Here is a 57,671-nt window from a genome sequence, read left to right as displayed (position 1 = left end):
CCAAATCCCACCAATGGAATTACCCCGTTATGGTGCGGAACGTCTCAGTGGTATTCGTTGTATCGCTACCCATCTCAAGGCAGAACCGCCCAATGAAGCGGCTCTCACGGCAATGGCTATGCAGCGTTTAGATGCCTTAGTGGTAATCAATATTACCGGGACAGGCTTCACTCGGCGCGGTGGTGGGGCGACAGGCTACGTTAAAGAAGCTTATGTAGCCCACCTTGTCCCCCAAGATGCCCGTACTTTAATTCCTAGTGGCGCGTTTTCTGGCTCTAAAGTCCAATCTGGCAGTTGGAGTATATCACCACCTTTAGATTTAGATGACCTAGCACAGCAGGATTTCATCGACTTGGTGGAAGGGCTAGAAGAAGAGTTCCGTCGGGAATTCGTCGCCCAAGAAGTAGATGCGGATCATGACCGGGTGTTAATTGTGGGTGTGATGACTGATGATATGTCAGCCCAGCAATTCCAGGACACCTTGGCGGAATTAGCGCGGTTAGTGGATACGGCCGGTGGTGATGTATTACAAACAATACAACAAAAGCGATCGCGCATTCACCCGCAAACCGTCATCGGTGAAGGTAAAGTCCAAGAAGTCGCCCTCACAGCCCAAACCTTGGGGTGTAATCTCGTCGTCTTTGACCGCGACCTCTCACCCGCCCAAGTCCGCAACTTAGAAGCGCAAATTGGCATCCGGGTAGTTGACCGCACCGAAGTTATATTAGATATCTTTGCTCAACGCGCTCAATCTGGTGCTGGTAAATTGCAGGTAGAATTGGCACAGCTAGAATATATGCTGCCCAGACTCACTGGCAGAGGTCAAGCAATGTCTCGACTAGGGGGTGGTATCGGGACTCGCGGCCCTGGTGAAACTAAATTAGAAACCGAACGCCGCGCCATTCAGCGACGCATTTCTCGCTTGCAACAAGAAGTCAACCAATTACAAGCCCACCGTTCACGGTTACGCCAACGGCGACAACATCGGGAAGTTCCCTCAGTGGCTTTAGTTGGTTATACCAACGCGGGCAAATCTACTTTATTAAATGCGCTCACCAACGCGGAAGTTTACACAGCCGACCAGTTATTTGCTACCCTTGACCCGACTACACGCCGTTTAGTCATACCTGGGGCTGAGAATGGAGAAACCCAAGAAATTCTGATTACAGATACGGTAGGGTTTATCCATGAACTACCAGCATCACTAATGGATGCTTTCCGCGCTACTTTAGAAGAAGTCACAGAAGCGGATGCTTTACTACACTTAGTAGATTTATCTCATCCTGCTTGGTTGAGTCATATTCGCTCAGTGCGAGAGATTCTCGCGCAAATGCCAGTAACTCCCGGCCCCGCACTCGTGGCTTTTAACAAAATTGATCAAGTAGATAGCCAAACTCTAGCTTTAGCTCAAGAAGAGTTTCCTTTAGCGGTGTTTATTTCAGCCAGTCAGCGTTTAGGACTGGAAACCCTGCGTTTGCGTCTGAGTCAACTGATTCAATATGCTGTTGACTCTCATTGACACTCCCTGAAATTCTATTTCAGGGATTCTTGCTACCCTGCGGGACGCTAACGCGTTGGCGTAGCCTACACTGTATTGCTTGCAATCAGTGTAGGAGTATATCACTAACACCTGTCTGCAAACTGCATAGACAGATTTAGACAGGTGTTATCGCTGTTTTTTGGCCTCAATTTATTTTGTTATGGCAGTGAAACCATTTAAAGTCTGCTCCACCCATTGAATCACTTGATTAGCCAGGCGAGTACCATCTAGTTTGTCGATTTCCCTGATTCCTGTAGGGCTTGTGACGTTAACTTCTGTGAGGTAGCCACCAATCACATCAATACCCACAAAAATTAAGCCGTCTTGACGTAGTTTTTCAGCTAATTCGGTGCAGATTTCATGTTCTCTTGGGGTAATCACAGTTTGCGCGACTGTACCACCAGCAGCCATATTATTGCGAAAATCGCTCCCACTCGAAAGCCGATTGAGCGCGCCAATTGGTTCACCATCCAGGAGGATAATTCGCTTGTCTCCCTCTTTAGCCTCTGGTAAATAAGTTTGTACCATGACTGGTAATCGACCTTGATGGGTACTGAGTTCAACGATAGAGTTGAAGTTGCGATCGCCTGAAGGTAAAAATAAAACCCCTTCCCCAGCCTTATTACCCAAAGGTTTGAGAACTGCCGCGCCCTTAGCTTCCACAAATTCACGAATGAACTGCTTATCAGCACTCACAATAGTTTCTGGAATAGCCTTGGTAAACTGGAGGGCATACATTTTTTCATTTGCTCCTCGGATACCACGAGGATTGTTGATGAGCAGCGTTTTGTTTTGGTCAATGTAATCCAGAATGTACGTAGCATATAGGTAAGCATCGTTAACAGGTGGATCTGTCCGCATAAATACAGCATCCATCGTTTCTAAGGACATAAAAGAACGCTGGCTTAATTTATACCAGGGGTTAGCTGCTATCCAGCGTCCTTCTACCAACTGTATTGGGACTAATTCCACCTGCTGCAAAATAGCCCAAGCTTTGCTGTTTACCACACTCAGCCAAGTTGCCTGAGTTACCCAAACTTCATGTCCTAAAATTTGCGCTGCTTCCATCAAAGCAACACTGGTATCATGGCATGGGTCAAGCTGATGGATGGGATCAATAATAAAAGCCAGTTTCACACTTTTTGCCTCAATCGCCAGAACATTCTCAGGATAGTCAATTTAGATTATCCCTTGATGATCTGACTGATTCACCATCTTTGCTACTGGAAAACAGCCCATGCTAATGATTGGGTAATCTCAGGAATTATCCAGCTAGTAACTCATCTAGCTTGCCTTGAGCTTCTAAAGCGTGAATATCATCACAACCACCGACATGGCGATCGTTGATGAAAATTTGTGGTACGGAACGTCTGCCATTTGCTCTTTCAGACATTTTAGCCCGTGCTTGCTCATCTCCATCAATGCTATATTCAACAAATTCCACGCCCTTCTGATTGAGCAAATTTTTAGCTCGAATGCAAAAAGGGCAAGTTCTCCAAGTGTAAATTTCTACTTTAGCAGCCATAAAGTCCTCAACTTGATCTGATAATTCATTTTAGAACTTTGCTACTGATAGTAGATGCTTAACTTAGTTGTGAACTACGGCATTGCTGGATGCCATGAGACTTGCGACGACGATTAATCAACATACCACCCATAACTAGACCAAGACCTATAGTAGCAGTTGGTTCTGGTACTTTGGCTTTCGCTGGTTCGGGAAGGTTGACATAAGTAGCCCTAAAGATTGAGGCATGGGACAGATCCTTACCCTGTTTACCACTCCCATCTAGGGCAACACCGATTGTATTGAAGGAACCTGTTAAACCTGTTTTAGCAAAATCAACGTCTTTGAACAGATAGGTACTATATGCACTACTTGTTTTCAGGCTAATCACAAATGTAGATAAACCCTCGCCAAGTGCTTGATTTAGACTCCAGCTACCAGAATTTTTGCCTGTTGCTTCAAAGCCAAAATTATCTGGACTATCAGTTTTTCCCACTAACTCCCAAGTGGCATCAACACCAAGATTAAACAGTCCGCTATTCAAATCATCAAGCAACGTACTGCTCGATCCCGTGTCATTACCACTAAAAGGCCCTTGACAAGCTGAAGCACTGACATTTCCCAGGAATACATCTGTAAGACTACAAGTTGCACTGGAAGCGGTGGTAGTGGTAGTGGTGTTGGTAGTTGAAGTCTGGTTGGAATTGCCATTGCCTTTACCATTGCCGTTACCATTCTTTGCTAAAGCCGAGGGGGCTAAAGCTAAACAGTAGATTCCGATAAACGATGTAATTGATATCCTCAGAAATAACTTAGAAAAATTTTTCGTCATTTTGATTTTCTTCCCCTGTCTTATTCTTGAATCACTGTACTGTTGTCATCTTTGTTCTACTATCTCAAGATTGTTCAATTATCTTATAAAAAAAAAGATTTTGTGTATAAAAATTACACAGGTTGTTTATATCTTTATCTATATCGGCTAACACTAAGGATTTTACAAATGGTGACAAATTTTTAATTTTTAAGTTGGTCTCAAACACTCAAGTATCGTATTTTTACTTAAATTAGAAAGTACATTATTACTTCTTTATCCTCTTATACTATCAATATGTTTTAGCATATTTACTGTATAAAATACTGAAAAGGTAGTTTCTGGGATACTATAAGTTCTTAGTGGGAAATTTAATTAAAGTTAATATGAATTTTTTGAAAAAAAACACTAGAAAAACTACGGTGTTGTATTTACTTAACCAGAAATAAACTATATTTTAAGATTCAATTTCAATATGTATAAATATCTAGTTAATCTGGCATAAACAAATTTTAAATGAGTTTTATAGCAGTCGCAGCATAGGTTAGGACATAATAGAAAGAAATAACCCTAAAAAAATGCCAGCATCTTATGATACTACTTGATGTCCCGCATATTAAAATATGCGTTGGTACTACATCTCCTGGCTGTTCGCGGAGCGTTCCCGAAGGGTAGGACGTATGTGGGTTCCTGAGTCACCCACATACGGCTGTGTTTTGTGCCTATCGACTTGCTTGATAACTTGATGTTGTTTTTGAATGGTCTAGATATATTGGTGACAGCAACGTACAGTAACCGAGATAGTTGCAGCATTGCTGACCCTACCTCCGGTGCAACTGGAGAACTAGCAGATTTTATATAGCACTCAGCCTGACCTAAGATTAAACTTTTGAATAATCTCAAATCTTCAACCGCTTAATTCCGTGGCCGCCGATTTCTCAGAAAATCAGGGATATCCAGTCCAGCTTTTTCTTTTGGTTCTGGAATAGGAGCAGGTGCGGGTGGGTTAGCTGATGGTTGTTGTGGGGGCGTGCGTCTGGAAGGAGAAGGTACTACACGAGCGTTGGCTACATTCTGTTGAGGTGCGGCTTGTATTTCGCCTGTAAAACCAGTAGCAATCACGGTAATTCTGACTTCACCTTGTAGCCTGTCATCAATGACTGCACCAAAAATAATATTAGCGTTGGGATCAACTACTTCGTATATTGTTTCGGCGGCAGCATTGACTTCATGTAGAGTCAGGTCGCTACCACCTGTAATATTAAATACTACACCTCTAGCACCTTCAATAGAACATTCTAGCAATGGAGAGGAAATAGCGGCGATCGCGGCTTCTCTAGCTCTCGATTTGCCTGAACTCACACCAATTCCCATCAATGCCGAACCTGCATCTGCCATCACAGCCCGCACATCGGCAAAGTCTACGTTTACCAAGCCAGGAATCGTAATAATATCGGAAATGCCTTGCACCCCTTGACGCAACACATCATCCGCATAACGAAAAGCTTCTTGCACTGGTGTTTGCTCAGGGATAACTTCCAGCAATTTATTGTTTGGGATGATAATCAGGGTATCAACTCTACTTTTGAGTCCCTCAATGCCTTGCTCGGCTTGACTCGTGCGACGACGACCTTCAAACACAAAAGGACGTGTTACTACACCTACAGTCAAAGCACCCATCTCTTTGGCAACCTCTGCGACGATTGGGGCTGCACCTGTACCAGTACCGCCTCCCATGCCAGCAGTAATAAACACCAAATCAGCACCCTCCAGAGCTGTGGCAATTTCATCTCTGGATTCTTCTGCCGCCTTTTGACCAATAGCCGGATTGCCACCTGCCCCTAAACCTCGTGTTAGCTTCTGTCCAATTTGTAAGCGACTGGGGGCACCTGCCAACGTTAAAGCTTGAGCATCAGTGTTGATCGACCAAAACTCCACCCCTGAAACATCAGACTCAATCATTCGGTTAACGGCATTGCCTCCACCACCGCCGACACCGATTACTTTGATATTGGCTACCCGTCCTGGTACAATCTCCCCAATACGGCTAGTTTCCGTAGTAATCTTTTTACTGTCATGGTTTTGTGCAAAATTCAGCCCAGAGTGATTAAAGGGGTTAGTTGAGTTAACTGCTAGTGAAAAACCCGACTGCCCGAAAGATTGGGTATTTTTATAGGTAAGCTCTTGGTTATTATCAAGTGTCATTGGATTCAGAAAGGTAGATAAACGACTTTATTTAGATGCTACATGCCTAAGAGTCAACTATAGTTTGTCAATGCCAAAAACGATGGCACTGCTCTTGATTGTTTCACTACTTCCAACCTGAAGTGGATTGCAAGTGTGAAGTCTTGCTGTGGTATCAGCCAGCAATGCAGACCATCGCATAGCTAATTCTAGAGAAGTATACCTATATTTCACTAAAATTGAGCTGTATAACTGCAATAAGACATGAATATTGTCACTATATAGCCAATTTTCCCTAGTATATCTCTGACATAACCGATACATTCTTTCTAGTTTCGCTAATGATTGTAATTGGTCATTGATATTACTACTCACAACCTTGGTTTTCACCTCACTGCCTGATATTAATCATATTTTTTGTGTTTTTAGATACATTTTCAGGAATGCGATACTGAAAAATCTTGTTCTCTATTCCTGGATGATTAGTTTTAGCGGCTAAATCTCAGCAATTAAACATCAACTTAATAAAAATACAAGTTATAAAACAATCACAATTTTGAGGTGACGGCAAAACCTGTCAGCCTGAGCAAAAGCAGGTCTTGTCTGCATTAATAATATAGTTGATAGGTTTGTCAATTGGGGATAATTGCTACTTTAAACAAAAATTTAGTTTCACGGGTTGTTGATGCCGAAATTTACAGCTATAAACACTATGCCAATTAGTTATATAACACTTTACTTGCTGTGTTGGCCGTTGTAGCTAGAGAAAAGCTTGACAGTAATCGGATTTCAGCCTGTGTTGATTAAATTCCCATGAGTAAGAGCAAAATTAGTCTTTAAACCCTACTTTCATTGGCTGGTTGTCGAGTAGTGACTCAAGTGAAGTTTTAGCTACATTAAATTTCATCGGGATGAAATACATCACTACTGCGAGAAATCACAAGGAGATACTAGGTTAGGCGGATCATGATCAAGTTGTGCATTTCTTTATGGGAGAATGGGCAAACGGAGAATTACTATGGTGGTCATTGGAAAGCAACATTGTCAGGTCTGAAACTGACTACTCTAATATTTTTCTATAAAAATAAATTTTCTTAATTGATTAACAGTCTGGGAGATTTAAAACATAAAACCTACTAAATTTTTGAGGGAGTCTGAGAATTAACCATTTCTTTCTTTTGGTTTATATGTACTAATGGAGAATTAGGGTTTTTCAAATCAATGTAATCTATTTCTTGAGGATTAATTTTTTTAGGCAAGTGGCGTAGTTTGTCAAGTACATTAATTTGTTCAGGTAACTGGGGACTGAGAGAGCCAAGATAGACAGTTCCGATTTCAGTTTTCAGCTTTAAGTTAGCTGGGTCTTGGCAATCTATTTCTGTAATTTTTACTGCGCTTTGGCTAACAGAAGAATAAAGTTGACTCCAGTTTTTTCCGTATTCTTCCGTAAACCCGATCACTTTCAGGCTAGGTAATTTAATTTCGGGGTTAATCATTTTGTATTTTTCTAAAGGAATCCAAACCCCTTGAGCATCCAAGAAGCCTGTAGATATTTGTTTTTTGCTAGTGTCATTAGCTTGGGATTGAGACTTTTGAGCTATTGCTACAGGTACTCTTTCTTGAACTTCAATGATTAAACCTGGAGGAAAAAGGCGACGATTGACAGTAGCTTGGGCAATAGCTGGTTGTTTTTTCAATGATTCGGCGATCGCATCTGGTTGAATTCGCCATAAAGATTGCGGATATGACAGCACTAATAGCGACTGCACTGCCTCCTGTGACAAGGATTGATTATTGGATGTGATCGATACTTGTTGAGGCGTTTTGAGTATCCAAATTGGCTGGATTGCCAGCCACAGCAACCCACCTGCCAATCCAGTAATAGCCCCTGTGCGCCAAATAGCTTGCAAAATTTGCATTTGTCGCTGTCGGCGTAGCTGCTGACGGCGTTGAGATAAATCTTTACGGGAAACGGATACTATGCCAGGCATTGATACCTCTTGTCGTTTGCAGTCTAATTCATTGTTAGCCTTGAATCATCTGTTAATTTCAGTACAATCACTAGGGCTGACTAGCTTTCCTGCGCTCAGAAAACTGATTTCTAGTTATACCTTACAGCAACCTGAATAGAATTTAGGCATGAGTTATTTTTCCTGTTCTATGAGGATAAATTGTTTAGTTTCATTACAAACTGCTACATTGACAACCTAATTATCTTATGTGATTAAGTTTACCATCAACAGACAGTTTTTCCCCCACAGCCGTCTAACTGCTGACTAGCTCAAGAGCGATCGCTACTTAACATATCTTCACTAATTTCCTGTGGGCTATCTTCATCAATTGCTTCTGGGAAAAAATTGGTTAAAAATCGCTGTAGTCTCATACGCTCAATATAAGGCCAACCACCCTCAGACTCTATATCTTTCAGTAGTGCGTAGAGTTGCTGACGGTTATTCGGCAAACTCTCATGAAAAGCACCATCTCGAATCTCCCGGTGTAACTGCTCCAACTGGCGCAGCAATTGTAAAAGAGCCATGACATCGCCTTTATAGGCCAATGCCACATCATGCACTACAGCCACAATTTTGTGCATCTCATCCGGCAACAGCCCTGATTCAGAATCATTGTGTTTGTTCATCTCAACCGCTCCGTTAAAATCCTGTCTCCTCAAATTTACCGAAGATTGTGGGCATTCATATAGGTGAGCTGGAACGCTTCCCACAGGCTCAAAGGTAGCTAGATGGGATCAAAGCTACTCAATTGAGATTTAGAGTGCTTTGATTTTGAGTTAAAAAAAATCGTATGATCTGGCTGATTTCCCTATAAAGCTATGGGCTGTGTGTAGTAATGTTACATACATAATACAGAAAGACTGTAGCGACGCTGCCAATGTCTACCCATTGGCGAAACACGAACATCAACAGTTTCGTGTTACTGAAAGTACGCACTTCTCTGTCAAAATGTGCTTATTCACCTGCCCAAACCTTTGAGATATTAATTTTTGACATTGAGGTTGATCATGAGGTATCGCGCTTTAATTGTGGCATTCTTGGCTTTGTGCCTGGGACTAATCACTGCTTGTAGTGAAGCTCCTACTGCTAGCAGTAGAGATGTACTCACCTATGAACAAATTCGCGGCACTGGCTTGGCGAACAAATGCCCCCAACTGGGAGAAACCAGCCGTGGTTCCATTCCTTTGGATTCTAGCCAATCCTATGCGATTAAAGAACTCTGCTTGGAACCAACCAATTTCTTCGTTAAGGAAGAACCTGCGAATAAACGTCAAGTAGCAGAATTCGTACCTGGCAAATTGTTAACCAGATACACTTCTACCATTGACCAAGTTTCCGGTAATCTGAAAATTAACCCAGATAACAGCTTGACTTTTGTAGAAGATGATGGTTTGGACTTCCAAGCCATTACCGTGCAGCTACCTGGTGGTGAGCGCGTACCTTTCCTATTCACCATTAAAAACTTAGTAGCTCAAACACAACCTGGTTTAAACAGTCTGAATACTTCCACTGACTTTGAAGGCAGTTTCAAAGTACCTTCCTACCGTGGTGCTGCTTTCTTAGATCCTAAAGGTCGTGGTATCGTTAGCGGCTATGATAATGCCGTAGCTCTCCCAGCACAAGCTGATGACGAAGAATTAACCCGTGCTAACGTTAAGCGCGCTGAAATTCTCAACGGCAAAATCTCTCTGCAAGTAGCTAAAGTAGACAGCTCTACTGGTGAAATTGCTGGAACCTTCGAGAGTGAACAACCATCTGATACTGATTTAGGTTCGGCTGAACCCAAAGAAGTCAAAATTCGTGGTCTATTTTACGCTAGGGTTGAACCCAATCGTGCTTAATTCTTCTGATAACCTCTATCAGTTAGGATTCACGAACAAATTCTGTACCTGGCAAATTACCTTCTCGAACTAAATCACAGTAGGTTGACCAACAAAAAGGGCTAGTTAGCCCTTTTTTTTATGGGTTGAAATCATGATTGATTAATATGGCAGTCGAACCATAGATGAGGGCATTTTGAAAGCGTGAATGCTAGTCATTGCCAGAGTTTAGTTTTTGTCTCCGGTTAAGCTGCTTTTTGCCATATTTAAGCGAATAAAAACAAGTAAAGTTTTGTTACTTCTCCGTAATCAGGATGGAGCTATTAGTGGCTCAGACTACTCTTTTAGTTTAAGAAACAACCTAGATAACTATGTTAATTTACGGCTATTTGACTAAGCAGATTTAAGGATTAGATGAATTGTTAGTAACTTTACTGAGAATTTCTTGGGGACATCTTCCCAAAATATAGTGAAGGGTCAACCTTATTATTATAAATCAAATTAGGTACTATTTCGGTTTCAAATATAACCAAAAATTATATATTGTGGCTCTAGTTAGCTCAGTTAAAGCTACATTAAATACCCACAAGAAATCAAAAGACAAAGCCATTTTAGCTTATTTAAATTTAGCTCGATATCAGCCTCTACGCATTTAAATAATTACAAGTTTAAATGACTAGAAATTTGCAGGGGGCATATAGCATCATATTTGCTTTGATATCGCGCGATCGCAGCCTGGGTTTCCACCGAGTATTAGATTGTTTATTTCCTCAATAAACGCGATGCTATGCCTACTACAACTACCAACGAACTAAAGCAAGAAATTTGGCAGTTATTGCGAGAATATCAACAATCTCGCTCAGAAACTGTTCGCAATCAACTGGTACAACTTAATTTTGGACTGGTGAGAAAAGAAGCTCACTATTGGATGAATCAATGTCGTGAAAGCTATGACGACTTAGTTCAGGTTGGTTGTCTGGGTTTAATTCGAGCGATTGAACGATTTGAACTTGTCAAAGGACACGCCTTCAGTTCCTTTGCTATTCCTTATATTCGGGGTGAAATTCAACACTATCTTCGAGATAAAGGTGTGACAGTCCGAATTCCCAGACGCTACTTAGCCATACAACAACGGGCAATCGGAGTTTCACGTTGCTTACGAGAACAATACAATCGTCAACCCACTGATGCGGAATTAGCAGCTGCACTACAGATTTCCCCAGACGAGTGGCAGGATATCAAATTGGCATGGGTGAATCGTTCACCTCTGAGTCTGGATGTACCAGTACAAGATAGCGATGAAGGAGCTACGAGTCTGGGAGAATTAGTTCCTGACCACCAGTATCGTAGTTTTCAATTGGCGCAAGAAGACCAAATTCGTCTGCAACAAGCTTTGTTCCAGCTAGAACAACGCACCCGTGAGGTTTTAGAGTGTGTATTTTTGCAGGATTTAACTCAGAAGCAAGTAGCAGAACAGTTGGGGATTAGTGTGGTGACAGTTTCCCGGCGAGTTAAAAAAGGGTTGGACTTGTTGAAAAATCTGATGTGTGCGGCAGAGGATTAAGTTCTCACTATGCCATCAGCATTTATCCTGAAATTTTAGTGTTAAAAACAACCGTTTAAATGTCAAAATTTAGGTTATAAAGGTAACAATGCTATGTTTGAAACACAGGCATAGCGGATTTTAACCGATCAATTTTCCTATAGCTTTTGAGAACGGCTAATGGGCAGAAAAACCAAAATTTTAGTTGCAGCTATTGTTACCGTAGCGATCGCTGGCTGTGCTTCGGAAGAAACACCACAAGCTGTCAATCCTGTTCCTCAAGCAGCACCGCCTGCTAAAACCCCACCCCCAGCAGCTCAGTCTTTTAATAATCCTGTAGTTTCTGGTAACCAGGAAACAAAGCGCGCCACCGCCAGCCCTAGCTTGATTCAACTTACCAATGCCACAGAAAGGGTAGTTGTAGTTTCCAAGGGGCGAAATGATCCATTTGCCCAAATTGTCGGGCAACCAGTCGCCGAAATTGGACAAAATACAACTACTAGAACAGTTCCATCCTTGCCGCCTCTACCAATGGCTACCAAACCACAGGCGGTAAATCCTAACAATGGCAATACAAAGAAAACTACAACCCCAAACAAGGTAGCACGAGTAGCAAAACCCCCTAGCTTAACTCCCGTCTTACCTAAAGTTTTACCGCAAGTTGTCCCCAATCCCACTTTAGTTTCTGTCCTACCACCGCCAACCGAGCCTGATTTAGCCAAAGCAGTTGTCGTCACTGGTGTAGTGGTTGTAGGGAAAGAACCCCAAGCAATTATTAAAATACCAAATGAAACCAACAGCCGTTATGTAGAAGCAGGACAGCGACTCGCAAATGGTCTGTTGATTAAACGCATTGAAATGAATGAAGGTTCCAATCCGATTGTAATTCTGGAACAATACGGTATTGAGGTCGCCAGAATGGTAGGTGAAGCAGCAGTTGGTTCTACACCTTCAACTACAAATCCACCTAGCACTCCGGTTTCGGTGACAACACCCACCTCAAATAGCGTTGCGCTGGGAACTCTATAAGGATGGAGACGACAGAAAAAATTGAATTTCCTGGTTTACCGTTAGCAGTATATCGAGAGATAGCTGCTCATCTGCGTCAAGTTGAGGGGGTGGCAGTGGAGTTAATGCCCCAATCCTCTCCACATTTTGATTACTATCAAAGTCAAATAGGAGGCTTGTCTATTTCTTGGGCTGCTAACTCTAATTCTGAGAGTCGGCAACGTGTTCAGGAAATTTTAGCTTACTATCAACAACGCTATGGTTGCTGAGGAATTGAGTGCAATCAAACTGAAGCTGAGTTAACTTAAATGCCATATTATTTTTACCCCAGCAGTGCTTTTTAAAATAGCTGTTGGGGGAATTTAATATGCTCAGACAATTTGTTAAATTTACATTTCTTTAAACCCATGTCTAAAATGCTCAGTTATAATAAATACTTGATTTTAACGTAGATTCTCAGGTAAAATCCCTATGTAATAAAATTTTCTTAACTTAATAAGTTAAAAAATACTGATTTTTATAAAAAATCATTAAATAAGTTGAAATAAAACTAATTTAATTTAAGAATTATATTTTAAAATTTACTTAATCGGGTATCTATGCGTATCTAATCCTGTTAATTGATAGGCTGCCTTACTTGTGACAATCACACGAATTGTTCCTGGACAACCGCTTACATCTACACAAAAACTCGGTTTAGAATTAATTTCCGCTTTGGCTGGCGGAAGAGATGTTGTCTTGGCGATAGATATGACCGAAAGTGTGGGATTGAATGATGAAGGTCGTATCCGCTTACGTCAGATAGTAGAAGATAGCCTCAAACCGGGAGATTTAGTTTACGTTGTTCCTTTTGCTAGGGATGTCAATTTAAACGAGGTGACATCAGATAGCAATCAATTGGGAACACCCATATATTTTAATAGTAAAAATCAAGAAAATATTGACAAAATCTTAGCAAAAATACCTTTTGTTTCTGACCCCAATCGCTATGGCACAGATATTCAGCAAGCCGAGTTAAAGATTTATCAAGGTATTGCTCAAATTAATCAAAATCGTCTGCAAAAGCAGCAACCAATTAAGGCGCAGTCAGTAGTGTGGATTACTGACGCACCTTTATTTACCCAACCAGGAATTACTTCTCAAGTTTGGATTGAAACCCCGGCTGAGAGTCCTTTTCGCATTGCCGACTCTCCAGGAAGTAAACAGCGACAAGCTTGGTTAAAGGCTTTACCAATTAAGGAGCGATCGCAGTTAATTACAACTAAGCAAAATAAACAATATAAACTCACGGTTGTAGATATTGCTCCTACTGTACAAGAATTTTGTACCCCAGCACCAGGTGGTGAAAAAACTTGTTTAGTTAATCCTTATCTAACTAAACAATTATGGCTACCAGGATTAATTGCATTAGTAACATTAATTAGTGCATTTTTAGCTGCTGTAAAAATTTATCGATTACAGAAAACATGGGAGTTAAGCGTAGATTTTGAAGCCACAGCAAAACCAGAAGACCAAAAATGCCGATTACCTCCTAAAAAACGCATTGCTATTGGTGAATATGACTCTACTTGTGTAGATTCTATTGATTGTCCTGGTGTAGAAGTCAGAGCATATTTAGAACGTAAAGGAGAAAAGCTTTATTTAGTACCAACTAATTCCGCCCCTATATATTATCAAGGTAGAGAAATTACCTCACGTACTCTGATATCTAGTTCTCGGTTTCGGTTAAATTGTCCAGATAATCGTAAGCGTGACTACGAGATAAATATTCAAGTCAAAAAATAGCAAACAAGGTGCATCAAATGAGCCAAGCAACTGTCAATGACCTACAATATCGAGGTATTAACCGCACAATTTGTATTGGTTTGGGTGGTACTGGAAGGGATGTTTTAATGCGAATTAGGCGGCTAATTGTTGACCGCTATGGAGATTTAAATAATCTGCCAATTGTGAGTTTTGTGCATATCGACACTGATAAAGCCGCAACACAAGTAGCTGGTATTCGTACAGGTAGTACCTATCACGGTGTTGACCTAAGTTTCCGCGAAGCAGAAAAAGTTAGTGCCACTATGTCCTCCAAAGAAGTCACAATGTTTGTGGAAGGACTAGAACGGCGTTCTGAATATACTCGTTATGGCCCCTATGAGCATATTGCTAGATGGTTTCCTCCCCAACTATTGCGAAATATTAAAGCAGTTGAAGAAGGTGCAAAAGGAATTAGACCTGTAGGTAGACTAGCTTTTTTTCATAACTATCAAAAGATAAAAACAGCGATTGAAACCGCAGAAAGACTTACCAGAGGACATGATTCTTTATTACTCAGAAAAGGTATCAGAGTCGCATCTGGTTTAAATATTTTCGTCATTGGTTCTTTATGTGGCGGTACAGGAAGCGGGATGTTTTTGGATATTGCTTATAGCCTGAGACATCTTTATCAAGAACAAGAAACTCAGATTGTCAGCTATTTAGTAATTAGTCCTGAATTATATGGCAATACTCCTAATATGAGTGCCAATACTTATGCGGCTCTCAAAGAATTAGATTATTACAGTAATCCCAGTACACAATTTGCAGCTTTTTATGATATTCAAAATTTAGTATTTATTCAAGAAAAGCGTCCGCCATTTGACTATACTTATTTAGTTTCGCATCAAACAGGTGGCGAATATCAAATACTTGAACAAGGTAAATTATGTAATGTTATTGCTCATAAGATTGCTTTAGATTTTTCTGGCGAGTTATCACCTGTAATTAAAGGAAATAGAGATAATTTTCTGCAACACATAATTCAGTGGGATAAACACCCACGTCCTAATGTACAACGATATTTAACATTTGGGTTAGCGGCTATTTATTTCCCTCGTGACACTATTGTACAAATAGCCTTAATGCAGGTGAGTTTATCTCTGGTAAAATTTTGGTTATATGGTAAGGGTCAAAGTCCAGACCCTCTCAAATTATTAGAGCAATTTTTAATCCAATATAATTGGCAAAATGACCTAATTAATAAAGATTGCTTCAGAACCAAAATATCAGAGTCAGTAGAAGAAGCCAATAAAAATTTTAGTAATACTATCAACACCTGGAGAAGTAAATTAGAACGTTCAATTTCTGATTGTCAAAATAAAGATGCTCGTTATGGCATTCGCCAACAGTTACCAAGAGAATTTCGGGAGCAATTCCGTAAATTTCAACCAGGGGAAACAGAAAGTACCAGAGGAATTTGGCTCACAAAAGTTTTACAGACTTCTCCAAACACCGCTAAAGAACTAAAACATAATATTGATGATTATATAATTCAGTTGCTTACACCCAGCGATTTGAACTTTTCGATCAAAAGTTGTCGGGATTGGCTAGACGCTTTGCAACATGAGTTGAATAATTATCAAGGTAATTTGCAAGAAGCTATTACTGATTTTAATGGGATGAAACGCTGGGAAGATATTGAAAGAAAATGGCGGGATGCTGAACAAACAATAGAAGATATTGAGAATAAAGCCAGTCTTCCTTTCTTTAACAATAAGAATACACCAGTACAAGCGGAAGCTAAAAGAGTAGTGCAGGAAGTATGCAAAACTATTCAGCACAACTTTGATTTTACAGTCTGTCAGGAAGCATTGAAAATTGTCAATGAATTACAAAAGCATATTCAAGAGAGAAGTAATCAAGTGACTGCTTTTAGCAGATTAGTGGAAGATTTACAAACTAGCTATGAGAAGCAAGACGGCGACTTAAGACAATTAAATTTTGATGAAATGAGTGGCGAAGCTATCTTTGATAGTGAAGATATTGAACGTTGTTATCAAACAATGTTACCAGAAGATGGTTTTCGCGGACAGTTAGTTTTAGTAAGTGGTGAAATTACAGAACCAACTGGTAGAGGTCAATCTTTAGCAATTTTTATAGATAAAGAACGCACCACACAAGAACAGTTGCAAAAAGAAATTAATCGTAATGTTGACAAGTTATTTGCTGCGCGTGTCATCAATATAGTTAATTCTGTGATTAAGCGGTTTATGCAGAAGTATCCTTTAGCAGCGCGTTCGACTCGGTTAGCACAAGTGATGCAAGAAGCTAAACCTTTGCTCAGACTGACTTTAGCTGATCCTTATTTCCGGGAAGATCCCGCTAAAAGTAGTAAGTTAATTGGGTTTAAAAATACAGATGAGTTAGAAGTACAACAGTTTAAAAATTTATTAGAACAAGAGTTGGGAGTTGATGCAACTGTTTTAAAACCGACACAAGCAGAAGACGAAATTTTAATTGTTAATGAATATGCTGGGTTTCCTTTGAGACTAATTGGTGGTTTAGATAGAATGAGAAACCCTTACTTGAGAGAACAGAATTCTGCTACAGCTTTTTTACATAACGATTATCGGGTTACATTCCCTGATATTATTCCACCGGATGCGATCGCACTGGAAAAACTAGAAGATATCTTCTATCCTTGTTTAGCGTTTGGGTTACTGACAGAAAACCCACAAAATCAGCAATTGGAATTTCAATATTATGATTCCTTGCGAGATACTTACAACACTGCCGCATTGAGTCCTGAGTGGAATCAAGCTTTAGAAGAACTCGCTAACCGCAGTGACATGACAGCAGCATTGCAACAGCTTTTAGACCAAGAAATTAACACAATAGCTGCACAACCTCAACTCTGGGAAAATAAATATTTACCAAAACTACGTCAATTTGTACAAGCAGTAGATAATTTACCCCCAGATAGTCCTAACTATGCTTATAAACTCGCCGTAGTGGGGACTTCCGACACTACAGATCCTACCGCTAAAGAAGGAATTATTAATCGGTTTCGGAGAAAAATGAATGAGAAATTTAGAACCTTCCAAACTCCTACTTTTGCACCAACTAGCGATACATTAAATCAAAAAGTGCTGAGTGGAGAAATAGTTATTGATGCACCTGTCAATGTAAATGGTAATGATAATAGAACCAAACGACGTTTAGAATTGGAGCAGTTAAAACAAGATTTAGCAGAAGGTTTCCTGAATGAAGAGGAATACGAACGGGAAAAACAAAGAATTTTTGCTAAATATCCTCTTTAGAATTAGCATCCCCCAATATCTCTTAAATATATCCTCACACACCAATTACTTTCATGCCATCAATCCCACCTTATTTAATTTTCTTCACTTTTGTACTCGTCGTCATCCCATCTATCGGTACTATTATTCTCCGCCTAGCACTCTATCAACATCTGTTATCTTTAGAGGAGAGTGTCAGACGCTTAATTGATAGAAAATCACCCGGAGAACAGAAAAAAATATTAGAGGAAATAAAATACAGGTTTAAGCTGGCTAGTAAAGAGTTAGAACAGGTGAACACAGCAGCATTAGTAGACCAAATTTACAGTCGAGAAAAGGTTTGGTTATTCACCTGTGAACAGATTGATTATTTCTGTCGAATTCTGCCGAATTTGCTGTTATCTTTTGGCTTACTGGGTACGTTTTTAGGGATTACAATAAATCTATCAGCACTGAGTCAAACAATCAATCAAACCAATGCCAGCAATATTAATGAGTTAGTAGCGCAGCTACAAAAACCATTGGAAGGTATGAGTATTGCTTTTACAACCAGTTTGATTGGACTTGTATTCAGTGCAATACTGACATTATTTAACTGGTTGAAAAATACTACCTTTGTTAAATACAGACTGTTAAGTTCTTTAGAAGATTACCTAGATAACGTTTATCAACCTGAAGTACAGGGTGATACTCGTCTAGATAAAATCGTTAATAGAATGGTAAAACAGCAGGATGAATTTTTAACTAGATTTGGTACTACAGTCAGGGATGCAGTAGAACAATCTATTGGAAAAGTAGCTGAACAAATTTCTCAAGGAAACCAAGAAACTGTTAAGTTAGCCAAGCAAGTCTATGAGAGTTTTTATCATGCTGCTGGTACTATATCCAAAGCAGCAGATGAATTTAAACAGACAATTGCTGAACTCAATGAAAAATCTCAGATATTTAAACAGTCTGCTGAAATTTTTGAAAAAAGTAAATTTCCCCAAAAGTTGTCAGCAGCTACAGCAGATTTGAGTAGAACACAATCAAAATTTTCAGCATCGGCTGCAAGTTTAGCTGATACAGTTACATCGTTTGCCACAGTATTGCAAGAGGTACAGGTTTGTAATCAAGAATTGATTAGATTAGGAGGAGATATTAAAAATCTGACTCAAACTTCCTTAGAAGTATTCGCGTTAAATAAGTCTAATCAAAGCAATCTGGAGAAAATCATCCCCCAAATCAAGCAAGGGGTGAATGGATTTTCTCAAGCGATTAATCAGCTAGACAAATTAGAACAAAGAATTATAGATAAAGCTGATAGTTTGAATGTTGTTGAAGTGAGTTTAAAGGAATTAATAAATTCTATCAATCAATATACAGGAAAAGTAAATTTATCTTTGGCTGATGTATCTAATAAGATGGATGGTAATAGTCAGAATTTGCAGAATGTGGCAAATAACATTGAAGTTTTGGCGAATCAAATCAGCATGAAGCTAGAAAGCTTAATTATAGAAATGCAGTCAATCCACACAGATAATAGCAAATTAATTCAGGAATATCATAAATTTGGCGAAACTTTAGCAAAAGGTATCAAGAAAGTAACTAATATAAATTATCAAGATGCTAATTCAAGCAGTCAGGATAAAAATGTGATAAACATGAAAGATGAAGAAGCTTTTTTAAAAGCATTTCCCGCAGAATAAAATTTTTGATCTAAAAATCCTGGGATGACTATGGCTCGTCGGTTAAAGCATAGAGAAGATTATGAGGAGTTGAATATTTGGCCGGCGTTTACAGATTTAATGTCTAATGCTTTTTTGATATTGATTTTGTTTTTATTGCTGACTATTGTTACATCATCAATATCACAACAAATATTCCAAGAGAATATCAAAAATAATCAGGTTCCGCCAATTATTGAGATTAAAGACGAAGGTGCTTATCGGTTTAATTCTGGTAGTGCAGAAATTCCGCCAGCAATGTTTAATTATATTGTCAGAAAAATAGTTCCAGAGATAGAAAAGACAACACAACAATATAAAATTAATGTTGTGGAAGTGATTGGTCATACTGATGGACAGCCAAATGGTCAGGTTGTCAGTAACTTAGACGTGAATTTAGAAAAAGTAGTGATTGGTCAACTACCCATTGCTAATCTTCAAGCTGGTTCTAATGCTGATTTAGGCTTGATGCGTGCTTTAGCAGTAGTTCAGGTGCTACGTAATTTGCAAACTCAACAAGGAAGGCTAAAGGGGTTGAAGTTTCGCGCCTACTCTGCGGCGCAGTTGATTTTACCAAGTGGGGAATTGGCGGCGATCGCTCGTCAAAATGATGTCACACGCCGAAGAATTGAAATTCGCTTCACACGCCTGGGTGAAGTGCGAGAAGTCAAGTAACCAACTACTAACTTGACGTATGCCATCTCAACAAGCCTTGGTATCTACCAAAACTCTGATTTATCGTGTCTGAATAAAAACATGACATGAAAATCATGCAATTAGATATTGCTGAGGTAAACTGGCAAGCAAGATAATGCAAAATATTACTCAGCTGCTCTTCGGTCTGGGCATCATTTACAATGGAAAACTGGCAATTTCTGATTCAGAAACAGGGCGATCGCTCATGGTACGCTTTAGAATCGCCAAACACACAAATTCAGGAAGGACAATATAGGGTTTTAGCTCGTTCTAGCCTTCCTAATACAGATGTGGAAGTGCGAGTTATTCACTTGTCAACTCAAGAAGTACCGCCAAAGCGGCGCGTTCAAAAACAATTGCGACGCACTAACTCCGACGGCTTAATGGCGGTGATTCCCTTTACTTACCTGAAGGCGGGAATATGGGAGTTACGCTGCTCCGGCGACTTGATGTCAGATATGCTAGGTAAGTCTTGGCAGTCTGGTGTTTATTTACAAGTGATGTCTGAGTCAGTAGACGGGGCAGAGCGACAACCGGATACAGGGGAGAATGTAGCCTCAATTTCACTTAATTCTTCAGAATTCTTAATTGCCAAACACAGCCAATTTTTAACTACAGATCATGGGCAAGAAGCATTAATTGATCAACCTGTCAGTCCAGTTTGGTTTAAAGGTGAAACGGCAGAGCAAATTTTACAAAATTTAATTGATTTAGCTTTACCTACCTCTGCCAACTTACTAGAAGAAGAAAAAGTTGAGCATACTCCACCTACACAACCATTATTGCCTTTATCACTGATACTGGATAAGGCAACCTATATTACTCGTTGGGGTCATGTCCTCACCATTCAGGGGCGTGTAGAATTAGAGCCAAATGCCCAGAATGCTCAAGACTTATTGTCAGACAATCTTTACGCTTTAGAACTGAGCATTGAACTGCGATCGCCTCTTAGCTCTGAAATCCTCACCCAAATTCGCCAAACTTTAACAGATAAATCTCTACCTTTTACGATTCGTTCCGTCTTGGATATTCCTGCTGACTGTGAATCGAAGCTAATCTTGGCAGATATTAATTTATGTGGGGCTTTGACTCAAGGTGGAGAAGTGACGCTGTTAGCTAGCCAGTCCTTTACTATTACAGCAGATGTCACAGAATTACTGGCAGTCACGGCTGCCCAATCTCGCGCCCTAGAACTAGCAAACGAGACTAGCACACTCGCATTACCAACGGATGAAGCCACTACCAGCATTAATTTAGAACTGTTTAATTTGGTCAAAACTCCGACACCAGAAAAATCTCAGCTTGTGATTTCTCCATCTCCTAACCAGCCCTTACCAGCGCAAATTGACAAGTTATCACTTAAGAAATTAGCCGATTCCCGTGGGTTACAACTACCAAAATTACCTGAGAATCAAACTGATGGGGCTAGTGCTGATTTAATCGCACAAATGCTGTTAGCAAATGCTGTAGAACAGGATGAAGCAATAGTAACCACAACCCCGGCTCCGATTAACTTGGAGCAGCTGGTGATTACAAATCGTCGAGGGCAGATACTCAGCAGTAGTTTTCCCTACTTGAAACGCCTACCCAGCCCGATGCCTGAAACATCGGATGTTCAGGTGGCTGAAGACTTACCACAGATCAATCTCCCCATAACTGAGGTTGAACATCCCTCAGAATTTCTCAATGGTGATACACAATCAGCAGATAACCCGGCTGTGGCAGAACTAGAAGTTTCACCCACTCTAGAATTAAGTGATGATTCTCAGGTAGAACTAGCAGATAATTCCAGTCGAGAGTCTGCTGATGATATTGTCAGCCAACAACCCATAGAAGTCAGTGATAATTCTCAGGTAGAACTGGTAGAAAATCCTGATCAGGAATCCATTGATGATGCTGTGAGTCAACAACCCATTCCAGCAATTTCTTACTCATCGCCTCTGATTAGAAAATGGATGCACAGCCAAGGATACTCTTTGCCAGAATTACCAGATACACAATCTCATGATGTGCCGGAGAACCAGACTATACAGGATGAAGTACCTGCGGTTTCTCTTCCCTATGCGGCAGTCAATGATCATGCTGAAATACCAAGCGTGCCGATGGAGACAGTGGTAGCACAGGAACCGGAAAATCTGGAAGATGAACAGCCAGAAAATATTGTTTCTGAATCTTCGGAGTTAGTGCCATTGTCACCAGAAGCACCACCGGTTGAGCAAATTAAAACTCCTTTAGCTTGGTTAGCAGAAGAAATCGTTGTAGATGATATGGAGGAAGAGGACGTAAGCAACAGCTATAGCTCACAAGTGGAAAATACGGATATTACAGATGTATTTAGTTCTCCAGAGATGGTGGGAACACTCACCGAGCCTTTACCAATTCCTCAACTTTACCTTCCAGAAGGAGAGTTGATCGCAGGTAATGCTGTCAGGGTGAGAGTAGAACTACCTGAAGTATCACCACAAGTAGCGGTGAAGTTATGGGTGGAAGATTGTCAGACTCGCTGGTTGTTAGATGGACCTCACTTGCTGAAAGATTTGGTTAAGAGTGCATCTGGAGGGGTAGAGGTGATGATGCAATTGACTATTCCCTTTGGCTGCTTAGAAATTCGCATAGAGGCGATCGCTTTCAATCTGGTGACGCAGCAAGAAAGTCATAAAGTCACCGTGCTGCGGACTGTGGTTCCCCCAGACTTGCCTTCTTTGCAGCTAGATGAGTTACTCGATTTGTGATTACTCCCTTTCCAGCCAGTGTTAAAAATCTTTAGAATTTAAAAAAAATTGCCTGAATTTGCAGTAAGCTCGTCTTGAATTGTAGTGTAATTTAACAGGAATCTTTACTATGGCAGCTTCATTTTTGCCTTCCATCTTTGTGCCTCTGACTGGCTTAGTGTTTCCAGCCGTCGCAATGGCGTTTATGTTGCTATACATTGAACGCGATGATATTGGTTAATTGAGCAATTGCTTGCTGTAATTTTTACCCAGTATCTGTTTTTAGTTCTCGATTCACCTGATTTGACAATAAATCAGTAAATAATATACCGCCTATCTGTAAGAGACAGGCGGCTTTTTTTATGCTGATTTCTCAACAATTTCTCGAAATATGATCTGGTATTCGATTCAAACCCAAATTACATTGAAGAACCGATACCAGCGTAGGCTCCGTAAAAGAAAATGCCTACAACAGTGATTACACCTAAACCTGCGATCGTAGCGACGACCCACAGGGGAATTCTCCCAGTTCCAGCTGACACAGATTTTCCTCCTCCCTAAATGAAAAAATCAACGCAGAATTTAGATCAACAAAGATTCACAAAAACTGTTCCAGTTAGTTAAAGAAGTAACTGGAAAACAGAATTCCCAGGACAAACACTAACAGTAATCCCAGGTATAAAGAAGTCCGGTTTAATTCTACCGGCTGATTATTAGGATTGGGCGTTCTTTCCATGATTGACGACTCCTAGCGTTGAATAAACTGCATAGCGGCGATCGCGCCCAGAAAGAATACGGTAGGTACAGCTAGTGTATGCACTGCCAGCCATCTAACCGTGAAAATTGGATAAGTAACTGGTTGATTGATATTGTTACCGCTAGTCATGATTTCAAATTACTTGTCGATAAATTGTTCAACTTGCTGTTTAGCTTCAAAACGATTATTCACAATGGGCAATTCTTGCCGTGTTTGTGTGTAATACTCATCAGGACGAGGAGTGCCGAACACATCATAAGCCAGCCCGGTGCTGACAAATAACCAACCAGCAATAAATAATGCTGGAATGGTGATACTGTGGATTACCCAGTAACGGATACTGGTAACAATATCGGAAAACGGACGTTCTCCAGTGGTACCTGACATTTAGATCCCTACCTTCAACAAAGACGTTATTGAGTTTATTATCCTACAAAGTTTAGAAAGAGTAACAAGTTGCAAACTTGTTCTCATAAAACTTGGTATGTTATTAGGCTGCTGCTTCAGTCTTAGCTGCTTTAGCGACATTGGGTTGATATTTTAGCAAAACACCGCGATCGCCAATCACAAATCCCTGATCAGGTTGTAAAAACACAACCTTGTAAAAATTAGCAGCGACACTTTCTACATCCCTGTCTTTTTCCCAGGTTTGACCGCCATCGGTACTCAGCAATAAATTACCACTACCGCCACCAACCCAAAGTTCTGCGGGTGTGCGATAAGCCAAATCTAGTAAACCCCAACTGGTAGAAAATTCAGGATTTTTGGCTTCTTGCCATTCTTCCGGTTGATTGGGTTCGCTAAACTGTACCTGACCACCCCGTGCTAATAACCACATTTGACCGTCTTCCAAGAATCCCATATTTTCTAACCGACGGGAACTATTGCGGTTATGGGGAACCCAAGCATTTTGTCCTGGTTCCCAAGTCGAATAAAAGCTACCTTTAGCAGAAACAGCAACATATTTGCCATCAGCAGAACGTTCCAAGTTACGCACCACACCTACGGCTGCTTCTACTTGAGCTTTCCAGTGTTTACCGCCATCAGTAGTTTTATAGATTGCTCCTACATCAGTCGCCATCTCAGCCGTGTTATCTGCGACAGCGTGGATATAAATCGGATTACCCGGTAACTTTTCACTTAAAGGAATCCGTGACCAAGAACGACCTTCATCAGTGGTATGTAGTAGTAAAGAAGGTTCTCCCACAATCCAACCTTCTTGACCAGCAAAACTTACTGAATCAAAACGATACCGTTCATCATCTAACGCCAATGTCAGAGGTTCCCAAGTGTCACCACCATTATGGGTTTCTAACAGCGTAGCGTTGCTACCAACTAAGAAGCCATGCTGAGGATCGCCAGTAAAGGCAATATCTAGGATTTTTGCCTCTGTTGGTAAAGAAATTACCGCCCAAGGGTTGTAGCTGGTAGATGGAACTTTACTACAACCAATACAGAGGAACACCACTAACAACAGAGCAAATATTTTTTGCCAACTTTTCAAAATAACCATTGATTGCATCAGAATTTTTGTAGCTGTTTCTCAATTTGTGTAAGGTTTCTCTAGAAGGTTTACCTTAAGTGGATGAGTGATGACACACAGTAAGTATTTAACACTAAAGCCTCAAGGCTGAATTGCTTCCTAGCTCATTGCAAGCCATAGAGACTCATAAAAAACAAAAAGCCTAAAGCCAAAGCCCCAAAAATCAGGATGTTTTTTTGAGTTGGAGTCAGATTATTGACACCAAGACCATACCCAAGATTTTCTCTAAAACCCGACGCTTGACCAACCGGGCCAATGTTGGTAAAAGCTACTTTTTTCGCCGTACACACTGGACAACGCCAATTAACGGGTAATTCTGCAAATGGTGTCCCTGGAGCAATGTCATGCTTATCATCACCCTTTTCAGGTTCATAAACATAACCGCAGGCGCGACACTCGTAGCGGTCTAACACTGTAGTTTCAACAGCTTGTTCGCTCATGACTCAGGTCTCGCAGAGAGGAAATATTAAATATACGTTAAAAATTATGACATATTCGTTAGACTTTTCTATCACCTATAAAAATGAATCAAATACTTGAAATCCGTCTGTTTCCCAGATTTCAGAAAAACTAAACAGATATAATGTAAAAGAAAGTAACAGCCTTATTTACACCTTAAGCGGTACATATTCATTGTGTTTGTTCTTAGCGGTTACGAATACTTTCTAGGCTTTCTCATTATCTGTAGCCTAGTTCCTGCCTTAGCACTTTCCGCGTCCAAGCTTTTAAGACCTACTGGTAATAGCCTGGAACGTCGCACCACCTATGAATCTGGGATGGAACCCATTGGCGGAGCCTGGATTCAATTCAATATCCGCTATTATATGTTTGCCTTGGTCTTCGTTGTTTTTGACGTAGAGACTGTGTTTTTATATCCTTGGGCAGTTGCTTTTCACCGTCTGGGGCTATTGGCATTCATTGAGGCGTTGATTTTCATTGCAATTCTCGTAGTCGCTTTAGTTTACGCATGGCGTAAAGGAGCTTTAGAATGGTCTTGAATTCTGATTTAACCACACAGGGTAAAGAGCGAATCATCAACCCCATTGAGCGTCCTACAGTCACTCAAGACCTTTCTGAAAACGTGATTTTAACCACGGTTGATGACCTCTACAACTGGGCTAGGCTTTCTAGTCTGTGGCCTTTGCTGTTTGGGACAGCTTGCTGCTTTATTGAATTTGCGGCTTTAATTGGCTCTCGTTTTGACTTTGACCGTTTCGGGTTAATTCCCCGTTCTAGTCCCCGTCAAGCCGATTTGATTATTACAGCCGGGACAATTACCATGAAGATGGCACCTCAATTAGTGCGTCTTTATGAACAAATGCCCGAACCAAAGTATGTAATTGCAATGGGAGCTTGTACAATTACAGGCGGGATGTTTAGTGTGGATTCTCCCACGGCTGTGCGCGGAGTTGATAAGTTAATTCCCGTGGATGTTTACTTACCTGGTTGTCCTCCCCGTCCTGAAGCAATTATTGACGCAATTATCAAGCTGCGGAAAAAAATTGCTAATGATTCCATGCAAGAACGGGGTCAAATTAAGCAAACCCACCGTTTTTACAGCACAACTCATAACCTCAAGCCAGTGCCAGAAATTTTAACTGGTAAGTATATGCAGTCAGACACTCGCTTCAACCCACCGAAAGAATTGACAGAAGCAATTGGTTTACCAGTTCCCCCTGCACTGTTAACAGCCCAAACTCAGAAGGAGGAACAGAAACGTGGCTGATGAAGATTTAAAACCAGTACCAGCAGGAGAAGAAGCTATAGTTCAAGCCGGGCCTATTTCTCAGTGGTTGGCAGACAATGGCTTTGCTCATGAGTCTTTGGAAGCTGATAAAAATGGTGTAGAAATCATTAAAGTCGAGCCTGATTTTCTGCTTCCTATCGCTACAGCCCTGTATGCTTACGGGTTTAATTATCTCCAGTTTCAAGGCGGTATTGACCTCGGCCCTGGCGAAGATTTAGTCAGCGTGTATCATTTGATTAAAGTTGGTGATAATGCTGATAAACCTGAAGAAGTTCGGGTGAAAGTGTTCTTGCCGAGAGAAAATCCTGTAGTACCTTCTGTTTACTGGATTTGGAAAACAGCAGACTGGCAGGAACGGGAAAGTTACGATATGTTCGGCATTATCTACGAAGGACACCCCAATTTAAAACGGATTTTAATGCCAGAAGATTGGGTAGGTTGGCCTTTGCGGAAGGATTACATTTCGCCTGATTTCTACGAGTTGCAGGACGCTTACTAAAAATTCCTGAGTTGCAGCTAGTGAGAATTTTCATATCTCATCCCTAACCCCTCTCCGGCGACGGAGGGGGGTAATGTTTTTTGGGGATGGTTGGGATTTTTTCACGCAGAGGAGGACACTTGCGTGGGCGGCTTTGCCGACTTGAGCAAAGTGTCCGTCGCGCAGAGGCAAGCCAGTGCGTTGGGCGGCTCTGCCGACTTGAAGCAACTGGCGCGCAGAGAGGAGGGGAGAAGATTGTGGTTAGATATATTAGACTTGAAGCTAGATGGGTGATGATCAGTAAGTCCAGTAAATAAAACTAAAATCTTTGTAGTAAGGCATCTGAATTTTAGACAATAGTGCCGTATTGTGCGCTCACACACCCTACCCTATATTCAATTGATTTTGTCATAGCCAATGTCTCAAGAATTACTACAGTGTTTTAAAGAAGCTTATAGCAATCTTGAATTGTTTCCACTGATGGGTGAGAGAGAAATGGAGCAATTTCGAGTAGATTATGGTGATGATTTAATAGCAGATTTAATTCAATTAGTTGAAGACAGTCCTAATGGTGATGGCAAGATTGTATTTACTGGTCATCGGGGATGTGGTAAATCTTCTTTGTTAGCTGAGTTTAGTCGGCAAATTCAAGATAATTATTTTGTAGTGTTATTCTCTATTGCTGACAATATTGAAATGTCGGCTGTTAATCATATCAATATTTTATTTGCTATTGCACTTAATTTAATGTATGAGGCGGAAGCACGCAAGGTAGAAATTCCTAAAACTACTAAAAACCAAATCTATGGGTGGTTTGCCACTCGCACTCGAACTACAGAAGCAGAGTTAGGGGGTGGGCTTGAGTTGGGTTTTAATTTACTCAGTTTCCTGAAAGCTCAATTAAAAGCTGATGCGAAAGTTAGAGAGGAAATTACACAGGAATTTGAACGCAAAATATCTGATTTAGTTGCCCGGATTAATGAAATTGCTGCTTTGATTCAAGTTGCTACTCAAAAAGAGGTGATAGTCATCATCGATGATTTAGATAAACTAGACTTGGGAAGGGTAAACGAGATTTATCGAGATAATATTAAAGCTTTATTTCAACCTAATTTTAGAATTATATATACTATTCCTATTTCAGTAATGTGCGATACTTTTCTCTGGCCACTTATTGGTGCAGAAACTAACTACCAAACTGTGGTGATGCCTGTGATCAAAATTTTTCGTAAGGGTGAAAACCGCTTACCTGATGCCCAACCCCGGAATGAAGCAAAAGATATTTTATGTGAAATATTACAAAAACGAATTCCTAGTGAATTAATCGACAAGTCAGCCGCAGAGAAAATTGTTGTTTACAGTGGAGGAGTGCTGCGGGAGTTGATTCGTTTGGGTAATGTATGTTGTCGTATTTGTTTGCGAATCATCAGACAAACACCAGGAGAAAGAATTGTCATTGATGACCAAATTATAGAACAAGCAATTAAGCAAATTCGTAATGACCTGTCTCTGCGGTTAGGAAGAGACGATTTTGAAATTTTGAAAATAACTTATGAGCAGTTCGAGCCTCAAGATGTACAGCAGCCGGAATTTTTAGAATTACTGCATGGTTTGTATATTTTGGAATATCGTAATGATGAAACTTGGTATGATGTTCACCCCATTCTTGTTGAAACTTTGAAACGCAGGGGGTTGATTAATGGTGAATGAAGACTTATTACCAGATGACGAAAATCGAGATGCTTATGATGACTTAATTGTTTCCATTGAAGCTAAAGCACATCGATTAAATTTACTAATTGCCGTTTGTGATAATGCTAGTTTTCGTGATGAAATTATTGCTCAGTATGAAGCAGAATTACAACCTCTGTTTCGTACCTATCGGGTAACATTGGCAAGGGGTGAACCGAGTTTAACGGCTGCTATTTCTCAATTGGTAAAAAGTGAAGAGTATTTGCGTCAACATCACCCAGCAGTAATTACTGTGACTGGTGCAGAACAGCTTTATTTTCTCAAACTTGGCAATGAGCGTTCAGAACAAGATGTTTTTTTCGGTTACTTGCAATGGACTAGGGAAGCATTAAGAGAATTCCCTTTTGCAATCGTGCTGTGGGTGACTAATCAAATATTAGTTGAGTTGATGAAGAAAGCTCCTGACTTTTGGAGTTGGCGCAATGGTGTATTTCGGTTTGTGTCTAGAAAGAAAAACACAATTTCAAGTAGGGAATTAGAGCCGATTCGTTTTGCTTTTAGTGATAATGAAATTTCACGCTTTGATGATGATAATCCTTATTTATTACCTATAGAAGATTTACAAAAATTTATTCAAGATGCAGAACAGCGAGGTGTGCAAGATGCAACTTTAGCGACTTTGTACTGTAGCATAGGAAATATTTACAGAACAAGACTTGAACGGGGCGAATGTCAGGATTATAAAAAAGAGCAGGAATTAGGAATTGAGTATTTAAGCAAGGCTGTGGAACTGCAAAAACATTTAGGTTTAGAGAAAGACTTAGCCACTAGCTTCTACAACCTAGCAGAACTCTACTGGTATCAAGGCAGATACAGCCAAGCCGAACCCTTGTACATTCAAGCTTTGGCACTCAGACGCAAACTGCTGGGAGAAGAACATCCTGATGTTGCACTTAGCCTTAACGGTTTGGCAGAACTTTACAGAAAACAAAAACTTTACAATAAAGCAGAACCGCTATATCAAAAAGCTTTAGAAATCTGCCGCAAAATGCCAGGAGTAGAATATCCTGCTCTGGCTCATGTACTGAACAACCTGGCTTTACTCTACTGCTGTCAAGGACGATATCAAGAAGCTGAATCTCTGTATTTGCAAGTTTTAGAATTAGATAAACGCTTTTTAGGAGAAGATCATCCCGATTTTGCCACCAGCCTCAGCAATCTAGGATTACTCTACCATTCCCAAGGCAAATACAGCGAAGCAGAAACTTTGTACACACAAGCATTGGTACTCAAGCAAAAACTATTAGGAGCGGAGCATCCCCTGGTCGCTGATACCCTCAACCGCCTAGCACAACTCTACCATTCCCAAGGCAGATACAGCGAAGCAGAACCTTTGTATCTGCGAGTTTTAGAACTAGATCAGTGCTTGCTAGAACAAGAACATCCCGATGCCGCAATTAGCCTCAACGACCTAGCATTACTCTACAACTCCCAAGGCAGATACAGCGAAGCAGAACCGTTGTTCATCAAAGCTATAGATATTGCCGAGAGACGCTTAGGAGTAAATCACCCACAGACTGTTATTTATCGTAAAAATTTAGCAGATTTGCGCGATCGCCTCTCCTCAGAATAAGCACAGCGATCGCCTAAAAACGAAGTTTTGTCTTCTAAAGGATTCATCCGCGTTCATCGGCGTTCATCGGCGTTCAAATATTTTTCTTCTCAATCTCGTTGAAAACCGCTATAAATACGAAAAAGCTGCACCAAAACATCGGTACAGCCATTTTATATATTAATCTTCTTGTTTCTTTACTGGCAATGGAATTCAGTTTTCTATTCCATCTGCAAGTAAATTTTCAACGCCTCATTCACCAATGCGGACATTGGTTTACCTTGGCTAGCGGCTGTTTGTTTGAGTTTGTCGTAAACATCATCTTGCACACTGATGCGATGTGCTGATTTACGATTCTTAACGGTTGGTTCTACGATCGCTTCCTCTGCTTCTGGTTTATACTTGTCTGCAAATTCCCGAATCGCATCAAAACCAACGCGATCGCAAAAATCCCCGAAGCTTTCCCCAGATGTCCGAGATTTCTTAAAATAGACAAAAATCGGCTCTAGGAAGCTTTCTAAATCATTATGATGCAAGCGGTCAACATAAGGTTGCGCTAGTCTTGTCTGATGCGGTGAACCACCTAACCACACTTGATAGCTTTCTGGCGCACTCCCCACAAAACCCAATTCTGCCATGTAAGGACGAGCGCAACCATTAGGGCAACCTGTCATCCTTACCACAAAATGCTCATTTTGTAAACCTACTTTATCCAAAACAGCGCGAATTCTTTCGAGAATTCCAGGTATTGCCCTTTCTGATTCTGTAATTGCTAAACCACAAGTAGGTAAAGCTGGGCAAGCCATAGCATAGCGTACTAAAGAGTCGATGGTGCTGGGGTCAGAAACCACACCACAACGGTCGAGAATCTGTTGTATGGCTGGCTTGTCTGCTGGCTCAATTTCGTAGAAAATCAGGTTTTGGTTGGGTGTCAGGCGGATGGGTAAGTTAAATTGCTCAACAATTTCTCTGAAGGCGGTTTTCAGTTGTAATGAACCTTCATCTTTAACCCGTCCATTATCAATGGAAATGCCTAAAAATAGTTTGCCATCGCCTTGTTCATGCCAACCGAGGAAGTCGTGATATTTAAACTCTGGTAGCTGTTTAAAGGGTGCAAGAGGTTTACCCAAATATTCTTCTACTTGGGCGCGGAATTTATCTACACCCCAATCATGGATTAAGTATTTTAACCTAGCGTGGCGGCGGTCAGTGCGATCGCCATAATCTCTCTGAGTGGCAATAATCGCCTTGACTGCATCATAAACGTCTTCTTTGGCGACATAACCAATGGCATCAGCCAATCTGGCAAAGGTTTCCTCTTTGTTATGTGTTCTGCCTAAACCACCACCCGCAAAGATATTAAATCCTTCTAGATTGCCCTGTTCGTCAGTAATAACTACTAAAGTCAAGTCTTGAGAATATAAATCAATGGAATTATCTCCCGGCACTGTGACACTGACTTTGAACTTACGGGGCATATAATGCGTACCGTAGATCGGTTCTTCTGTGTTGTGGAAAATTGTGCCGTTGCCATTGCGTTGTCTAGCGGCTTTCACCTCTGGACTTTCTTCCGCGCTGATGGCTTTTTCCCCATCTAGCCAAATTTCGTAATAAGCACCAGTTTGGGGTGAAAGTAAGTCAGCGATATTTTGGGCATATTCCCAAGCATACTGATATTCAGGGTTGTTTTTAAAAGGGGCTGGTGGTGCCATAACGTTGCGGTTGAGGTCGCCACAAGCACCCAAGGTTGAACCCAGGTTATTGACAATAGTAGCGATCGCCGCTTTGAGATTTTTCTTTAAAATCCCGTGCAATTGAAACCCTTGGCGAGTCGTTGCCCGCAAAGTATGATTACCATAATCATCAGCCAGCTTATCTAAAGCCAAATATAGCTGCGGCGGTACTAACCCACCCGGATTTTTTGTCCGCAGCATAAACTGATAATCTTTCTCCTGTCCCTTAACGCGATTATCGCGGTTATCCTGCTGATAAGAACCGTGAAACTTCAGGATTTGTACAGCATCTTCACTAAAGTGAGTGGTATCCTCAAGAATCTGCGTTGCTACAGGTTCACGTAAAAAATTACTATTTTCTTTCAGACCTTCGACTTTGGAAGGTTTACGATTAGCGGTTGTGGGGGGAGGAGCAGATTTAACCATCAGGATTCTATAGTATTCTCAATTAGGCATCGGTAATTGCCGAATCAACAAGCAAACAGCACTTTTTCGGCTGAATATTTCCCGGTAATCCGGTCGGAAATATGAATAATACCTCAATTTTAACATGACAAAAAGCCGGCTGTATTAGTGATGTTACACTTAATCAAACCAGCTTTTTATGTTTCTGAGTTTTCAGTGCTGAGTTAAATATATACTATACTAACCCAAAAATAATTCAGCATTTATCTATCTAAAACGATAACCGATACCGCCATTGATGCTGACAGCAGAAGCAGGACTATCTTGGTAAGCACGTAAACCGACTTTGGCATTGGTGTAAATCAGGAAGTTGTTAGCAACTTCTGACTCAATACCAGCACCCACCACTACAGATTCTCGATTACCCAAAGGACTAGGTGAGTTATTTTTCTCTACAAAAGAATAACCCCCAGTGACAAAGGCATTAGTGCCGTTAGCAATCGGCACATCTACGGAAACTTCAGGAATAATTGCCGTTGTATTATCATTCCACAACACATTACCCCGTGCAGAAAATGGTGTATTGCCTAATTTCACCCGTCCTGTGATGTTACCACCAAAGTTAGCAGCATCGTTATTTTGTCCGCCGTTGGTAACACCTGCTGCTACACCAGCACCGATATAACTAGCATCAGTACCTTTTTTCGTTTCAGCCGCAGCTTGACTAGGATTAATTGTCACAGCAGCTATGGCTAAGGAAGACAATGCAGAGATTGTCATCACAGATTTGAGTATTTTTTTCATATTTTTGCGAAAATTTTGTAATTTTTAGTGCTAAATCATTGGTCGAAAAAGATATTGAAATGTTCCAGATATTTTGGAGGTTGTATTTAAAACTGGCACAAGCTGAGTCATTAATAATATCACCACTACAACTCTAGTTGTAGTGGTGATAGTGTCAAACAGTGAATCTTGGGGAGTTTGGGCGGACACAAAGATTCAACTGCTGTGGTGACAGGGGGATTGGCAGGTATTTACTAGGGGGTGGAAGTGAGGAATTGCCTCACTTTGAGGTTTTACACCAGAGATAGAGAGTAGACCTGTCCATCAATTAACAGTCTGGTAATGCCCTTAGCTTGCAAATGGGTGCGAGCCTTATGTAGCATTTTACTATCAGGAACTTTAATCACGCGATCGCGCTTGGTAGAAAACCGCTTGGCAACTCGGTGATTATCAAACACTGGTAGAGTTTTCTGTTGAGTTTCGATGCTGGGAATCTGCCCTAAATCCCCAAAATCCTTGAGTGGTCTAGTAATTAGTTCTGCGGAACGGTCAATTACTAAATAGCAAGTTCTGGGCAAAGCCGCCGCCGATAATGGTAAAACTTGAACTGGAATTTCTCCCAATCGGCGTTTTGTGACTATAGGTCTGGGGCGTTCAAAGTAATCTTCCTCTTCCTCGTAGTCTTCCTCTTCTAAATCTTCTTCATCTTCCTCTAACTCATCCTCTAAATCTTCCAAATCTTCAGACTCATCTAGCAAGTCTTCCCCGAACATTTGGGCGATCGCCGTCACATCAGGCTTCTCATCCTCAAGCAAAGGACTGGAAATAGGCGTAATTTCCGGTGGCTTGACTATGGGAATTTCCAACTGCTTTGCTGGCTTAGGCCGGGGTTTTTCCTCTGCTGAAGAACGCCGTCGCACCCGTCTCAAGCCAGGAGTTTCTTGATTCTCCTCATCCTCTTGTGGGGATGGCTCTGGTTTTACCACTGGCTTGGGTAGCTCAACCTCTCGCGTCTTCAAGCGTGGTTTTTCCTTGCTAGGAACTGGTTCTGCTTCTGGCTCTGGTTCGCGACTAAAAACAGGGATGTTGTCATAACTTACCTGCGCCCTACCTTCAGGAGTCCGAGCCGCACGTTTTAAAGAAACGAGGTATTCGTACTCATCTTCTGGTAAGGTGCTTTTTAGCAAGCGGCTAATGGTTGAGTTGCTTACATCATAGCGTTCTGCCAAAGTTGAGGTTGTTTCAGCAGTTTCGCGATAGAGTTTGAGAATTTCTTGTTTGTCAGAATTTGTTAGTTTTCTCACGGTAGACACCAATCTTTTTTATGCTCGTTTTCGTCCGCGCTCCCGCCGATTCCGGCTTAATGATGCGTCATATTCTAGGGCAGCACCCATACCAAATAACACTCCACTAAACACCCAAAACACTTCTAAGATTTCTCCACTTTGATAATTAGGACCCTGGGCATATTTAAACCACATATCTGCAATGTAGAGCGAAAACGCGGCCGCCGCAATCATTCTCCAGGATTGGGCAACTCGTCCTCCCCAAAAAGCTAACAGCACGGTAGTAGCGATAATTAAAAGTAGTACATCGCTCACTATGTAAAACCAGTTCAGAATCTGGGCTAATAATTCATCTGAGCCGGTTTTTTGGTGCATAGAAATCCACCATGCTAAAAAACTTCCGGATACTCCAATTCCTAACACAATGAGCCATTGCCATTTTTCGAGATTAATTCGTCTGGCTGCTACTGCTAAAATCATGCCTACGCCTAGGGATATATAACTGAGTACAAAAAACACGTCGCCGATAGATACATCCGGTTCTTCTTTTAAAACTATTTCTGTATAGCCAAAAAATATCCCTCCCAGGAAATAAGAAAGCATGCCTATGGCAATGGCTAGCCACACCTTGCGACTACTAACAATTTGTGGACTGCGCCAATTCCTTAAGCATAAAATCCCGGCACCCAGATAAGCTACCGCTTCAAAGATATTTGTACCAATCACGTACCACTCGGCACGGCTTTCTACACCATTAGCTCCTGGGACTTTGGCACTAAACAACAAAAAGTATAGCAGAGCTAGTACCCCCCAGCCAATGCTAGCCAAGACAATGTTTTGGGTAGTCAGCAGAGATTTAAACGGGTATGGCGAATTTTTGTAAGAACTATTCATAGTAATCGACTCAATGCACTCTGGCTGTATTTGAACTGGCATCAAATGTGTCAAGTATAATTGCAGCCTTGTAGCAACTGCTAATTAGTGTATTTTTGCTAACACTGTTGATGCTATTGCCACAGTTTACTCAGAGAAGATTGATTTAGCCAAGTGAGGAAGAGCGATCGCTCACCTTCTGGCATCTCCTGTAACTTATCTGCCACCTGATTGGCGAAGTTGGCGTTACCAAAATATGTTTTTCCTAACTTATGTAGTTCTTGTAGAAAGCTAACTACATGATTTTCTTTCCAAGGTGGAAGTTTAGGGGCTTCTAGGGGATTAATCGACACCCAATATTTTATGGCTTCTATGGTATTAGTCTCAGGAAACTGTTGCTGTTTTAAAACTTCCGTAATATCTTTTTCAAATAATGAAGCTTGCTTTGTCCCCAAAAAATCTTCAATGTCCATGTGGACAGCTTGCAACAGTAAAATACTCGCTTGGATAAAAATTCCGCTTTTGCTGTTGCCGCCAGTCTCATTTTCTATCTGCTCTAAGCGTACCTTACCCCAGACGCTAAAACGTTCTGGTTCTTCTAGCAACACACAAGCCTTACCTCGATTATCTGTTAATTCTCTCCATAAGGCTCTTGCTTCTTCTTCTTGTCCAGCTTTGAACACACTAATCAAGCGAAAAGCCTGCCCCTGATAATGGAGAATCGGCACCTGCTGATCCTTTTTTGGGTGCTGAATGCTTGATATTTCAACATCCTGCCGTTTCAAAATAAACATGGCACTAGCAAATCACTCCTCACAGGGGCTTTGTAGATATGCGTTTTATAATCGGATTTGGCAACATCGCCAAGAGTGCGATTACTTACGTGGTTGGGTTTGACCAACTACCCTAGAGTACCCTATCCCTAGAGTATAGGCATCAACACCCAAATAACCACTCATCGACCAGTTAATGTAGCTAATTAATAGCCACTTTGTGCTGTTTTTAGGGTGTATTCGCTAACTTGCTTATAGCTTCTTAGTTATATTACTGCTAAATCTGCAATTTTTTGATTGCTGATTATGAGTTAACAAGATATAATGTTGTAGGTAACTTATTTTTGAGCCAAAAACTTGACTTGGGCGCGTAACTCAGGTGGATAGAGTAACTGCCTTCTAAGCAGTCTGTCGCAGGTTCGAGTCCTGCCGCGCTCGTTTTAACTTAATACACACTTCTAAAAACTGTAAATTAGAGTGATCATCTTTGATAAAAAGGGTTTTTTGGTGTTACACCATACTAAGCATAAAGGCGATATTGCAGTTACGAAAGCGATCGCTGAACTTACCCTTAAAGGTTACTTGATTCTTGCACCTGGTGTGTGTGAACATTCACCTTTTGATTTTGTTGCATATAAATACAATAAATTATAAAAAATTCCAGCTAAATATGCTGGAGACAACAAATATGCAAATGGCTGAAAAGATTGAGTTTTCGATGTTTTATAAAAAGCCCGTGACGAGGATTGAACTCGTGACCTCACCCTTACCAAGGGTGTGCTCTACCACTGAGCCACACGGGCAAAATTTGGATAATTCTAAATTTTGAATTTGCGTAAATCCAAAATCTAGAATTGAAGGTGGGCCGGGCTGGATTTGAACCAGCGTAGGCGTAAACCAACGGATTTACAGTCCGTCTCCATTAACCACTCGGACACCGACCCGTATCTCCCACGATTTCTAATATTAGCAGCAGATTTTAGAAATGACAAGGGGTGGAGAAAAAATTTTTTCTGTTCGTAGTAGGGGCGGGTTGATCAATAATTCTGTTTACCTACAAATTAACTACTTTAACCCACTTCAGCAGTCCTATCAGCGTCAGGTGGCCATTGCCAACAATGTAAAACTAAAGGTCTTAGCAATCTGCAAGCAATGCCCACCCTACAAAAATTGTAATCTACTCTAGAAGTTCTCCGGTTTCTTGCAGGGAATGCAAGCGGCGGTAAATACCTTGATGACGCAAGAGTTCCTCATGGCTACCGACTTCTACAATCTTGCCTTTGTCTAGAACTACTATCTTGTCTGCTTCCCGTACTGTACTCAGGCGGTGAGCAATGACGATTGTGGTACAAGTACCTTGAATTGATCGCATGGCTAATTGTATGGAACGCTCAGACTCGTAATCTAAACTAGAGGTGGCTTCGTCAAAAATCAGGACATCGGGTTGCACTAGCAAGGCTCTAGCAATACCTAAACGCTGTCTTTGTCCACCAGATAGCCTGACTCCACGTTCTCCCACGACGGTGTAATAACCTTGGGGTAGCTGCTTTACTACTTCGTCAACTCTGGCAATTTTACAGGCTTGTTCAACTTCCTCAAATGTAGCGTTAGGTCTACCGTAGGTGAGGTTATCTAAAACAGTACCGTTAAAAATGTCTACTTCTTGGTGAACGATCGCTAGTCTGCGTCTATACTTACCTACATTCAAGGTGCGAATATCTTCACCATCCATCAATATCTGTCCGCTTTGAGGTTCAAAATACCGCAATAGCAATTTCACCAGTGTAGATTTACCAGAACCAGAACGTCCGACTAAGGCGACTGTTTGGTATGGCTCAATCAATAAGTTGATATCTTGCAAGACTTGACGGCTATCATCATAACCAAAACTGACATGAGAAAATTCCACTTTGCCAGTAAATTTGTAAGGTGATGTTGTCTCATCTTCCGGTGTTAAAATCCCCACTGATTCATTACCAGTTGGTTCTTGCAGAAATTCATGAAACCGCAACATGGAAACATAGCGACGAGAAAAAACTTCTGCTAGTGTGCTAATTGGTTCTAGTTCAGCATAAGCCATACTAGAAAGCGTTAAAGTCATGACAAAATGACCGAGAGAAATTTGACCGTTGACTGTTGCTGCTAAAGTTAAACCCAAGATAGCAAACACACAAAATTGGATGACAGTTTTTTGCCAAGTTATCAGATTCACATATCCTTTATGAATGCGATAATCGACTAATTTTAACTCCCTATCCAAACGTTGTGTTTGCCTTTTTAATTCTTTAGCTTCTGTAGCGAAAGCTTTGACTGTTTTGATGTTGGTAATTAGTTCTGAAGTCCGGCTTTCGGTGTCTTCCATGTATTTATCTAGAAGACTTTCATGCCAAATTAGACGCTGTAATTTCTTCAAGCTCAAGCCGAGGATAACTACAAAGGAAATTAAATATAACAGCGCAATTCGCCATTCAATGAACAAGATAAATGCAAATATTCCCAGCACCCGCAACAATTTTGGGATTAACTGTCCGGCGATTTCCGGATATGTCCATGTGTGGTTAGAAATTCCTCTGGCTACTCTGCCGGCGATGCGTCCAGGGTTATTGACATCATAATATTCTAGGGGTAGAGTCAGAATTTTTGCGATCGCTGTCTGGGTTTTATCTCGACGCACTCTTAAAGCTATATCCCAGTGAAACCAGGCGGTTAACCAAGGCTGTGTCGGTGCTTTGACTACCGTCACCAGGAAAATTAAACCCAGCAATACACCTAGAGATAGTGTTTTATTTGCTGGATAATTGGTAAAGTTGGAAATGATGGCGATCGCCTGTGTCAATGGTTGATCCAAAGGTTGATCAGACAACACGTTCAAAATCTGCCCAATCCCGTAAGGAACTACCAAATCGATAATTTCGTAAATACTAGAGGCTGTAATACTGAAAATACTCAGCTTCCAGTCGGAACGAAAGTAATTAATCAAGTCTTGAAATTTAGCCATGATGCACACTGCCCAGGAGCGCGAGTGTTAGCTGGGAGTAAACATACTACATATATAATACAATTGTCGTCAAGAGTTCAATGGTTAAATCATCCCTACGAGTGAATTGATTAGTCTGCTCTGGAAAATTCCAGGCGATAGCGATAAAGGGCTACTGGTCGAGAACCTGCGGTAAAGTAATCTGGATCTTGGGGTGAAAGGTAAACAGCAGTAACTTGGTCTGCTTCTATGGCTGGAGTAGATGCAGGCAGTTTATGATATGCTGTGGTAGATTCAACTGAGTTTAAATAAGGTCGAGAACCACCTTTAAATAATTGTTGGAATACTTCTGCGGCGATGAATTCACCATCTGGCGTTGTTTCTGTAGCGCGTGCAGTGACAAGAGAAACTAATTGGCGATCGCCACGTAAAAAGGTAATCTGACGATTAGGCGAATCTGGATCTACTTTCACTGATAACACAGCTTCATCCCCTAAATAAGCCCTAGCCAAATTCAAGCTATTAAATTCTCTATCTGCTACTAAAATTTGGGATTTATTATCTATCTGAGGTAGGAATTTTACACTAGCAATAGACTCAGCTAGTTGCTGTTTAACAAACCGGACTAAAAAACTCATGGGTTGATTAAGTTGTTGACGATTCCCTGCAAATCCAGGTGTAACAATATCCGGTGCTAGAGGTGCTGCTAAGTCTACCAAAGTGCTTTTAACTTGCCAAGTTCCTGCCATCCATTCAGGATAAACTAAATCGCCTTTAGCTAGTTGCACAGTCTTTAATTTTTCCCATTGGGTAAAGTTAGCTAAACGTTGAGATAACTCACCGGCGGTTGCTGGTTCATTCCACCCCAAGAGGAGGAAAATAGCGAGGAAAATACTAAAAATTACCCTGATAGTAAGCATTAATATTGATTTTTATTGGTTTGTAGTGAGGACTTTAGTCCTCCTATTAAATTTTAATGAGGGCTAGAGCCACCCACTACGAACATCATTAAATTTCTACTGCTAAAGGTTGCCAAACTTCGCCATATTTTTCTTTTAAAGCTTGCCACGCTTCCACCTGCCCCGGTTCATATTCTCCGGGTTTACCCCACTGTAAAAATACACTCAAAGCAGGTTCTTGATTCTCATCTAAAAACCGGATGGCATAAGTTGGAAAATTACCTCTTTTCGCTTCACCTGTTTCAAATTTCACTTGAGTAATTTTGTCCATGTTCAAGTGAAATTCAAAACCTTCGGTGTGCATATTGGCATATCTACCTTTAGGCAATACGGCATAAAATAGCTTTTCAATTCTACCCCGTGCTTCTAACACAGCAGCACTGCTAGTAACTATTAACCGCACAGTTCCCAATTTTTCACAAGCTTCTAAAAAGTCTTTTAAACTAACACTCATTTCTGTATCCTACTCTCAGTTTTTACTAATAACTAATGACTAATGACCAATGACTAATGCCTAATGTCTAATGACTAATTTCATGCTTTTCGTAGGCACTGACAATACGCTGCACTAGGGGATGTCGGACAACATCTTTTTGCGTAAATTCGCAAAAAGCTATGCCTTCAACGTGCTTTAATATTTGCAAAGCAACTGTTAAACCAGATGCTTGATTTAAGGGTAAATCTGTTTGTGTGGTGTCGCCTGTAATTACCATGCGAGAACGAAAACCTAAACGAGTTAACACCATTTTCATTTGGGCTGGTGTGGTGTTTTGGGCTTCATCAACAATCACAAAAGCATGGTTTAAAGTCCGTCCTCGCATATACGCTAGGGGTGCCACTTCAATGATGCCTCTTTCTATTAAATTAGGGACTTTTTCTTGATCGATGAATTCATAAATTGCATCGTAAAGTGGGCGGAGATAGGGATTAATTTTTTGCTGCAAATCTCCAGGTAAAAATCCTAATTTTTCCCCTGCTTCTACTGCCGGACGGGTTAAAATGAGTTTTTCTACTTGGTTGGCGAGGAGTGCTTGCACAGCGACAACTACGGCGAGGTATGTCTTACCAGTTCCCGCCGGGCCGATGCAAAAGGTAAGATCATGTTTACGGATAGCTTCGATGTACTGGCGTTGTCTAAAGGTTTTGGCGCGGATTTCTTCACCTCTACGAGTTCTGGCTAAGACATCGCGCTGTAATTCTCGTAGTTCGTCTTCCCGGTGAGTATCTAAGGCTTGGCGGGCTGTTAATATGTCGGCACTAGAAATATTATTGCCCTGAATCCAGATATTTTCGAGCGATCGCACTAATTTTGCAGCTAAGTCTCTTTGACTTTCTGTGCCGGAAATATGTAGTTCTTGCCCACGCATTACCAAGTTCGCGCCTGTTTGCCGCGATAGAATTTTGAGATTTTCTTCTCTATCGCCCGCTAAAGCCATTGTACTTGGAATGTTAGGCAGCTGAATTATTAAGGCATCTGCCATAAGTATTTTTTAATTGGTTAGCAGCAATTGTTACGAAAGTTAAGTATTTGAGTTGTCCTAACTCATTTTGCTCAAGTTTATTTTTATACTATTTTATAATAAAAAATCTTGTTAATACCAAGCTCTACAAAGCTTTTATCGGTTTTTATCAGAGAAAAATATTAATTTTTTTTAATGATATAATTTACAATCATCTGGAAATATTTAGTTTTATATGTAACAAGTAGAGACGCGCTGGCATCTCTACTTTTTCAGGTTTGAGCTAAAAATACTGCCCAACCTAAATTGACGAATTTAGTAGGTTAACTGACTTCATCAAAACCATGATTTTGATTTAGTAGCGACCAACTTTCCTTGCTGATTCTGCCTTGCGTTTCCGGCGCAAACTGGGTTTTTCGTATCTTTCCCGACGTTTGACTTCCGACAAAATGCCGGCTTTTTGAATTTTCTTTTTAAAACGTCTTAGTGCCGAGTCAATAGACTCATTTTCACCCAAACGGACTTCAGCCACTCCCTGTGTTCACCTCCTGACAGAGATTATCAGAGTTATGTACAAGCATTACTAACTGTATCTAGTGGGTAAATTTTGTAGGTAGCTCTCAAAAGATTGCACAATCTTTCTATTGCTTCCCGCAATTATCTGAAGGTTCTGAGCGGAGGTGATTACCGCTCAGGCTTCTGATTCTATTTTTATCCTAGCGGGAGCGGGGTTTAACAACAGGTCTAGAGGAATTTGTGCGCCGTTCTCGCGTTTTGGGGATAGGCGATCGCTCTTGTTGCTCTTCATCAAAAGACATACCATCCCGGCCTGTGCTGGTGCTACCGTAGATATCCAAGTAAACTGATTGTCCGGCTAATTCTGCCGCAGCAGTCATTACCGTCCGAATCGCTTGGATATTACGTCCTCCTCGGCCAAAGACTTTCCCTTTATCTGTGTTGTCAAAGGCGATGCGAACCCAAACCCGGTTAAGGGTTTGAGAAATTTCACAATCGACGCTCAAAGACTGTGGAAATTCTAAAAACGGCTGCATCAAAAACTTAACTAGCCCCACATAATTGGGACTAGCATTTGGTAAATTTGTACTAAGATGCGGTATTGGCACTGACCTGTTCAAAGACATTGGCTTTTTGTAGGATGCGACGTACTGTATCAGTAGGTTGTGCGCCTTGCTGTAGTCGCTTGACGATGCCGGGAACATCCAATCTGACTTCATCGGTTCTGGGGTTGTAAAATCCCAGTTCTTCTAGGGGACGACCATCACGGCGAGAAAGGCCGTTCATAGCGACAATGCGGTAGCTCGCTTCCCGCTTTTTACCGTATCGCTTCAAGCGCAATTTGATCATGATTGAAGAAACATTCTCCTGTTTGTTGATATTTTTAGGAAGCAGCTGTCTGAGTTCAGAACTTCCTGTACTGAAATGCTAATTTTAGCACTTGCTCAGGGTTTACGGCTATGAGTCAATGGTCAAAAGTCAAAAGTCCCTAGCCCAGAGTTGATATTTCCTCAGAAAACCAACCAAGCTAATGACTAATGACTAATAACTAATGACTAATAACTAAAGATTGCCAAACCCTTTTTTCTTCTTATCTTTGGGTTTTTTCTTCTTCGTAGCTGCGCCAGCGTTATAACCACGCCAGCCGGGAGGTGCGGGACGGTTGCCCATGCCGGCGTAGGCGTTACCCATACCGCCACCGCCAAACATTCCTGGCATTCCTGGTAAGCCACCTTGTCCCATTTGTTGCATGAGCGATCGCATTTTTTGGAAGTCAGCCACCAGTTTACTCACATCTGCTTCTTTATAGCCAGAACCAGAGGCAATTCTGCGCCGACGACTGGGAGAACTCGCCAGTAAATCTGGGTCACGACGTTCTTGGGCAGTCATGGAATTAATCATGGCTTCACAGCGTTTTAGCTGAGTTTCGCCTTGCTTAAGTTGATCCTCTGAGAGTTTACCCATCCCCGGAATTAACTTGAGGATACCGCCCAACGAACCCATATTCTTTAACAAGCGCAGTTGCTTGAGAAAGTCGGTAAAGTCAAATTTTGCTGACAGGATTTTCTCCTGCATTTTCTCAGCGTCAGCAATATCGATTTCTTCTTGGGCTTTTTCTACCAAGGTGAGAACGTCACCCATACCCAAAATCCGCGAAGCCATCCGGTCTGGGAAAAACGGTTGTAGGGCTTCGACTTTTTCACCCACACCCACAAACTTAATCGGCGCGCCGGAAATTGTGCGGACTGACAAAGCTGCACCACCACGGCTGTCACCATCCAACTTTGTGAGAATTGCCCCGGTAATACCGATTTCTTCATGGAAAGTACGAGTCAAATTTGCTGCTTCTTGACCCGTCATCGCATCCACGACTAACAGAGTTTCATGGGGTTGGACTGTCTGCTTAATGCGGGCTAATTCCGCCATCATGTCTGCGTCTATTTGCAGACGACCTGCTGTATCAATAATAACTGTGTTTACGCCTTCAGCCTTGGCACGTTCCACACCTTGACGGGCGATTTCTACCGGGTCTGCGTCGCTTCCTAGTTCAAAAACTGGTACGTCAATTTGTTTACCAAGGGTGAGTAACTGGTCAATAGCGGCTGGGCGGTATACGTCAGTTGCTACCAACAAACAACTGCGGTCTAATTTGCGGAGGTGTAAGGCTAACTTGGCGGTAGCTGTAGTTTTACCAGTACCTTGTAAACCAGCCATCAAGACAATAGTGGGATTTGTTTGGGCTTCGGCTAGGGGAACATTTTCTTCCCCCATCACCTTGACTAGCTCATCATAAACAATCTTGATAAACTGTTGGTCAGGTCGCACACCTTTAATAACTTCGGCTCCCTGCGCCTTGGCTTCAACTTCGCTAATAAATGCTTTGACGACCTGGAGGTTAACATCTGCTTCCAACAAGGCGCGGCGCACTTCCCGCAAAGCATCTTGAATATTAGAGTCAGTAATTTTATCTTGCCCGCGCAGTTTCTTCCAGGCGGATTCTAAACGGTCTGCTAATGCGTCAAACATATCTTAATTACACTTATTGAGCCAATCGGGATGTCAGAACCAGCGTTAATTGCGATTCAGAAGTTTGCAAATTTTAATGTGCTATTTACCAGCTTAGTCGTTTTTCCCGCGAGTTGAGCAGGGTGGTATTTTAACAACGTACCAATTCTTCTACAGCCTCAGCTTTGTTTGGTAACTCGGCTGTTAATACTTCGCTGCCTGTGTCGGTAACTAACACATCATCTTCAATGCGGATTCCACGCACATCGTTAAATTGTGCTAAACGTTCCCAATTGACTATATTATGGTATTTAGCGCGGTTGTTGGCATCGTTTAAAATCGCGGGAACTTGATAGAATCCTGGTTCAATTGTGACTAACATTCCTGATTTTAAGGGACGATTTAAACGCAGGTAGCCTAAACCAAAGCGATCGCTTCTTTTTCTCCCTGCTTCATACCCTGCTAAATCCCCCAAATCTTCCATATCATGCACATCTAAACCGAGTAAATGTCCGATACCGTGGGGGAAAAACAGGGCATGGGCATCCATTTCTACTAAATCCTCTGGATTCCCCTGCAAAATCCCTAAATTTACTAAACCTTCAGCTATAACTTGCGCTGCTAACAGATGAATATCCCGATATTCTACACCGGGGGCAACTTTGGCGATACAAGCATCATGAGCCGCTAGCACAACATCATAAATATCTCGTTGCGTCGGGGAAAACTTGCCAGAAACAGGCCAAGTCCGGGTTATGTCAGCAGCCCAACCCATCGGGGTTTCTGCACCGACATCAGCTAGTAGTAAATCTCCTGGTTGCAAAGCATGGTGATATGCTTCGTTGTGTAAAACTTCGCCGTGAACTGTGACAATGCTGTTGTAGGAGGTAGTCATATTTTGGGCGATGATTACCCCTTCCATTGCGGCGCGGACTTCTGCTTCTAGTTTAGCTTTGGGTGTGGCAGTCATTCCGGCTTTGTGTGCTTCTATGCTCACAGCCGCCGCTTTCCGCAATTCCACTAACGCGCCTGTATCATGGGTCAGACGTAAAGTAGCGATCGCCTGTGCTAATTCTCGGTCTATTCCTTCTAAATCATAGGGTGAAGAAATTTCTCTTTGTAAAATTTGTGACTGTACAAGCGTCGTCCGATAATTTTGTACAGGAATTGATGCTGCACCCCTGCCCCGATGCTTCAACTCTGACATGGTTCTAGCAGCATCAGCACCGATTTTTTCAGCTATTTCGTCACGTTTGGGCATTTCTCCATGCCAAAGTGCGCTACTAGGTTCGGGGTTATCCATAAACAATTCTAGCTTCCCGGCTTCTAGGCGAATGGCGGCGTTAGGTAAAGGTAAGCCAGCAAAATACAGGAAATGACTGCTAGCACGAAAGGGGTAGATATTGGCGGCAAAATTGCGCGGTTTACTCTGACCTGACCAGAGAATCGCCGGAAAATCAATCAATTCGTCTAGTCGTTGTCGCCGTTGCAGTAGAGTTTCAGCCAGGGAACTATCACTGTTTTGGATCAGCATAAATCAAAACTTAAACAACCTCTAGTTTCTATTTTGTTCCTCAGTATCTTGTTCTTGATCATCACCATCATCATCTTGTTGATCATCGTCGTCATCATCTTGATCTGTTTGGGCTGGTGATGATTCAGTGTTGACAGTGGGTTGTTCTATTGGTGTTAATGGCTGTTGGTTAGTACCGCAACTGACTACACCAAGGGAAATTAAGCCTATGTTCATGGCGACAAAAAGGCTTTTAATAATTGTGTGCCATAAATTACCATTGGCATTTAACATTGACTTAAACCTCTGAAGATAGTATTTCAGATCATATTATTGAGAGATTAGGAAAACTGCTCATAGTGTTTTTTTTACATTCATTAATTGTTGAGAATTATATCTAAAATTTCTGGGAGGGTAAAATAAATATAGTAAAGAATTGGTGTACCAACAATATCTATTGTTCCAAATCTACGACATAAATTAGAGTTAGGTATTTTCAGTTGAGGAACTTCAATAGGAGTCGAGTTAATGTGAAAAGTGATACACCATTTGATTTTTATTTGTAATTTCCCATTTTCATCTCTATCTTCTTCTTTTTCGCCTAAATCATAAAATAAGTTATCATAAAAATAGTCTATGTTTACTTTAGTAAATTCTTCAGCAACAATACTTTCTGAATATGGAAAGTAAGCTTCTACAAGATTTGGAATATTTTCTCCTATTTCTTGAAAGAAAATTTTAACTTGTTCAATAATATAATCTGTAGCAATTTTTCTTTGCTTCTCATTTTGAAAAGAAATTAAAGGAATATAATCACTTTTGAATGTTTTGTTTTCTAACACAGCAATTTCTTCTTTTTTTCTCGAAGGATTAATATAATTTTTTGGGTGATAATAATTTGGTATAATCGGTACATTAACATTTGATGCTTGAATGATTCCTAAATATACTTTTTGTATTACATCAAAATTTATTTTGACTAATTTAATGCCTCTAATATGAAATTTATCCTCTATATTTCCTAAATCATGTTTCTCATTTTCATTTTTATCAGTGAAATAAAAAGGAATGAAAAAATAATTTATTATGGTATGGTTAGGAAACACCTGTTGTAATGCCAATTCATAACCCAGTTGTTTTTCTAAACCTATTCTATAGCCGTCATCAGTTTCTTCTAAATATTTATTTTTACAAAATTCATATTTTTGGAACGAAATATTTTTGAAGTCAATAATTATTAAATTTGTTAAATTGCTAGAAACTTCTATTTGTAATATTAAATCAGGTCTTGGATAACGGCGTAATAGTTTACGCTTATCAAATTTACTGCTGCGATAGTATAAATTAGTAAATGTTTCCCTATTTAAATCCCATTCAATACAGAATAATTCACTCCAATATAATGATTTACAATTACTAGGATGCTTAACTTCAGGTTCTCCTTTCTGATATAACCACTTATTATTAGATTCATCTACTTCATTGTCTCTTTCTTGAATTTGCCACCAACCTACTCTATTTTTTTCTATTTCTGGTCTATAACGCTTAGGATTTTTAGTTATATCATTTTTATAACCATCTATCGGAATATCAGTATCGGCAAAACAGATATCATTAAAAATATTATTATCTTGATCAAAGTTTTTCTTGAAAAAGTAGGTTTGACACATATCCTCCCAAACATAATCAAAACCTTGTTTTCCTTGTATGCCCCAAAAATCACCATCATCTAGTTCGGGGTTTAATCCTCCATATAAGAAAATCTCTATAGCTTCATAAAGTCCCCAGTAATCAGCATCTTTATAATGAGTATTTCTATCTATATTATCTAGAGCTTCTTTACAAATTGTAAGAGTTTCTTCAAAAGTATCTTGCTCAAAAAGAGAATGATTAATGGTTAAATAATTATCTCTAAATCTTTGAGAAAGAAATTGAATATCTTGACTTCTTCCGTAAACATGATCAGGTACATCTTCTTGTAGTTGTTGAATAATTTCATCCAGTATAAAACAATAAAGGTGAACTATATCCGTACTTTCATAAGTTATCATTGGACGTGGTAAGTCCATGACATCAATATAAATAGCTCCATTGTTTAAATAAATAGCTCTATCTAAATATTTATATATTTTAGAATAGTCTATTTCTTCACTACGTCTAATTTTATTTTCAAGAGAATTAATAGCTAAATCATCATAAGCTTCTAATATTCGTTCAATCATCGAAAGTTTACTGTATAAAATACAATCACTTCCTTCTTCATACTCTAAACTAATACCACCTGTACTCAAAGTTGGTTTATCTTGATTTTTAGTATTTTTAGCATCTTTTCTTTTAATTCTTGAATTATTTTCGTTATCACGATCAAACTTTCTTAATGTTCGATACATTAAGAAGAAAAAATCGCGTACTTTGTTAAATTTACTACTATCCCCACCATTAGTTGCACTTTGATATCTATCAATAAAATCATCAAAACCTTTTGGTAAGTAAAAAGCATACCCGTCAACATCTGCTTTAATACCCACAAAGTCTGAACCTATTTTAAGATTTAGTTGCGAAAAATTCCACATGATACATTAACAAGATTATTAGCTGAATAGGAAATTATGGATATTTCAAACAGATTATTTTTGCTGATAGTTTAAAAGATTTTTAACAAAATCTTGGTGATATTTAATAAAATCCCCAAAAGTTACTAATCGCTTATCATTTTTATCAAAACATAAAATTTCACGAAGCGGGTTTTTGTCTCGATTAAAAACACTATCCCAAATAAAAAACATCAGTTTATTTTTTATTTGTTCTTCTGTAACTTTATCTGTATTTATAAAATGATAACCTATTTGCATATCTTCAATTCTTCCGCTTCTAACAGAATTATGGTTATCTTTAATAAATATATTGAACTTTTCTACTAAATCTTTCCATTTATAATTATTATTGCCATAGCCTTCTAAAATTACTTTATCTACATCTTTATCATCATCTTGTTTCCAATCTACATATTCCCATTCCCAACGTCTTTTAAAAGCGTTATCCATAAAGTAAATAGAATTATCAGAAGTATTCATTGTTCCAAATATTGAAAGATTTGGAGGAATACGAATTGAACTACCAACGGCTGTGTTAACTTTTACTTTAATCTTGATTTCATCAAATACAGGAAATTTTTCTAGTACGTAAGATGAACCTTTGTTTTGATACTTGTATGTAGGATTACGCTCATCTATTCCTGTTTGTGCAAAGCCTATTAGTTCAACAAGCTTTCTAAATTCTAAATCAGAAATATTAATTCCATAGGCAGACCAACCATCTTGACCACGGTCTAAAAGTTGAAAAACTGTACCAAAAATTGCTGAAGAATTACCTCGATTAATTTCGTCAATTACTAAGGCAACATTTTGGGTTTCCGTACCTTCCTTATGAGCCATTATAATATTTTTATAGGCTTGTGATAGTGCTTTTAAAAAATGACCTTCATAAAATTGATAATAAACACTTTTATCTTTATCTTCGTTCATCGTCATTGGCATTAATTTACCCATAAAATCCCCATAGGTGTATTCAGGATGAAAGACAGTTTTAATTAAATTTTCAGGATAAATATTTTTATCAATACCTAAAACTTGCTTAACAATTCCACCATCAACATCATTAGATATTTTGTGGCTTTTACCAGTACCAGGACAACCGAAAAATATTTTTTGAATTGGACTTTTCATGGTTTGATTATTACCTTTGCTTTGTTGATTATGTTGCTTGTGTAAGTATGTATATAAGTCTAACAACTGCGAATCAGTAAGTTTATTACGGATTATTTGTCCATAAGTGTTACGAAGATAGTTTGTTTGCTCTGTTTGTGTCCAACCTAAACGTTCAAACTCTTTATTGGTTTTAGCTATAAGTTCGGTGCGATCAGGAATATGAGAAAAATTTCTAACCATTTATTTAATTGAACCAGAAATTTGTAGCTAAATGATAATTAGGGTTTGCTGAAAGAAAGCAACAGTCTTTCTAGATAAAGGGTTACAAAGCTTTCTAACCAAAGAATTGGAAAATGATTAGAGATGTCTAAAAACTCTTACATTTTCACCAGAAATACAATGTAAATTCAAGGATTCATCAACCAAACCTTGATTTCTCAACCCCTTTGACATCTAATTCAATTTCTAACCTTCTTCAGCAAGCTTTAATTATACTAGATATTCTGCAAAATTACTCATACATATATAATACACTTATATACGAAACCTGAATAACTATCTTCCTGACTATGAATTTGTACATTCGGTAAAGCAGGGGGTACGGTTGGCGAACCCCTAAAAAGTAAACTGAACCGATTAGTTCATAAATAAAACGCTAGAGAGCTTTCTGAGAAGTTTTATACTCAGGTGTTTGCTTACCCAACTTCAGTTCAGACAAAACAGAGTGGCGTAAAATTTGAAGGGCTGCAACCATTAGCAACCCAACAAACTATTTGGGAGATATCAGTTATATCTTGCACAATTCTCAACCAGCGTCAGGGGGGCATTGCCAACAACCTAAAACTAAAGGTTTTCGCAACAGACAAGCAATGCCCACCCTACAAGAGTTGTCATCCAGCAACTGAAACAACCTCTAGTTTTCTTTGAATCTACCGGAATCAAGACAACAGTATTCAATTACAACTGACACATTGACAATAAATACCAAGTATGTATATAGATAAACCATATATTTCGTAGGGGTTTAGCATTGCTAAACCCCTACAGTACAGGTTTATTTACGATTAAATTAATGATGAATAATTGATTTTTTGGTGTTCCCTCATTATCAGGGTGACTTTATGGGACAAATAATTACTCAGGTTGATGCTTTTACTGACAAACCCTTTGCGGGAAATCCTGCGGCAGTTTGTGTTTTAGAGACTCCCCAAGCGGATGAGTGGATGCAGAATGTAGCGCAAGAGATGAATTTATCAGAAACGGCTTTTGTTGTGAAACAGGATGATGGTTTTTATCTGCGCTGGTTTACACCAACGACAGAGGTACCGCTTTGTGGTCATGCTACCTTAGCAACCGCCCATGTATTATGGTCTGAGGGACATTTATCAACGGATGAAGCTGCACGTTTTCATACTAAAAGCGGGTTATTGATTGCTCAACGACAAGGTGATTGGATTGAGTTAGATTTTCCGGTGACTCACTCACAAGCAATTATGCCACCGTCAGGACTGAGTGAGGCTTTAGGAGTACCTTTAAAATCAGTGGTAGAGAATTATTTAGGTTATTTGGTAGAAGTCGAATCTGAAGATTTAGTCCGGCAAATGCAGCCGAATTTTCCACGATTGAAAACTCTGCCTATGGCGGATGTGATTGTTACTAGCATTACGCACCCTGATTCAGAATACGATTTTGTGTCGCGTTTCTTTGCGCCGGGTTTGGGGATTAATGAAGATCCGGTGACGGGTGCGGCTCATTGTTGCTTGGCTTCATATTGGCGCGATCGCCTAAATAAAAATCAATTCTTAGCATATCAAGCATCGAGCCGTGGCGGTGTAGTTAAAGTGAATTATCCAGGAGGCGATCGCGTGTTTTTAGCAGGTCAAGCTGTTACAGTTTTAAGGGGAGAGTTGATTAGTCATTAGTCATTAGTCATTAGTTATTGGTCATTAGTCATTAGTTTCTCTCCTCCGCTCCCCCTGCTCCCCTGCTTCCTCATACCCCTCATCTCCCCAGTCAAGAGTCCCCAATTCCCTGAAGAAAAAGCCACAATATTAAAGACAACTTATGATTATTTATTAAAGATGTGTGCTAAAAAAACGGGTATTCCCCAGCGCAGCCAGATGCAATCTTGTGACTGGCCGATTGAACAATTACCGGGATTAAGTTCACAAGAACAATCTCAATTGCAAAATTGCGGAATTACAACCACAGGCGGGTTAGTCAAACAAGGTAAAACCCCCCAAGATAGGCTAGTCTTGGCTAATAAATTACAGGTTCACCTTCAGTATGTTAATAAGTGGATAGCCTTGGCTGATTTGGCGCGTGTTCCTAGTGTGGGAATTCAATATTGTGGTTTGTTGCTACACACTGGGGTAGGTTCAGTAGCACAGTTAGCGCAGACTCCTACTCACAGATTACATCAACAAATTATGCGCTTGCAGGTTGCAACCATGCAGCGCAGAGATTTGTGTCCAGCAATTGAACTGGTTCAACAGTGGAGTCAACAAGCGAAGATATTAGGGGATAGGGAATGGTGAGTAGGAAATTAGCAACACTAACCGCTAGCTGCTCAAATTAATCCTTAGCTAATACGCCATTGAGAAAGATATCAGCTAAACCTTCTGCCATTTCTTGCATTTGTTGGGGGGAAGCGTCGGGTTCCATGACGGTGTTGTTAGAAAAACCTGCGATCGCAAACATTCCTAAAAATACTTTCGCTACCAGATTCGCATCCATTTGGCGATAAATGCCTTTATCCATTGCGGTTTGGAAGAAAGCTTGAGCCACATCTGTCATTTTAGTAATGACTTCTGTTTGAATGCGATCGCGCAAATCTGGATGAAATTGCACCTCCATAAAGCAAACGCGCATCAAGTCCGCATTCTTTTGCAAATTCCACATCCGACGGCGCATTACTTGAGCCACAGCCTTATAGCTGCCCATTTCACTCAATTCTGTGAGCAAATCCGTGAGAATCTCCACCCAGCCACCAGTCGCCACCTCTACTAAAATGGCCTTTTTATTGGGAAAATGGCGAAATAAAGTCCCCTCAGCGACTCCAGCCGCTTGGGCTAAGTCGCGGGTGGTAGTACCATCAAATCCTTGAGCAGCAAATAAGCGTAATGCTGCTTCTAAAATGCGGGTACGTGTTTGTGCCTCTGAAGGTGGGGAAGAATGAAAAACTCGCATAATAGTTATTGTAAAATCTTCGGAACATGGTTTGTAGCATTATTGTCTACCTTCAGGTACAAAAACCATAGAAAGCTTAATACAAGATTAACGCTCTGCTTGTTAATTTCCCTGTTGCTTAGGTAGTGAAAATTTATTCTACTTGTTGCTTATGAATCAGTTTCCTTGCTCACACACACCAGATAACCATTTTCAGCCTTCAACAAAGACTCAGGTTTATATTCCTCCCATTTTAAGAACTCAGGCGAATTTAGCGCGGAGATTTGTTATAACTTTACTTTTCCTTACATTTGTTTGGTTAGGGCTAATACCAGACATCGCTTTAGCTCAAACCACAACCGCACCTACTCCTGAAATCACATTACAACGGGGCAAAAGTTCCACACCTGGTGTTAAAAGTTCAATTCAACCCTATTTAGATCAGGTAATTAAAAATCTCACAGAGTTTCGGTTGAATAACGGCATGAAGTTCATTGTCTTGGAACGCCACCAAGCACCAGTAGTATCTTTTCTCACCTACGCTGATGTGGGGGGTGTGGATGAACCCGACGGTAAAACAGGTGTAGCACACTTTCTAGAACATTTGGCATTTAAAGGCACTACCCGCATTGGTACAAAAGACTACCAAGCTGAAAAAATCCTGCTTGAGCGTTTGGAACAGTTGGATGAGCAAATTCAAGCAGCAAAAGCAAATGGTAAACAAGATGAAGTTACTAAGTTGCAAACCACTTTCAAGCAGGTACAATCACAAGCTGCTACATTTGTCAAGCAAAACGAATTAGGGCAAATTGTCCAGCAAGCCGGAGGGGTAGGTTTAAATGCCACAACTTCCGCAGAAGCAACACGTTATTTTTACAGTTTTCCTGCCAACAAGTTGGAACTGTGGATGTCACTAGAATCAGAACGATTTCTTGACCCAGTAATTCGGCGAGAGTTTTATAAAGAAAGAGATGTAATTTTAGAAGAACGCCGGATGCGGGTGGACAATTCACCTATCGGGTTGATGGTAGAGAAATTTATTGATACAGCTTTCAAAGTCCATCCCTATAGGCGGCCTGTGATTGGTTACGACAATGATATCCGTAACCTGACACCAAAAGATGTGCAAACATTTTTTGAAACTCACTATGTACCCAGTAATATCACTATTGCTGTGGTGGGAGATGTTAACCCAACTGAGGTGAAAAGATTAGCACAGATTTATTTTGGACGCTATCAGGCTAAACCCAAATATCAAGCAAAAATTCCTACCGAACCGCAACAAACCCAAACGCGAGAAGTGACGGTAGAGTTACCTTCCCAACCTTGGTATTTAGAAGGTTATCACCGTCCGGCTGTCACTCACCCAGATAATGCAGTTTATGACATCATTGGCAGTTTATTGAGCAACGGGCGGACATCACGGTTGTATAAATCTTTAGTAGAACAGCAACGTTTGGCTTTAAATGCTCAAGGTTTTAGCGGCTTCCCCGGAGATAAGTACCCAAACCTGATGTTATTCTATGCTCTCACTGCTCCTGGTCGCACAGTTGACGAAGTAGGGGCGGGTTTACGCCAAGAAATTGAGAAGTTGAAAACTGAACCTGTCACCGCTTCGGAATTGGAACGGGTGAAAACCCAAGCAAGGGCGGGTTTATTACGCAGCCTCGACTCTAACATGGGCATGGCACAGCAACTTTTAGAATATCAAGTCAAAACTGGCTCTTGGCGGAATTTGTTTCAACAATTAGATGATATTGCGGCGGTGACTCCTGCGGATATTCAGCGAGTCGCAAAAGCCACATTCACGCCGGAAAATCGCACAATTGGCAAGTTGTTAGCAAAACAGGGTTAAACAATTCCAGTTCAAAGTAAGGACTTAAGTCCTTACTACAAACCAGACAAGTAAAAATAATGATGTTGTATGTGGCGAGTTATGCAGAGGGTTAAACAGCAGATGTTCAAGAAAGTTACTACGGGAAAAAGGCTGATTTATGTGTTGATGGTTGCTTGCGCCTTTTTACTGGTAACTTTTAACTTTTCTCCAGTGGCGACAGCAGCAGCCAAGTATTATGCAGAGTTGCAGTTTGCGCCGTTGCCTGAGATTAAGTTACCCCAGTATGAACGGTATGTATTACGCAACGGTTTGGTTGTCTATTTAATGGAGGATCACGAACTACCTTTGGTGAGTGGTACGGCGTTGATACGGGCTGGAAGCCGTTGGGAAGGTAGTGATAAAGTGGGACTGGCTGGTATTACAGGTACGGTGATGCGGACTGGAGGAACTACAAAGCATTCACCGGATCAACTCAATGAAATTTTAGAACAACGGGCGGCAGCTGTAGAAACTAGCATTGGTGAGGCTGCGGCTAGTGCGAGTTTTGATGCACTTAGTGAAGATGTTGAAACTGTGTTTGGGTTGTTTGCTGAGGTGCTGCGTGAGCCTGTATTTGCTCAAGAACAGCTAGATTTAGCGAAAACTAAGGTTAAGGGTGCGATTGCTCGGCGTAACGATGACCCAGATGATATTGCTAGTCGTGAGTTTCGCAAGTTAATTTATGGCAAGGAAAGCCCCTATGCTCGCACTACAGAATATGCGACTGTAGATAGGATTACTCGCGAAGATTTGGTTAACTTCCATCAGGATTTTTTCCACCCCAATCAGATGATTTTGGGAATTGTGGGAGATTTTGACGCTAAAAAAATGCGATCGCTCATCCAAGCTAAACTCGGTGATTGGCGACGTAACCCCAGAATGATTAAACTTCCCTTACCAGAAGTATCACCAGCTAATACAGGTGGGGTATTTATGGTGAATCAGCCCCAGTTAACGCAAAGTAGTATTTTAGTGGGACATCTGGGCGGTAGGTTTGATAACCCTGACTATGCAGCCTTGGATGTATTGAATGGGGTGTTAAATGGGTTTGGGGGTAGGTTATTCAATGAGGTGCGATCGCGTCAAGGTTTAGCTTATTCTGTCTATGGTATCTGGAGTCCCCGCTTTGATTACCCTGGAATTTTCATTGCAGGTGGACAAACTCGTTCTGATGCCACTGTGCAGTTTGTCAAAGCTTTACAGGCAGAAATTCAGCGCATCCAAACCCAACCAATCACAGCACAAGAATTAGCCTATGCTAAAGAGTCTACACTCAATTCTTTTGTGTTCAACTTTCAAGACCCTGCTCAAACCTTATCGCGGTTGATGCGCTACGAATATTACGGCTATCCGGCTGATTTTCTGTTCCGCTATCAAAAAGCCGTCTCTGCAACCACAGCCGCAGATGTGCAACGGGTAGCCAAGCAATACCTCAAGCCAGATAACTTAGTAACTTTAGTCGTTGGTAATCAAACCGCCATTCAACCACCATTGACGCAGCTAGCAGCGCAGGTGACACCAATAGATGTGACAATTCCTAATTCACAACCACAGGCTAAAAAGTAATAGCTGAGATGTATTTCAATTTCCCTATATTTAGGGCATTATCACCCCGCTTCTCGAAGAAAGCGGGGTTTTTGTTTAACCCTAGACAAATGAATTTTACTATTAGAAATTCTAGGCTTTTATAGACAAAATACCTTGTATTCTGTCTGAAAATATCGAGAAAAAATCTTGACTTTCTGCAATAGCAAATCAAAATATAAGGGGATAATCCTAATTTGGCAAATTAGTTATATCTCTGTACCTTGTTAATTGGCATGACCGTATTGACGGAGGCAAGCAAATGGTAAAAATAATTATCTCTGATCTTTCTCCAAGCGATGACCAAAAGTTTATTCATGATCTGACGCTTTGGGAAATGATGAATGTATATGCTGGATTGGAAAGAAGATACGGAAGAAGGAGAAATTCAAATCCTGCCCCTATAGAAGAAGCAAGTCCAGCCTCAATGCCTGATACAAATGCAATTCTTAGTCAATGGATGGATAATCTAGACTTACAACTTAAAGATTTGCGAGGACAACTTGGTATACCTCAATAGTCTTTAACCAATTACAACTTAATATTCATGATTATCGTGTGTTTGAATGCAGATTAAGTTAAACACACGATTTTTAATGGAAACCATTATGTATTTTGAGGCGATTATACAGGCATCCTCAATGATAATTGCAAAATTCAATGGTATGTGGTGTAGGGTGGGCGTTGACTGTTCACCCTACTTGTTTTCTGTATTCTTTCTTCTCTACGTTTAGAAGATGTTTGAAAATCAGCAAGCCAGAACGACTGGAAGTCGTGGCTATAGAAACCAATAACCTTATCCTAAATCTGTGATTACTAATGCAAGGTTTCTCAAAAATATATCAATACTAAATCTAGTCAATATCAATCTCAAAATAGACATATATAACTGATTTATGTCTCTTGAATCAAGTTTTTTCTCTTGATTTTCACAAAAAAAGTAAATAAAAATTGAATCATCAGTTAAGCAAAGCCAGCTTAACTTACCGCAAGAAAATACTCAAAACAAGAATTGTTTTAGGAGTCTATCATGGCGTTTATTGCTGTTAACGAATTACGTGCTACTGGTTCAGAATTGTTCCAAGATTCTGAAAGCTTCCTCAACGAATTGAACAATCTTGATGATTCTGTTCATGGTGGTTAC

Annotated in this window: 55 protein-coding genes and 3 tRNA genes (1 of these 58 running past the window's edge); 25 read left to right on the top strand and 33 right to left on the bottom strand. The window is 40.5% G+C overall.

Features of this window, described 5'->3' with window-relative positions; all coding sequences use genetic code 11:
* Window positions 1-1,519: the 3' portion of a GTPase HflX gene (gene hflX, locus A3775_RS20800; RefSeq protein WP_197480213.1), read on the top strand. It extends 218 nt beyond the left edge of the window; 1,519 of the gene's 1,737 nt are visible here — the last part of the coding sequence; the start codon falls outside the window, past its left edge; its stop codon occupies window positions 1,517-1,519.
* A gap of 171 nt (window positions 1,520-1,690) precedes the next feature.
* Here the strand turns inward: hflX and gshB are convergent, their stop codons facing one another.
* The 3 genes from gshB to A3775_RS20785 all read right to left on the bottom strand — a co-directional run bounded on the left by gshB (window position 1,691) and on the right by A3775_RS20785 (window position 3,876).
* The gene (gene gshB / locus A3775_RS20795; protein ID WP_066383769.1) at window positions 1,691-2,677 is read right to left on the bottom strand and encodes a glutathione synthase; all 987 of its coding nucleotides are present in this window, start codon (window positions 2,675-2,677) and stop codon (window positions 1,691-1,693) included.
* Window positions 2,678-2,804: 127 nt separating this feature from the next.
* Complete coding sequence (gene grxC / locus A3775_RS20790) at window positions 2,805-3,065, bottom strand: glutaredoxin 3 (RefSeq protein ID WP_066383767.1); 261 nt, start codon at window positions 3,063-3,065, stop codon at window positions 2,805-2,807.
* A 58-nt stretch (window positions 3,066-3,123) separates the two neighbouring features.
* A complete protein-coding gene (locus tag A3775_RS20785) occupies window positions 3,124-3,876 on the bottom strand; it encodes a PEP-CTERM sorting domain-containing protein (protein WP_082803810.1) in 753 nt (250 codons plus the stop codon).
* Window positions 3,877-4,573: 697 nt separating this feature from the next.
* Between A3775_RS20785 and A3775_RS24470 the strand changes: the two genes are divergently transcribed.
* Window positions 4,574-4,717 (top strand): hypothetical protein, encoded by a 144-nt coding sequence (locus tag A3775_RS24470; RefSeq protein ID WP_156481699.1) that lies wholly within the window; start codon window positions 4,574-4,576, stop codon window positions 4,715-4,717.
* Window positions 4,718-4,770: 53 nt separating this feature from the next.
* Here the strand turns inward: A3775_RS24470 and ftsZ are convergent, their stop codons facing one another.
* The 4 genes from ftsZ to A3775_RS20770 all read right to left on the bottom strand — a co-directional run bounded on the left by ftsZ (window position 4,771) and on the right by A3775_RS20770 (window position 8,677).
* Complete coding sequence (ftsZ, locus tag A3775_RS20780) at window positions 4,771-6,060, bottom strand: cell division protein FtsZ (RefSeq protein ID WP_066383758.1); 1,290 nt, start codon at window positions 6,058-6,060, stop codon at window positions 4,771-4,773.
* Window positions 6,061-6,117: 57 nt separating this feature from the next.
* Window positions 6,118-6,429 carry a hypothetical protein gene (locus A3775_RS25135; protein WP_156481698.1) on the bottom strand — a complete coding sequence of 104 codons (312 nt, stop codon included), beginning with the start codon at window positions 6,427-6,429 and terminating at the stop codon, window positions 6,118-6,120.
* Between the two features lie 746 nt (window positions 6,430-7,175).
* Window positions 7,176-8,030, bottom strand: coding sequence for a cell division protein FtsQ/DivIB (locus A3775_RS20775; RefSeq protein WP_066426588.1), 855 nt, complete (start codon window positions 8,028-8,030; stop codon window positions 7,176-7,178).
* 290 nt (window positions 8,031-8,320) lie between these two features.
* Window positions 8,321-8,677 (bottom strand): hypothetical protein, encoded by a 357-nt coding sequence (locus A3775_RS20770; protein WP_066426585.1) that lies wholly within the window; start codon window positions 8,675-8,677, stop codon window positions 8,321-8,323.
* A gap of 381 nt (window positions 8,678-9,058) precedes the next feature.
* Between A3775_RS20770 and A3775_RS20765 the strand changes: the two genes are divergently transcribed.
* From A3775_RS20765 to psaI, 10 genes are all read left to right on the top strand, one after another.
* Entirely contained in the window at window positions 9,059-9,892 is an 834-nt protein-coding gene (locus A3775_RS20765; protein ID WP_066383755.1) for a photosystem II manganese-stabilizing polypeptide, read from the top strand.
* Between the two features lie 766 nt (window positions 9,893-10,658).
* On the top strand, window positions 10,659-11,435 hold the full coding sequence (locus tag A3775_RS20760; protein WP_066383754.1) for an RNA polymerase sigma factor SigF: 777 nt from the start codon (window positions 10,659-10,661) through the stop codon (window positions 11,433-11,435).
* Window positions 11,436-11,594: 159 nt separating this feature from the next.
* Entirely contained in the window at window positions 11,595-12,443 is an 849-nt protein-coding gene (locus A3775_RS20755) for a hypothetical protein (protein WP_066426583.1), read from the top strand.
* A gap of 2 nt (window positions 12,444-12,445) precedes the next feature.
* Window positions 12,446-12,691, top strand: coding sequence for a hypothetical protein (locus A3775_RS20750; RefSeq protein ID WP_066383750.1), 246 nt, complete (start codon window positions 12,446-12,448; stop codon window positions 12,689-12,691).
* A 370-nt stretch (window positions 12,692-13,061) separates the two neighbouring features.
* On the top strand, window positions 13,062-14,207 hold the full coding sequence (locus A3775_RS20745) for a VWA domain-containing protein (protein WP_066426577.1): 1,146 nt from the start codon (window positions 13,062-13,064) through the stop codon (window positions 14,205-14,207).
* 17 nt (window positions 14,208-14,224) lie between these two features.
* Window positions 14,225-17,488: a tubulin-like doman-containing protein gene (locus A3775_RS20740; protein ID WP_066426574.1), complete on the top strand. Its 3,264-nt coding sequence runs from the start codon at window positions 14,225-14,227 to the stop codon at window positions 17,486-17,488.
* 53 nt (window positions 17,489-17,541) lie between these two features.
* Complete coding sequence (locus tag A3775_RS20735; RefSeq protein ID WP_066426572.1) at window positions 17,542-19,155, top strand: hypothetical protein; 1,614 nt, start codon at window positions 17,542-17,544, stop codon at window positions 19,153-19,155.
* 30 nt (window positions 19,156-19,185) lie between these two features.
* Window positions 19,186-19,848, top strand: coding sequence for an OmpA family protein (locus tag A3775_RS20730; protein ID WP_066426569.1), 663 nt, complete (start codon window positions 19,186-19,188; stop codon window positions 19,846-19,848).
* A gap of 182 nt (window positions 19,849-20,030) precedes the next feature.
* Window positions 20,031-22,601 carry a hypothetical protein gene (locus A3775_RS20725; protein WP_066426567.1) on the top strand — a complete coding sequence of 857 codons (2,571 nt, stop codon included), beginning with the start codon at window positions 20,031-20,033 and terminating at the stop codon, window positions 22,599-22,601.
* A gap of 109 nt (window positions 22,602-22,710) precedes the next feature.
* A complete protein-coding gene (psaI, locus tag A3775_RS23890) occupies window positions 22,711-22,821 on the top strand; it encodes a photosystem I reaction center subunit VIII (RefSeq protein ID WP_015139787.1) in 111 nt (36 codons plus the stop codon).
* A 178-nt stretch (window positions 22,822-22,999) separates the two neighbouring features.
* Here psaI and A3775_RS23885 read toward each other — a convergent pair whose 3' ends face one another.
* From A3775_RS23885 to A3775_RS20705, 6 genes are all read right to left on the bottom strand, one after another.
* Window positions 23,000-23,122 carry a photosystem II reaction center protein J gene (locus tag A3775_RS23885; RefSeq protein WP_015139786.1) on the bottom strand — a complete coding sequence of 41 codons (123 nt, stop codon included), beginning with the start codon at window positions 23,120-23,122 and terminating at the stop codon, window positions 23,000-23,002.
* A gap of 74 nt (window positions 23,123-23,196) precedes the next feature.
* On the bottom strand, window positions 23,197-23,316 hold the full coding sequence (locus A3775_RS23880) for a photosystem II reaction center protein L (RefSeq protein WP_010997988.1): 120 nt from the start codon (window positions 23,314-23,316) through the stop codon (window positions 23,197-23,199).
* A gap of 12 nt (window positions 23,317-23,328) precedes the next feature.
* Entirely contained in the window at window positions 23,329-23,466 is a 138-nt protein-coding gene (psbF, locus tag A3775_RS20720) for a cytochrome b559 subunit beta (protein ID WP_015139785.1), read from the bottom strand.
* Window positions 23,467-23,475: 9 nt separating this feature from the next.
* Entirely contained in the window at window positions 23,476-23,724 is a 249-nt protein-coding gene (gene psbE, locus A3775_RS20715; RefSeq protein WP_066383741.1) for a cytochrome b559 subunit alpha, read from the bottom strand.
* Window positions 23,725-23,827: 103 nt separating this feature from the next.
* Complete coding sequence (locus A3775_RS20710; protein WP_156481697.1) at window positions 23,828-24,850, bottom strand: photosynthesis system II assembly factor Ycf48; 1,023 nt, start codon at window positions 24,848-24,850, stop codon at window positions 23,828-23,830.
* Window positions 24,851-24,984: 134 nt separating this feature from the next.
* Complete coding sequence (locus tag A3775_RS20705; protein ID WP_066383736.1) at window positions 24,985-25,320, bottom strand: rubredoxin; 336 nt, start codon at window positions 25,318-25,320, stop codon at window positions 24,985-24,987.
* A 195-nt stretch (window positions 25,321-25,515) separates the two neighbouring features.
* Between A3775_RS20705 and ndhC the strand changes: the two genes are divergently transcribed.
* From ndhC to A3775_RS20680, 6 genes are all read left to right on the top strand, one after another.
* Window positions 25,516-25,878 carry a photosynthetic/respiratory NAD(P)H-quinone oxidoreductase subunit C gene (gene ndhC / locus A3775_RS20700; protein WP_066383733.1) on the top strand — a complete coding sequence of 121 codons (363 nt, stop codon included), beginning with the start codon at window positions 25,516-25,518 and terminating at the stop codon, window positions 25,876-25,878.
* Window positions 25,869-26,606, top strand: coding sequence for an NADH dehydrogenase subunit K (locus A3775_RS20695; protein ID WP_066383722.1), 738 nt, complete (start codon window positions 25,869-25,871; stop codon window positions 26,604-26,606). The genes ndhC and A3775_RS20695 overlap by 10 nt, the downstream gene beginning before the upstream one ends.
* Window positions 26,599-27,126, top strand: a complete 528-nt coding sequence (locus A3775_RS20690; protein ID WP_066383720.1) for an NAD(P)H-quinone oxidoreductase subunit J — start codon at window positions 26,599-26,601, stop codon at window positions 27,124-27,126. The genes A3775_RS20695 and A3775_RS20690 overlap by 8 nt, the downstream gene beginning before the upstream one ends.
* Before the next feature lie 123 nt (window positions 27,127-27,249).
* Entirely contained in the window at window positions 27,250-27,399 is a 150-nt protein-coding gene (locus tag A3775_RS24460; RefSeq protein WP_156481696.1) for a hypothetical protein, read from the top strand.
* 123 nt (window positions 27,400-27,522) lie between these two features.
* Entirely contained in the window at window positions 27,523-28,815 is a 1,293-nt protein-coding gene (locus A3775_RS20685; RefSeq protein ID WP_066383718.1) for an ATP-binding protein, read from the top strand.
* Window positions 28,805-30,430: a tetratricopeptide repeat protein gene (locus tag A3775_RS20680; RefSeq protein WP_066383715.1), complete on the top strand. Its 1,626-nt coding sequence runs from the start codon at window positions 28,805-28,807 to the stop codon at window positions 30,428-30,430. The genes A3775_RS20685 and A3775_RS20680 overlap by 11 nt, the downstream gene beginning before the upstream one ends.
* 200 nt (window positions 30,431-30,630) lie before the next feature.
* Here A3775_RS20680 and sir read toward each other — a convergent pair whose 3' ends face one another.
* The 5 genes from sir to A3775_RS20655 all read right to left on the bottom strand — a co-directional run bounded on the left by sir (window position 30,631) and on the right by A3775_RS20655 (window position 36,283).
* Window positions 30,631-32,568 carry a sulfite reductase, ferredoxin dependent gene (gene sir / locus A3775_RS20675; RefSeq protein WP_066383713.1) on the bottom strand — a complete coding sequence of 646 codons (1,938 nt, stop codon included), beginning with the start codon at window positions 32,566-32,568 and terminating at the stop codon, window positions 30,631-30,633.
* Window positions 32,569-32,814: 246 nt separating this feature from the next.
* Window positions 32,815-33,351: an outer membrane beta-barrel protein gene (locus tag A3775_RS20670; protein ID WP_066383712.1), complete on the bottom strand. Its 537-nt coding sequence runs from the start codon at window positions 33,349-33,351 to the stop codon at window positions 32,815-32,817.
* 272 nt (window positions 33,352-33,623) lie between these two features.
* On the bottom strand, window positions 33,624-34,634 hold the full coding sequence (locus tag A3775_RS20665) for a transposase (protein ID WP_066426564.1): 1,011 nt from the start codon (window positions 34,632-34,634) through the stop codon (window positions 33,624-33,626).
* Between the two features lie 18 nt (window positions 34,635-34,652).
* Window positions 34,653-35,510: a hypothetical protein gene (locus A3775_RS20660; protein ID WP_066426732.1), complete on the bottom strand. Its 858-nt coding sequence runs from the start codon at window positions 35,508-35,510 to the stop codon at window positions 34,653-34,655.
* A 113-nt stretch (window positions 35,511-35,623) separates the two neighbouring features.
* Window positions 35,624-36,283, bottom strand: coding sequence for an Npun_F0813 family protein (locus tag A3775_RS20655; RefSeq protein WP_066426561.1), 660 nt, complete (start codon window positions 36,281-36,283; stop codon window positions 35,624-35,626).
* Between the two features lie 343 nt (window positions 36,284-36,626).
* On the opposite strand from A3775_RS20655, the gene A3775_RS20650 reads away from it, so the two are divergent.
* Window positions 36,627-36,700 (top strand) — tRNA-Arg (locus A3775_RS20650).
* Window positions 36,701-36,769: 69 nt separating this feature from the next.
* The gene (locus A3775_RS24785; RefSeq protein WP_231867044.1) at window positions 36,770-36,916 is read left to right on the top strand and encodes a group I intron-associated PD-(D/E)XK endonuclease; all 147 of its coding nucleotides are present in this window, start codon (window positions 36,770-36,772) and stop codon (window positions 36,914-36,916) included.
* Window positions 36,917-36,993: 77 nt separating this feature from the next.
* Here A3775_RS24785 and A3775_RS20645 read toward each other — a convergent pair.
* The 14 genes from A3775_RS20645 to A3775_RS20575 form a co-directional block, all read right to left on the bottom strand.
* A tRNA-Thr gene (locus tag A3775_RS20645) sits at window positions 36,994-37,065 on the bottom strand.
* Window positions 37,066-37,123: 58 nt separating this feature from the next.
* Window positions 37,124-37,206, bottom strand: a tRNA-Tyr gene (locus A3775_RS20640).
* 233 nt (window positions 37,207-37,439) lie between these two features.
* Window positions 37,440-39,260 (bottom strand): ABC transporter ATP-binding protein, encoded by a 1,821-nt coding sequence (locus A3775_RS20630; RefSeq protein ID WP_066426560.1) that lies wholly within the window; start codon window positions 39,258-39,260, stop codon window positions 37,440-37,442.
* 110 nt (window positions 39,261-39,370) lie between these two features.
* The gene (locus tag A3775_RS20625; protein WP_066426559.1) at window positions 39,371-40,159 is read right to left on the bottom strand and encodes a DUF6816 family protein; all 789 of its coding nucleotides are present in this window, start codon (window positions 40,157-40,159) and stop codon (window positions 39,371-39,373) included.
* Between the two features lie 88 nt (window positions 40,160-40,247).
* Window positions 40,248-40,652 (bottom strand): ChuX/HutX family heme-like substrate-binding protein, encoded by a 405-nt coding sequence (locus A3775_RS20620; protein WP_066383694.1) that lies wholly within the window; start codon window positions 40,650-40,652, stop codon window positions 40,248-40,250.
* Between the two features lie 67 nt (window positions 40,653-40,719).
* Window positions 40,720-41,679: a PhoH family protein gene (locus A3775_RS20615; protein ID WP_066383691.1), complete on the bottom strand. Its 960-nt coding sequence runs from the start codon at window positions 41,677-41,679 to the stop codon at window positions 40,720-40,722.
* Window positions 41,680-42,013: 334 nt separating this feature from the next.
* Window positions 42,014-42,190, bottom strand: coding sequence for a 30S ribosomal protein S21 (gene rpsU / locus A3775_RS20610; RefSeq protein ID WP_015139836.1), 177 nt, complete (start codon window positions 42,188-42,190; stop codon window positions 42,014-42,016).
* 184 nt (window positions 42,191-42,374) lie between these two features.
* Entirely contained in the window at window positions 42,375-42,800 is a 426-nt protein-coding gene (locus A3775_RS20605; RefSeq protein WP_066383688.1) for a KH domain-containing protein, read from the bottom strand.
* A complete protein-coding gene (rpsP, locus tag A3775_RS20600; RefSeq protein ID WP_066383686.1) occupies window positions 42,763-43,023 on the bottom strand; it encodes a 30S ribosomal protein S16 in 261 nt (86 codons plus the stop codon). The genes A3775_RS20605 and rpsP overlap by 38 nt, the downstream gene beginning before the upstream one ends.
* 213 nt (window positions 43,024-43,236) lie before the next feature.
* A complete protein-coding gene (ffh, locus tag A3775_RS20595; RefSeq protein WP_066383684.1) occupies window positions 43,237-44,700 on the bottom strand; it encodes a signal recognition particle protein in 1,464 nt (487 codons plus the stop codon).
* 130 nt (window positions 44,701-44,830) lie between these two features.
* Window positions 44,831-46,213 carry an aminopeptidase P family protein gene (locus A3775_RS20590; RefSeq protein WP_066426558.1) on the bottom strand — a complete coding sequence of 461 codons (1,383 nt, stop codon included), beginning with the start codon at window positions 46,211-46,213 and terminating at the stop codon, window positions 44,831-44,833.
* A gap of 21 nt (window positions 46,214-46,234) precedes the next feature.
* Complete coding sequence (locus tag A3775_RS20585; RefSeq protein ID WP_066426556.1) at window positions 46,235-46,486, bottom strand: hypothetical protein; 252 nt, start codon at window positions 46,484-46,486, stop codon at window positions 46,235-46,237.
* An 83-nt stretch (window positions 46,487-46,569) separates the two neighbouring features.
* Window positions 46,570-48,765, bottom strand: coding sequence for a hypothetical protein (locus A3775_RS20580; protein ID WP_066426554.1), 2,196 nt, complete (start codon window positions 48,763-48,765; stop codon window positions 46,570-46,572).
* A 54-nt stretch (window positions 48,766-48,819) separates the two neighbouring features.
* Window positions 48,820-50,139: a restriction endonuclease gene (locus A3775_RS20575; RefSeq protein WP_082803809.1), complete on the bottom strand. Its 1,320-nt coding sequence runs from the start codon at window positions 50,137-50,139 to the stop codon at window positions 48,820-48,822.
* Between the two features lie 881 nt (window positions 50,140-51,020).
* On the opposite strand from A3775_RS20575, the gene A3775_RS20570 reads away from it, so the two are divergent.
* Both A3775_RS20570 and A3775_RS20565 read left to right on the top strand, forming a co-directional pair.
* The gene (locus A3775_RS20570; protein WP_066426552.1) at window positions 51,021-51,821 is read left to right on the top strand and encodes a PhzF family phenazine biosynthesis protein; all 801 of its coding nucleotides are present in this window, start codon (window positions 51,021-51,023) and stop codon (window positions 51,819-51,821) included.
* Window positions 51,822-51,980: 159 nt separating this feature from the next.
* Window positions 51,981-52,436, top strand: a complete 456-nt coding sequence (locus A3775_RS20565; RefSeq protein WP_066426550.1) for a DUF4332 domain-containing protein — start codon at window positions 51,981-51,983, stop codon at window positions 52,434-52,436.
* Between the two features lie 37 nt (window positions 52,437-52,473).
* Here the strand turns inward: A3775_RS20565 and A3775_RS20560 are convergent, their stop codons facing one another.
* Window positions 52,474-53,088: a TetR/AcrR family transcriptional regulator gene (locus A3775_RS20560; protein WP_066426548.1), complete on the bottom strand. Its 615-nt coding sequence runs from the start codon at window positions 53,086-53,088 to the stop codon at window positions 52,474-52,476.
* Between the two features lie 151 nt (window positions 53,089-53,239).
* Here A3775_RS20560 and A3775_RS20555 point away from each other — a divergent pair, with 151 nt between their 5' ends.
* From A3775_RS20555 to A3775_RS20545, 3 genes are all read left to right on the top strand, one after another.
* A complete protein-coding gene (locus A3775_RS20555) occupies window positions 53,240-54,922 on the top strand; it encodes a pitrilysin family protein (RefSeq protein ID WP_082803808.1) in 1,683 nt (560 codons plus the stop codon).
* Window positions 54,923-55,024: 102 nt separating this feature from the next.
* Complete coding sequence (locus tag A3775_RS20550) at window positions 55,025-56,509, top strand: pitrilysin family protein (RefSeq protein ID WP_156481695.1); 1,485 nt, start codon at window positions 55,025-55,027, stop codon at window positions 56,507-56,509.
* Between the two features lie 280 nt (window positions 56,510-56,789).
* Window positions 56,790-57,047, top strand: a complete 258-nt coding sequence (locus A3775_RS20545; protein WP_066383673.1) for a hypothetical protein — start codon at window positions 56,790-56,792, stop codon at window positions 57,045-57,047.
* Window positions 57,048-57,671 lie beyond the last annotated feature (624 nt).

The sequence above is a fragment of the Anabaena sp. 4-3 genome, assembly GCF_001597745.1.
Taxonomy (GTDB): Bacteria; Cyanobacteriota; Cyanobacteriia; order Cyanobacteriales; family Nostocaceae; genus Trichormus.
The sequence above is the reverse complement of the archived record's forward strand: the minus strand, read 5'-3'. Positions and strand labels throughout refer to the sequence as shown.

Bases quoted from the DNA above. Each gene is read 5' to 3' on its own strand.
- grxC (WP_066383767.1), bottom strand. From the start codon at position 3,065: ATGGCTGCTAAAGTAGAAATTTACACTTGGAGAACTTGCCCTTTTTGC.
- A3775_RS20785 (WP_082803810.1), bottom strand. From the start codon at position 3,876: ATGACGAAAAATTTTTCTAAGTTATTTCTGAGGATATCAATTACATCG.
- ftsZ (WP_066383758.1), bottom strand. From the start codon at position 6,060: ATGACACTTGATAATAACCAAGAGCTTACCTATAAAAATACCCAATCT.
- A3775_RS20775 (WP_066426588.1), bottom strand. From the start codon at position 8,030: ATGCCTGGCATAGTATCCGTTTCCCGTAAAGATTTATCTCAACGCCGT.
- A3775_RS20770 (WP_066426585.1), bottom strand. From the start codon at position 8,677: ATGAACAAACACAATGATTCTGAATCAGGGCTGTTGCCGGATGAGATG.
- A3775_RS20765 (WP_066383755.1), top strand. From the start codon at position 9,059: ATGAGGTATCGCGCTTTAATTGTGGCATTCTTGGCTTTGTGCCTGGGA.
- A3775_RS20760 (WP_066383754.1), top strand. From the start codon at position 10,659: ATGCCTACTACAACTACCAACGAACTAAAGCAAGAAATTTGGCAGTTA.
- A3775_RS20755 (WP_066426583.1), top strand. From the start codon at position 11,595: ATGGGCAGAAAAACCAAAATTTTAGTTGCAGCTATTGTTACCGTAGCG.
- A3775_RS20750 (WP_066383750.1), top strand. From the start codon at position 12,446: ATGGAGACGACAGAAAAAATTGAATTTCCTGGTTTACCGTTAGCAGTA.
- A3775_RS20740 (WP_066426574.1), top strand. From the start codon at position 14,225: ATGAGCCAAGCAACTGTCAATGACCTACAATATCGAGGTATTAACCGC.
- A3775_RS20735 (WP_066426572.1), top strand. From the start codon at position 17,542: ATGCCATCAATCCCACCTTATTTAATTTTCTTCACTTTTGTACTCGTC.
- A3775_RS20730 (WP_066426569.1), top strand. From the start codon at position 19,186: ATGGCTCGTCGGTTAAAGCATAGAGAAGATTATGAGGAGTTGAATATT.
- A3775_RS20725 (WP_066426567.1), top strand. From the start codon at position 20,031: ATGGAAAACTGGCAATTTCTGATTCAGAAACAGGGCGATCGCTCATGG.
- psaI (WP_015139787.1), top strand. From the start codon at position 22,711: ATGGCAGCTTCATTTTTGCCTTCCATCTTTGTGCCTCTGACTGGCTTA.
- A3775_RS23880 (WP_010997988.1), bottom strand. From the start codon at position 23,316: ATGGAAAGAACGCCCAATCCTAATAATCAGCCGGTAGAATTAAACCGG.
- psbF (WP_015139785.1), bottom strand. From the start codon at position 23,466: ATGACTAGCGGTAACAATATCAATCAACCAGTTACTTATCCAATTTTC.
- psbE (WP_066383741.1), bottom strand. From the start codon at position 23,724: ATGTCAGGTACCACTGGAGAACGTCCGTTTTCCGATATTGTTACCAGT.
- A3775_RS20710 (WP_156481697.1), bottom strand. From the start codon at position 24,850: ATGGTTATTTTGAAAAGTTGGCAAAAAATATTTGCTCTGTTGTTAGTG.
- A3775_RS20705 (WP_066383736.1), bottom strand. From the start codon at position 25,320: ATGAGCGAACAAGCTGTTGAAACTACAGTGTTAGACCGCTACGAGTGT.
- A3775_RS20695 (WP_066383722.1), top strand. From the start codon at position 25,869: ATGGTCTTGAATTCTGATTTAACCACACAGGGTAAAGAGCGAATCATC.
- A3775_RS20685 (WP_066383718.1), top strand. From the start codon at position 27,523: ATGTCTCAAGAATTACTACAGTGTTTTAAAGAAGCTTATAGCAATCTT.
- A3775_RS20680 (WP_066383715.1), top strand. From the start codon at position 28,805: ATGGTGAATGAAGACTTATTACCAGATGACGAAAATCGAGATGCTTAT.
- sir (WP_066383713.1), bottom strand. From the start codon at position 32,568: ATGGTTAAATCTGCTCCTCCCCCCACAACCGCTAATCGTAAACCTTCC.
- A3775_RS20670 (WP_066383712.1), bottom strand. From the start codon at position 33,351: ATGAAAAAAATACTCAAATCTGTGATGACAATCTCTGCATTGTCTTCC.
- A3775_RS20660 (WP_066426732.1), bottom strand. From the start codon at position 35,510: ATGAATAGTTCTTACAAAAATTCGCCATACCCGTTTAAATCTCTGCTG.
- A3775_RS20655 (WP_066426561.1), bottom strand. From the start codon at position 36,283: ATGTTTATTTTGAAACGGCAGGATGTTGAAATATCAAGCATTCAGCAC.
- A3775_RS20630 (WP_066426560.1), bottom strand. From the start codon at position 39,260: ATGGCTAAATTTCAAGACTTGATTAATTACTTTCGTTCCGACTGGAAG.
- A3775_RS20625 (WP_066426559.1), bottom strand. From the start codon at position 40,159: ATGCTTACTATCAGGGTAATTTTTAGTATTTTCCTCGCTATTTTCCTC.
- A3775_RS20620 (WP_066383694.1), bottom strand. From the start codon at position 40,652: ATGAGTGTTAGTTTAAAAGACTTTTTAGAAGCTTGTGAAAAATTGGGA.
- A3775_RS20615 (WP_066383691.1), bottom strand. From the start codon at position 41,679: ATGGCAGATGCCTTAATAATTCAGCTGCCTAACATTCCAAGTACAATG.
- A3775_RS20605 (WP_066383688.1), bottom strand. From the start codon at position 42,800: ATGTCTTTGAACAGGTCAGTGCCAATACCGCATCTTAGTACAAATTTA.
- rpsP (WP_066383686.1), bottom strand. From the start codon at position 43,023: ATGATCAAATTGCGCTTGAAGCGATACGGTAAAAAGCGGGAAGCGAGC.
- ffh (WP_066383684.1), bottom strand. From the start codon at position 44,700: ATGTTTGACGCATTAGCAGACCGTTTAGAATCCGCCTGGAAGAAACTG.
- A3775_RS20590 (WP_066426558.1), bottom strand. From the start codon at position 46,213: ATGCTGATCCAAAACAGTGATAGTTCCCTGGCTGAAACTCTACTGCAA.
- A3775_RS20585 (WP_066426556.1), bottom strand. From the start codon at position 46,486: ATGTTAAATGCCAATGGTAATTTATGGCACACAATTATTAAAAGCCTT.
- A3775_RS20580 (WP_066426554.1), bottom strand. From the start codon at position 48,765: ATGTGGAATTTTTCGCAACTAAATCTTAAAATAGGTTCAGACTTTGTG.
- A3775_RS20575 (WP_082803809.1), bottom strand. From the start codon at position 50,139: ATGGTTAGAAATTTTTCTCATATTCCTGATCGCACCGAACTTATAGCT.
- A3775_RS20570 (WP_066426552.1), top strand. From the start codon at position 51,021: ATGGGACAAATAATTACTCAGGTTGATGCTTTTACTGACAAACCCTTT.
- A3775_RS20565 (WP_066426550.1), top strand. From the start codon at position 51,981: ATGTGTGCTAAAAAAACGGGTATTCCCCAGCGCAGCCAGATGCAATCT.
- A3775_RS20560 (WP_066426548.1), bottom strand. From the start codon at position 53,088: ATGCGAGTTTTTCATTCTTCCCCACCTTCAGAGGCACAAACACGTACC.
- A3775_RS20555 (WP_082803808.1), top strand. From the start codon at position 53,240: ATGAATCAGTTTCCTTGCTCACACACACCAGATAACCATTTTCAGCCT.
- A3775_RS20550 (WP_156481695.1), top strand. From the start codon at position 55,025: ATGTTCAAGAAAGTTACTACGGGAAAAAGGCTGATTTATGTGTTGATG.
- A3775_RS20545 (WP_066383673.1), top strand. From the start codon at position 56,790: ATGGTAAAAATAATTATCTCTGATCTTTCTCCAAGCGATGACCAAAAG.